Raw genomic sequence first — 57,671 nt, forward strand, 5'->3', positions numbered from 1 at the left:
ATCACTGGAAAGCGGCTCAAGTTTAGGACCAGAGCAGGCGGTTAGCAGAAGCAAACCTATCGAAAACAATCCGGCTAATACACTCTTCATCCTCTCTCCTTTGAACGTTAGTTTTAAGTTAAAGATAGAGCAAAGAAAGTCACGAGTAGCGAGCGACGAAAAAACCGCAAGCCATAAGCCGTAACCCTTAAACAATCGCGGCTAAAGCCGCTCCTACATAGAGAATCCCATAGCTCGTAGCTCGTAGCTCGTAGCTCGTAGCTCGTAGCTCAAATTTAACACATAAAAAAGCCAGACCTAAGGTCTGGCTTCAACCTTTAACGGCCTGTCCCGTCCTGAGAATAAGTTATCAGGCTGGTGACTTTACTTATCGCTTAAGACTTACGACTGATAACTTACAACTTCTTTTTTAAAAGCGATAACTTGCCGTCAGACGCAGGGCACGTCCGGTCCCGGCATAATAACCATTACCCCAACTGCTATAATAACCGGCGCTGACATATTGCTCATCAAACAGGTTATCGACTCGCAGGCTGGCAAGCCAGGCATCGCGAGTGTAGTTAACCGCCAGATTAGTTAGCCAGTATGAATCCAATTTAGGATCGGCATTACTGTTATCGCCTTCGATGAAACGTTCACCGGTATAGACCACTTCGCTAAACACCTGCCAGTTCTGGTTAGCATCGATACTGAAGTAACCACGGCCCGTATGCTCAGCAACCCAGGAAAGCTGCTTCCCCTCATTGAGTCCTTCGGTAAACTCGGCATCGATATAGTTATACTCGGCGCCCAGCTGTACCTTATCGCTTAGCTGCCAATCCCAGTCAGCACTCACACCGTAGCGGCGCGACGCATCGGCATTCACATTGGCACCGGGAAAGCTACCACCCGTTGGCGTTTCGGCGCTTGGGTCGAATACGATCTCATCTTCAAGCTCCAAACGGTACGCACTCAAACGTAATGTATGTGACTCAGGTGTCCAGTCCCAGCCCGCTTCATAAGAGCGGCCCGTTTGAGGCTTGAGGCCAACAACACTTGCAGGTGTATAAGCCTGCTCATCGACCTTAGCGAAACGGAAATTATCATCGGCGCGCAGATAGAATCTGTGAGAAGTGCTCGGACGATAGTTCAAACCCAGTTCGAAGGCGTGAGCGTCTTGATCTAACTCAACACCATTGACGTATGCATTAGGGTCAACCAGTTCATCGGTCACTTCTGCGTAGCGGCCACCCACTACATAGCTGAGGCTCTTCGATAAAGGCACTGTCGCTTGTACGTAAGCACTGGCGAGTTTCTGAACATTGCCACGACCACTGCTAAATTCAGACTCTCCACGGCTCAAGTCTATACCGGTAACGATATTCAGATCACCCTTTTCGGTAGCGATATTGGCCACAGCTTTAGGGGTGAACTCTAGTAATGAACGTGTATCTCTTCTCGATGTCCCCCAATCATTAAGCCCGGTAATTAGGGTCTCTGAGTAATTTACATCCGCACCGAGAGACCATTGATCATTGAGTTGATGCTTATATCCACTACGGGCAGCCGTGGTCATCTCGTGCATATAGCTATCAAATGCCCCCGGTGAGGTTGCATTCGACTGACGAGGGTTTTCCTTAATCTGTTCCTCAGTCAAAGAACCTGCCAACTCACGGTCGTTATCGTAGTAGCTGGCCTCAACGAAAAAGTCCTGTGGCCCGTCAGCATATTGCAGGCGACCCAAAACAGACGAGGTCTTATTGGCGTTATGATCACGATAGTTATCGCCCTGGTTATAACTCGCCGCAGCGTAGTAACGCCAGGTATCACTGATGGCACCGGAAATATCGGCTTTACCTTCATAGGTATCGAAGCTGCCACCCGATAGCTGAATGCCACCGCCTGCGCTGTCTGGTGCCTTAGTGATGATATTAATCACACCACCCACCGCCTGATCGCCATAGAGTACACCAGCACTACCCGACAGTATTTCGACGCGCTCTATCTGATTAAGTGGGATGGCATTGATGCTCGGGGCCGCTATATCGATATTATTTAATCGGCGACCATCGACCAGGATCAGGGTATTGTTTGCGGCCTGGCTGGCGCTGAAACCACGCATAGCGAACACGGCGCCGGAATTTGAATCAGAGATCTGTATGCCACTCTGGCCGCGCAGCACTTCGGTCAGTGTCGTCGCACCGCTCATCTCGATGGCAGCCGAATCTATGATGTTGACATTGGAAGCGATATTCAGCGGTGTATTTTCACTGCGCCCGATGATGGTTATCACCTCATCCACAGTGTTAGTCACGCCGGCATCGGTTTGTGGTGAATCAGCCGCGTAAGTCACAGTCGACGCTGACAAGGTCAGAGCGCTGCCGATTAGAATGGCTAATCTTGATAATTTGTTTGATGGTCTAGCTTGAGTACCCATTTTACCTTTAACTCCTGAAAGGAAAACGGGGCAAAAATGTCACGACGATGGCAAGTTCAGTTCACTGAACTCAATCCATCTGTCGCATCTCGAGATCTGCCCGCCGAAATCTCAAAATCATCTAATGGGCCGGTCTCCGGACTTAGGCTATTCGGTAAGATCTGTCGATCTTTATCCGAGCAAGTAGAGGTTTTTTTAACACCCTTCCATTACCTTTGTAATAGATAGGCGCACCTCACTTTCACCTTTCACCGTTGCGGGGGCAGTGCCAGATTTTCACAGGCTTCCCGATTATCCTTTCTCTCTCACCCAAGGCGTTTGCACTAAAAAAGCATCGCACCCAAAAGAAGACAGAGCAGGCACCACAAAAGATTGACAGCATAAATCTTGTTATCGATTTGCTCTAAAACGTCTCCGGATTAACAGCCGGATCACGATTGGCCGCATTATAGACGTCTATACGTATAAATGTCTAATATTTACGAGTAATAGACTCCCCCCTTCCGGCTCTATCTGTCACCAATCAGCGGCTGAGTCTCAGGGGAGAGATAGCCGACATAAAGCCTGTATGATTTAACGACTCCAATGGCGGCTTATCTACACTGAACACATCGCCGCGTTTGGATTGATGCAGAAGATACAGATCTTCCCCCCCGGAGATCGCGGTGTAATGGCCAATCTCCCCCAGTGGAGACGAAGTCTTACCAACAGCAGTCAAACGAGTCGCCTTATGGGTATCAGGCATGCGGGTACAGCCTAAGATGGCACTGAATCCCTCAAGGCCATCGACTTCACTCTCACCGAGTTTGTTATAAATAACCTCCCCCTCACAGGTTTCTCTATAGGCTGCTGCCAGCGAATCGAGAAACGTCTCCGGCTCAATATTTTCACTCAAACCTTCAAAGCCCTGCACACAGAACATCGCAGACCAGGCTCTTAACTCCTGGCCTGACGGAACAAACTCGGCGGCGAACATACCGGCTTGTTGCTCATTAAAAGCAAGCTTCCACTCCTTGGGCAGATTAAAGCTAACCTCCTGACTGAATATAGGAAGTCTATGTTGAATACCAGCCGGTTTCTCCTCTGAGCCATCGAGAAAATCATCCAAAATTAATGCCTGTCCGTGAGCCGCATGAGGAAACAGGTAAGCAGTAATAACAGCAGCAGTAATAGCGGCTGTAATGACAGAAGCGGAAGTGGCAATTATCGATGCAGAGAACCGAGTCGTTTTAAACAGGGCTGAGAGTGGCTTTAGCGACAGCCTACTAACTTTATAGAGAGTAGGTGAATAGAGAGAACGAGAATAGAGAGAACGAGAATAGAGAGAACGAGAATAGAGAGTAGGCGCATAGAGATCTGCTTTACTGAGAAATTTCATACTTATCATCCTTGATTAGCTTATCTGTTCGATTTTACCTGAGCATAAAAAATACGCAAAGAGGTTTACACGAATAAATTAACACTCAATAAAGATGATAGAGGGTTTGGCAAAAACAGAGGCAAGGGAAACGACTCTCCTCACCTCTTCTGAGTAACTCTAAATATCTAAAGCAATCCCACTCACAGCTTAACTAACTCCTTAACTCATTCCTTAACTTATTTCTAAACTAAACCTCTGGCTAGGTCCCAGTCATCTGTCCGGTATAGAGAATAAAATTACGCAGCAGTAACACGCCCAGTAAACTAAAGCTGGCCGTCACGGCAACATAAGCAAATTTTCTATCGGCTGAAACCTTCATCCACAGATTAAACGCCAGTGGCAGTGTCAAACCTAAACCAACTACGCCTCCCCAGAAGATCCAGCCCCAAAAGCCTTCGCCCAGCGCATTGAACGCCGCAACCTGACTCTGTCCACCCGACAAAATAAGGCCGGCGAAGAAGGTAAAGAGTATCGCCATCTCGATTAAAATCATGGGGATCTCAATCCCATGGATAAAGCGCACCTCTGTCCCATTCGGATTTCCCTTGAGCAACACACCAACCAACAGCGTGGCCGCCGCGCCGGAGGTGAGCCCCGACACCAGGAACAAGACAGGCAAAACCGGATTATTGAGCAGTGGGAAGCCGATTAGGGCTGACAGCAGGAAGCCGGTATAAGCGCCTAATGATAGTGATAATATAAGCAATACCCCAGTGATCACATCTTCCCATTGTTGCAACTTAATCAAGGCTCTTGTCAGCAGGGGCCAACGTCCCTCTCGCCCTTCACACCACTGCACCACCGGGGCACTGAATATGGCGCCTATCCAGGCAAACAGCATCAGCTGATACACCATCAATACCAGCACCCCCATGGACATCACAGAGGTAGAGTTGTAAAAAACCAAAATTTTCCAGAAATCGAAAGGCTTGGTGAGATCGATAACTAAGATGCCTAAGCCAGCACAAACCGTAACGGGCGCTATCAGGGCGGCGGCCTGAATAAATCGAGACTGGTAAGCCTTTTTACCTAACTTAAAGTGTTTCAACAAGATGCCGAAAAATACCGCCCCTGCCGACAAGCCGGCCAGAAACAGGTAGATAGCGATAGGCCAATGCCAGACTAATCCATCGAAATGAAATGCACTCATAACACTATCTCCCCATCAATAGTCGATACATGGAACAACTTAGGGCGGGTGCCTAAATCCGTTTTGGCACGATACGTCGGTTTCGATTTTAATGTTTTAACTAACTCAGACTTCGGATCTCTAATATTGCCAAATACCAGAGCATGAGTCGGGCACGCCTCTACGCAAGCCGGCTCTTTACCCTGCTTAAGCTGAGTCTCTTTGCAAAAATCGCACTTGTCGGCCGTTTTAGTCTCAGGATTAATAAACCTGACCTGATAGGGGCAAGCCGCAATGCAGTACTGGCAACCGACACACTTATCAGAATTGACACCGACAATCCCTGTGTCCTGATCTATATAGGCGGCGCCCGTGGGACATACCTTAACGCAGGGCGCGTCCTCGCAATGCTGGCAAGATTTACGACTGAAACGGTAACTCTGATCCGGGTACTCACCAAATGGACCGGTTCGATTGATCACAACCCGGGAAACGCCATCGGGCACATGGTTAACCTGCCTACAAGCCTGCTCACAAGCGTTGCAGCCGATGCAGAGGTTTTCGTCGTGTACCATGGCATATTTAATTGTTTGAGTTTGGTCGACACTGACACCAGCCTCAGACTCTGCAAGCTCTTTCGCCACAGAGTAGATAGAGAACCCCGCTATCAAGGTACCGCAGCCGGTAAGAAATTGTCTTTTTGAGATATCCATAATTGATACTCCCATTATTTAACGAGATGACACCCGCGGCACAGCTGGCTGCGATCTTTAGCCGTGATCCCAACGATAGGGTCGTATTCCACATGCAACTGGTGACAACTGGCGCAATTGACCTTGTCGGCATGGACATTATGGGTCCAATCAGACATGGCGAGGGTTTCATGATCATGACACCCGAGACAGGTCCCCGTTTGTTCGGCCACTGACGTCATGCTACCGCTTGAAAAACGGCGTATGCTCGACCCCTTCCTGGGGTGCTTACCACTCTGCTCATGACAAGACTGACATTGGATTGCAAGTGCGGTATTAGCATGTAGCCCAAACATGGCACCGTTGCGTTTATGGCACTTCAAACAAGAATCTTGGTTGATGGTCAGAGACTCACTTGACTGCGCAGCGACAGGAAAAGAGACTCCCGCCATGATTAAGCAGATGATTGATGCCAACAGGATTGATGGCAACTCAATTGCTGGAGATAGTGGCCAATAGCGGGATAATCTGGACATGACTTGTCCTTACATCGATAGATGAGTGCTAAAATCTCGGTGGAATATGGCACCAAACGGGTTTGTTTGGTGCCATTATCGGCTATGCAGCAAGCGCGTTTCTGATCAATGCTTCATCACAGTGCTTATCTTTATTCAGCTTGATAAATTGCACGCCTGTGTATGCAAGACATTTCTCGATAAACTCCACTTGATCGCTGCTGCTCTCTTCAGGGTTGGTCATCACTAACTTAACCGATGATGACTCATTATCAACGACCACATAATCGAGATGGCAGTGTTCCATATACTCCTGCACCTCATCATGATTCTTAACGGTCTGATCGATATCGACAACGTTCACTAAAGAAGCGTCATAGAGCACATCATAGCGGCCTTGAGCTATGGTTTTTAATGTCTTTAAAAACTCCATGGATTGCGTATCCAGCAGGTGTGGTTTAATGCTGACTTCCGTTGCTGCCATCTGAACATCGCTTGTTTGGAAAAACTTAATGCAAGTCATCACAAACGTCACGACAACTAATGGAACGATGACAAACAAAACAAAGTACATAAATGTATAACTGAGTATGACGGTGGCGTTCATGATAAACCTCCAAAACATCTGTTTATATTTAGTTTGCAATTAAGTATTGCTCTCAAATTAAAATATATGCAATTCTTTTTCACATTTAATAATGAAAGTAAACTCATGGTCATATTATCAATATACAGATATTACCTATTACAGATTATCAACAGTTAAATATAATGTTTTCACATATTGCATATCTAGAAAGTAAAACCAAAAAGAAACTAAAAAACAACAGGTTAAGCTGAGCGGGCGAGAGAGGCGAAATAAACAAAAAATCATTTAGTTATTTTAAACATTTTATTAGCGATTATACAAGAATAGGTTTATATTAATTTATGAAATTCACATATTGTCAGTTTTACAAATGTGTTTCGTAGGAGGGATTAAAATGCACAATCTAAAACTAGATACTTTAGATCTACTCAGCATTAATATTCTGGTTAATTTATATGAACATCATTCAGCCACACTGGTGGCTAAACAGATGAATATTCCTGCGCCGAAAATCAGCCGCTGCCTACAACATTCCAGAGTCATTTTTAATAACCCACTCTTTATAAGAAAGAAGCACGGCTTAATTCCAAACGAATTTGCCAAGCAACTCTATCCGATCGCTAAAGAGATAGTACAATGCTCTGAGCACCTGTATCAACTCAATGACAACGACGGCGGTTCAGACAAATCACATGTCACCATTCATGTCAGCGATCTTATCGTTCATCAATTTTCGCAACTATTGAAAAACGCCATCACGGAGAACCATCTGGATCTTAAATTCACCATAAGTCCTGATTCGGACAAGCTGATCACAGATATTATTGAGAATCGAATCGATATCGGATTAATTAGTGAGTCTGACCATGAATATCTGAAACAGATAGACACCTATATCGATGTCGTGGCACTGAAGCGCCTGTCTCACCTCTACCTGGTGTGCGATCTTCACCATCCATTGTTAAAACAGGAGATCACCTTAGAATCCATCGCTCAATATCCTTATGTAAGTATTTTAGGCAAGCCGGAACAAGCGACATCGGATCCATTTTTACTCTATTGCAGCCAGCATCAGCTTGCTTATCAGCTTAAGAACGGGGATCTAATTAACCATAACTTCAATATTGCGGCACTTAAGCAACATATAACCGATACCGATGCGATCGCCCTGCTCCCCTTCAGCAAGATCTATGATCATAGTAATCAGATGCCGAACTTACATGTTTGTCGATTATCAGAAGTAGAAACCGAACGGCTCTACCTTTCAATTAACAGTCCGACCCTATATTTGGCCACAAGAAAAGGGTCGTTATCGCCGAATATATCCTGGTTGGTTGAAACCATAGGCCATATCGTCAACCGCAGCATCCATTAACAAATAGAGGCTGACTCAAAAGAGCACACTTAAACCCGGTTTAACAGGCGTGGAGGCAAGCCCCTGCGAGCTCTCATAATGATGTTGGATCTCGATTAGCTTTTCGGTCAGTAATCTCGCCATACATTGTGCCAATAAGGGGGTCACCGAGCGGTGACAGTGAAGGAAATAACTCTCGGGTTGCTGCTCAACGCTGTCACGCCATTGCGCCGAGATATCGATAAAGCCCACATCATCTCTGTCCTCAAAGTACTCATAGGCCATGGCGGAGCTCAACACACACACATCCTCAGTTCGACTGGCATGATCTACAATCATGCGCAAGCTCGGGCTCTTAAGCGCGATCCTAAGCTTTATCCCCTGTTCATGGGCATACTCTTCAATTCGATGCAGTCGGTTGTTCTGTAGGTTTGAATTTACCAGACCAAGTTTATAGTCAAACATATCAGTCAGCGGGTCGGCCGAGGTCAGAATAGGATGGCCGACTCTGGCCACCAGGAAGAAATGGGTAATGTCACCGATATTCACATCATCAACCATCTCATGCCGGATGGGTTCTATGGATATACTACAATCAATTTTCCCCTGACACAGGCGCTCGCTCACATTTTCAGTCCAGGGCTGCACGTTCACATTCACCCCCCCCTCGACACAGCAACATTGATGGGTCACGCAGTTAAATACCATCATGGACCACTGTTCATGGGCGGCCACCGTCAGCTCATAGGGCGCCACCACAGTATTACGTGTCGTCGATATTATCTTATCGTACTGTTCGAGAATGGATTGCGCCATGGGATAGATACGTAGCGCAACTGAGTTAGGTTCAAAGCCATACTTCTGGCGAATAAAAAGCTCATCATCCAACACTTCACGTAAACAGTTCAGTGCCCTGCTCACTTTAGATTGAGTCGTATGTAATTTATCGGCAACAGCGGAGCCATTTTTCAATTCGACTAAGCCAACCAACACCATCAAAGTGAAATAATCCAGACGATTCACCTTCTTCAACATTAATCACTCTCCTGAGGCTTACATTTGTTACAAAAGTGTCATCGATAGTACTGGTAAGAAATAATAAAACTCTGAGAACCTGTGACACATCTGGGTTTGAGGCAACTGCGAAGTTAGGTAACAATTAAATAATTCTAATATGTATCATTTTTAAACATGCGCATTTGTGAACAAGATCACACATTGCAAACCCTTAGTTTATCAGTCGTCCCTAATAAAGAGACTAATGAAAAGACTAATAAAAAGACTAACAAGGAGCCTGATAAATAACCCGGTAAAAGTGCTAAAAAAAAGCAGCTTTGCTCTGAGCAGCATACAGTGCGGAGGGGCGCCAGAGGAGCATTTTACAGCCATTGCTAAATATGGCCTTACAGGTTACAAAAGAGGCAGTTCAAACAAGGTGCATCGCGCCAATGAGAGTGATGAGGATGAACCCGGCCTGCATTTAGCTGCAAGCCACTCAACAGCAAGCCATATCACAGCACATAAGAAAGTTAGGGAGAAAACTTTACATGGCCGGTCAGATAAAAGCGCGTACCCTGAAAGTCCCCATCACCAATGTCTATGCCAAGGGTGATTACTGCGCTCAGCTTAATCTGGGCAAGCCACCACAGAGGGTCAACCTTATCCTCGACACCGGTAGCAGCACCTTGGTCGTTAAACAAAGTGCCGTGAAGCAAAACGTAGAGAATCAAAGTGATGTAAACCAAAGCTTGGAAAACCACAGCGCCTACCGCCCTGAGGATGACAAACTACTGACTCCCACCAGCCTGGCTCAGGAGGTCAACTACGGCATCGGCGGCTGGGACGGCCCCGTGATAACCACCCGGGTCGCTATCTGTGAAGATAAGAAAACGCTGGATAAACAGCCGCACCTTCACCTGCCTCACCAGCCTCTGGTGCTGGAGTCCTGCCACCTCGCCATAGTCTCCGGTGCTAAACAGCAGCAAAGCTTCGGTGACGCCGATGGCATATTTGGGCTGGGCTACCATCATCTCAACAAGAGCTATGATCTAAAAGCCTATCTCGACCGCCATAACTACTCACCGGCCGTGACCTATCCCTGGCCCTTCGCCAATACTAACGCTAAGAATCGCAGCCAGAGCGAAGCGAATGTAAAGTGCGCAGCAAAGAGTAACAACCAAGACTCATCTACGAATAATCCCAAAGCAGAAGCCCCTTTGAGCAGCGAAGATCTCACACAATTTAAGCAGTTTCTCTGGCAGCAGCCGGAGCGGGATCTTATCCCCTACTTCACCGACCTCGAAGAGCATGGCCTCACCGCAAATAAATTTGCCTTCTACTGCCGCCGCTCCAGCGTCCATGTCAGCAACGACGCTTCAACGCCACAACAATTGGCCGACGATCCGCTCAACCAAGGCTGGCTTATCCTGGGCGACGCAGAGCAGCATACCGAGTTCTATCAAGGAGAGCTTAACAGCATCAAAGTCGAGCACGATATCTATTACAACGTCACCCTCACCTCGATACGCGTCGGCGATCAGACGCCGATTGCCGCAGCTCCTCTCGAAGAGAAGTACCGCAAAAACTACTACAGCAATGCCATCGTCGATACCGGTGCCTCCGCCATCGCCCTCACCGAGCCCCTGTATCGAGCCATGTTAAATGACCTGGCGGCCATATCGCCGAAGTTTGCCCCTCTGATAGCGCCCTTTAAAGATATTTCCGCCCAGCAGACAGGCATAGACGCATCGGCCCTGGAGCTGAGCCAATGGCCGGATATCAGCTTCACCTTCGTGGGCGATATGGATGTAAAAAAAGGGACGAGTACTGAAAGCCCCGACCGACAAGAGGTGAGCATAGTCTGCAAGCCCGAAAGCTACTGGCAGCTTAACGCCCCAAGCGAAGGCCGAGCCTGCTTTAAGATATTGAGCCAACTGCCTAACTGGCCCAATCAAACCCTGTTAGGGCTCCCCCTGCTCAACGACCATCTGGTCATATTCGACCGCTCGGTGCATAAAACCGGCGTGATCCGGTTTGCTGAAGCGAGTAGCGAGCAAGATAAAAAACATAAAGAGAAGAGACAAGGAAGATAGATGCATAAATTTGAAACTGAGAGGCTCAAGGTAAGGCGGCTCGAAGAGCAAGATAAACCCTTCTACTGCTCTCTATATACCTGTAGTGAAACGATGAAAAATATCGCTGCCCCCTTCACTCAAACCAAGGCGGAACAGAGCTTTAATACCGCCATGAAAATCTTGAAAAAAGAGCAGCCGAAACATCTGGTTTGGGTCATGCTCAACAAAGAAAGTGGCACGCCCGTCGGCATTTTTGGGCTCACATGGCCCGAGCCCAAAAGTACAAAAGCTGCGTCCCCTAAAGCAGAGGGCACCAAAACAGCCAGCCCTAAAACAGAAAGCACCAGAGCTGAAAGCACCAAGGCCGAGATAGGCATCTTACTCACGCCTCAATCGGTGAAGAAAGGCTTTGCCATTGAGCTTATCAGACACTTTCTTAGCAGGTGCAACTGCTTTGAAGGGTTAACCCATCTGCAGGCGAATGTATCTGCCGGCAACACAGATAGTTTACGCCTGTTCAAAAAAGCAAACTTTCAGACTATTGAGACGGATAAAACAACAGAAAGTACTGTTATTCGCTTAGAGTTTAATATATTAAATAACTGATACAAAAGATAAAAACAAAGCTATGCATCCCCCGCCCTATTTGTTATCTTCATGTTACGTAAAAATCAGATTGAAAAGGCATCAACTTGAGTCATTCGGGCAGTTTAGCGTGTGTCGGTATCGGCATGACATTGGGGGCGCATATCTGCCCCTTGGCTAAGAGCTATATCGAGCAGGCAGATGTAGTCTTCTCCGGCGTCTCAAATGGCATAGTCGAACTCTGGCTGCAGGAGATGCATAGCGACGTACGCTCCTTGCAGGTCTACTACAGCGAAGGCAAGTCCCGTCATATCACCTACCGCGAGATGGTCGATGCCATGCTGACCGAAGTACGCGCCGGCAAAAAGGTGGTCGGTGCCTTCTATGGACATCCCGGCGTATTCGCCCATGCGCCGCACAAGTCGATAGAGCTCGCCAAGGCCGAGGGCTTCGATGCCGTCATGGTGCCGGGCATATCGGCTGAAGATTGCCTTATCGCCGACTTAGGCATAGATCCCGGCAAGTTCGGTTGTCAGCAGTTCGAAGCCAGTCAGTTTATGTTTTATCAGCGCCGCTTCGATCCCTCCTGTTATCTGGTGCTGTGGCAGATTGGGCTAGCCGGCGATAAGAGCATGGCCAAGTTCGCCACCGGTGCGGCCCACAGACAGGTATTGATAGAGCTGCTCGCCGAGCAATATCCGCTGGACCATGAGGTGATCTTATATGAGGCCGCCGTACTGCCCATAGACACGGTACGCAAGCAGACACTGACACTCAGTGCGCTGGCCGATGCCGAGATATTTATGCACACCACACTGGTGATCCCGCCGAGCCAGAAGATGCAGCCCAATCATCAAGTACTAGAGAGGTTGAAGCAGATCGAGCGTCAGCTCGAGGAAGCTGCAGTGTAGGACCGGCTTAAGCCGGGAACAAATCTGAGTTATAAGCCATAAGCTGTAAGCTGTAAGTTTTGAAAAGCAAGGTCTGAGCACCTATCACTTAGCGCTTATGACTTAAGACTTAAGACTTAAAGCTTCTTAAAAACAACAATAAGGAAGAGAAACCATGTCAAATGTAATTGAACTGCTGGAACGTATGGGACAGGATGCCAGCCTGCAAACGCAGCAGAGCTTCGAGAAAGCAATTCTTGAATCTGAACTCACCAGTGAGCTCAAACAATCCCTTATCAATCGAGACGATATCAGCCTGAAACGTGAGTTGGATGTCTGCCCGGATGTGGTTTGTATTTTTCTACCTGCTGAAGACGAAAAGCCAAATGAAGATTCAGATGAGGATGAAAAGACTGACAATACTAACTAAGGTAATGTCATAAATTACCGCATTAAAGTTAAAGAAATGCGCCTAATGAATCTTGCTCATTGGCTAGCAATTATACTAGCCATATCGAGTATCATTTATCCAAATCGGCCCTATGCTGCCGATGATATCCAGCACTCCTTATTAAGAGCCGACCAATTACGAAGTAGCGAGCCTGCTGAGTTTAAAGTGATACTAGCCGCGCTAGAGACACAAGTGGACAAAATGTCGACAGAGCAGCTCCACTATTTCAACTATTTATCAGCATACAAATTATCTTTTCAAGGTCAATTTGATAAAGCAGTAACAATTTACTCTCAAATACTCAATTCAAATGCCAACGATACACTTCGCTTTCGCGCAAATATGTCAATAATCAACTCTCACGCCATATCCAAGAATTGGAGCCAAGGATTAGCTCACTTAGCCATCAACATAGATCTTCTACCGTCAATTCAACCAAAAGAAATACACCAACTTGGCTTACTGATTGCGGCAATGTTTTACAACCAAATTCGTCAATATGAGCTTGGGCTTAATTATGCGAAACGCCTCGAAGCTAAAGTGAGCCAAGGCCGTAACTTTTGTATCGCCCATAACCTGAAACTAGAGTCACTGTTTAAACTCGAGCTTCTGGAGGAAGATGACCCGCAGATCCGGGAAGGTATCGAGGCTTGCCAACAGAGTAACGAAGTGGTGATGGAGAGCGCCATCTATAGCTATATTGCCGCACTTTATCTGAATAAAGATAAGCCCGATGAGGCAATCAACATCCTTGAATCAAATTATAGCGATTTAAAAGCAACAAAGTACGCTCACTTTCTAGCCGTATTCGATTCGCTTCTTTCTGTGGCGTATCTTAAAACCGATACTTTAGAGCGGGCAGAAGAACATGCTTTAACGGCTATCGATTACTCTACCAACATAGGTAACAACGAACCCACGGTCACCGCCTACAGGGTTCTCTACCAGATAGCCGAGTCCCGTGGCGATCATATGATGGCGCTGGAGTACCACAAGAATTACGCCGAGGCCGATAAGGCCTACTTGGATGACATCAAGACCAAGCATCTGGCGTTTCAGCTGGCCGAGCATCAGGCCGCGGAGCAGAAGAGCCGTATCGGGCTGCTGGATAAACAGAATAACCTGCTCAAGATTGAGCAGAGGCTGGCCAGGAGTGAGGCGGAGAATAACCGCCTGTTTATAGCCCTGCTTATCGCGATTATTACCCTGCTCAGCTTCTGGGGCTATAAGTCCTGGATGACACAGCGACGCCTTAAACAGCTGGCCGAATTCGACGCCCTCACCGGGGTATTTAACCGCGGTCACTTTACTCAGCTGGCCCAAAGTGCCCTGCAATATTGTCACAACAGCGATATCTATCTTAGCTGTATCCTGTTCGACCTGGACAAGTTTAAAACCATCAACGACTCTTACGGTCACGCCTGCGGTGACTGGGTGTTGAAGAAGGTGGCAGATGTTTGTAAGGTGCAGGGCAGAAGCAACGATATCTTTGCGCGTCTGGGCGGTGAGGAGTTCTGTATCCTGCTGCCGGGCTGCGACCTCTTAACGGCGACTAAGCTGGCCGAGACCTGCCGCAAAAAGATAGCGCAGATAGATAGCTCAGATTCCGGCGCCGAGTTTATGATCACCGCCAGCTTCGGTGTCACAGATGCTAAGCTATCGGGCTATGATCTGGAAAAGATCACCGCCGATGCGGATATGGCCATGTATCAATCCAAGCACGATGGCCGCAACCGCACCACCGTCTTCGGTCTCGTCGATTCAGATGAAAATGCAGAGAGCGAAGGAATAGAAAGCCGTCAGGGTCAACTGACACTTTAACTTTAACTTTAACTATAAATATCGCAGACGCTTTATAGTTAGTAGCAGGCGCTTACAGTGCCAATTACGACTCAGCTCACGACCTCAATAACAAACAAACCGGAAATCATCGGCGTGAAACACTCAGCTAAGAATAGCTCTCTCATACACAAGCTACTCAGCTTCTTATCCCGCTACGTCTATGCCTTTATCGTCATCAGCGCCTTCGTTCTGGTCGAGTTTCTGCCCTATTACCTGCAGGAGAAAGCCCTGGCAGACAGTTTCAGACTGCCGGTCACAGCCACGGTTGTCAGGGTCGAGCGCAACATCTTAGGTAACGCTCAGCGACCGAGTTCTGACGAGGAGAAGAGCTGCACCTTGCTTTATCGATACCCCTTCGAAAATCATCTTCTTAACGGCAGCTACCGACATAGCTGCGCCGATTTCTCCGGTTTAAACAAGGGAGACAGCATAGATATTCTGCTGCAGGCCAATCAACCGACCAACTCGAAACCGGCATGGGTCGAACTCTCCTTCGGCTGGTTAAAAACCGGCACCTATCTGGGCTTCTTGTTCCTGCTGCTGGGTATCACAGGCATCATTGCACGCATCTCCGGCATCAAAAACACCTCTGCATAGAGGCTCAAAACCCCATCCTTTCAGCTTAATCTTTCTTTATGATTTTAAATTCCTATGGAAAGTTTTCTGGCGTAAAAAAATTCGTCTAAACTCATAGAAGAAGCTTAAGCGACTGATATTAATGGGCTGGCCGATACACTCGCTATCAGCCGGTGAGATACAGAGCCTATCGATGCTGCTGACAATGATGAAAGGAGTCCAACGTGTTTCAGCAATATATCCGCCAATGCAATCAAGAGGTCCACAAGACCCTCAACGCCGCCATCGCCGAGTTGGCCAATGCCCATCAAAATGTACTGACGCCGGAACATATCCTGTTGGGTTTGCTGTCACTTCCCGGCTCTGAGGCGGCTCAGCTACTGCAACAGATATTGCCAGATCCCGAAAAAAATATCGAAGCCCTGACCCGGGCCGTGTACCAGGATCATGAAAATACCCCGCTCAAGGGAGATACCACTCAGGTGGTCGCCGCCCATGAAGTCGAAGAGGTGTTCGGCATCGCGCTCAGCGAAGCCAAACGGCTCGGGGATGCCTATATAGGTACAGGCTGCCTGTTGCTGGCCCTATGCGATAAGCGCTCCGGCGTCACCGCCATCCACCTGAGTAATCAAGGGATAAAGGTGGGTCCTGCTCGTGAGGCGCTGGTCAAGCTGAGAAGCGGCAAGACATTAGACACGCCTGATGCCGAGGGTCGCAGCGATCCTCTGGATGAATACACCCAGGACCTGACCGAGATGGCCCGTAATAACCTGCTCGATCCGGTTATCGGCAGAGAGGATGAGATAGGGCGAGTCATTCAAACCCTCTCCAGACGTAAGAAGAATAACCCGGTACTCATAGGCGAGCCCGGTGTGGGCAAAACTGTGATAGTCGAGGGGTTAGCCCAGCGTATCGCCGATGCAGAGGTGCCCGATACCCTGCGTGATAAGCGCCTGCTCTCATTGGATCTAGCCGAACTGGTCGCCGGCGCCAATATGCGCGGAGAATTTGAGGAGCGCCTCAAAGGTGTCAGGGATGCGGTGATCGAAGCTAAAGGCGAGATCATTCTCTTTATTGATGAACTGCATACCGTGGTGGGAGCCGGCGCCGGAGCTGGCGGACTGGATGCCCCCGCCCTGTTAAAGAGTGCACTGGGAAGAGGCACCCTGCAGCTGATCGGAGCCGACACTCTCGATGAGTATCACAGGTACGTCGAGGCCGACAAGGCACTGGAGAGGCGTTTTCAACCTATCTTAGTGCGCGAGCCCAGCATAGAGGAGACCATAGATATCCTCAATGGCCTGGCCAGGAAATATGAAGGCCACCATGATATAGAGTATCAGCCGGAGGCGCTGGAAGCCGCGGCCAGACTGTCGGAGCGTTATATCGCCGACAGGCACCTGCCGGATAAGGCAGTTGATCTTATCGATGAAGCCGGAGCCGACAGACACCTGCACCTGCTGGCGCTATCGAGACCCATGAAAGAGCTGGAACGCAAGCGTCAGACGCTTCTGTCGGGCAAGCAGAAAGCCTATAACGAACAGGCCTTCGAGAGCGTTGCCAATATGCAGACCGAGATCCTCAAACTCGAGCAGCAGCTCAAGCAGCAACGTGAACAACAAACTACTGACATAGCCAGTGAAGATAAAGCGGTCAATCCCGAGGATATCGCCCGTGTGGTCGCCCGCCTGACCGGGATCCCGGCCGCCCGTCTGGCCGAGTCTGAGGTAGAGAAGCTGTCGCATATGGAAGATAAGCTGCATAAGCGCATCATAGGTCAGCAAGATGCTGTGTCTGCGGTGGCCAACGCCATTCGCCGCAACCGAACCGGCATCAACCGCAGTCATCGCCCCATCGGCTCCTTTTTGTTTCTCGGCCCGACCGGTGTAGGTAAAACCGAGCTGGCTAAGGCGCTGGCCGAGTTTATGCTTGATGATGAGAGCCGCATCGTACGACTTGATATGTCTGAATATATGGAGCGCCACGAGGTGTCCAAGATGATCGGGGCACCACCGGGCTATATCGGTTACGGTGAAGGGGGACAGCTCACGGAGAAGGTACGCCGCAACCCCTACACCATCATACTGCTGGATGAGATGGAGAAGGCACACCCCGATGTGTTCAATATGCTGTTACAGATCTTAGAAGATGGTCGGCTCACCGATGCTCAGGGACGCACCATCTCGTTTCGTAACACCTTGCTGATAGGCACATCGAACCTGGGCTCCGAGTCTCTGATAAGCGACCGCACTCCGGTCGGCTTTATCTATAGTGAAGATCCGGATTACGAGGCTGCCCGCCGCACCGTGATGAACGAAGTGAAGAAGTTCTTTAAACCCGAGTTTCTCAACCGGCTCGATGAGGTGATCGTATTTCATTATCTGACTCAGGAGGATGTACTCAAGATAGCCAGGTTACTGATATCCGAGCTGTGTAAACAGATGAAGGACAACGATATCACCCTGCATATCGACGCCGATGTGATAGAGCGGGTAGCTAAAGACGGCTTTGAGCCCGCCTATGGTGCCCGCCCGCTAAGGCGGGAGATAGAGAAGCAGATAGAGAACCCCATCGCCTCTCTTATCGTCAACAATCAAAATGTCACGGGCAGTGAAATTCACATCAGCCTGCCGCACAAAGGCAAGGCATTTAATTTCAGGATTGAACCGGGAGAGGAAGGAGATAAAACCAGATAAAAACATCTCTACTGAAATGACCCAACAAAAAAGCGAAGCCTCAGGGCTTCGCTTTTTGATGATTTACCTGTTAACGATCAGCCTAAAGTGGCTAATCGAGTCACATGCTCTAGTCACCAAAGTCATCCAGTAAGATGTTTTCCTCTTCCACGCCCAGACTCTCGAGCATACTGATGACCGACGAGTTCATGATTGGAGGGCCACACATGTAGAACTCACAATCTTCCGGTGCCTTATGGTTCTTGAGGTAGTTCTCATACAAGACATTGTGAATGAAACCTGTGTACCCATCCCAATTGTCCTCAGGCAGAGGATCGGACAGGGCAACGTGCCAGACGAAGTTATCATTCTCGGCCGCCAAGGTATCGAAATCCTCCTGGTAGAAGACTTCACGTGTCGAACGTGCGCCATACCAGAAGCTCATCTTACGTTTGGTTTTAACCCCTTTAAGCTGGTCGAAGATATGTGAGCGCATCGGTGCCATACCCGCACCACCACCCACAAAGATCATCTCGGCATCGGTCTCTTTAACGAAGAACTCACCAAATGGTCCAGAGATAATGACCTTATCACCCGCTTTAAGGTTGAAGATATACGAGGACATCTTACCCGGTGGTACACCTTCTGAAGGTGGCGTAGCGATACGCACGTTCAGCATGATGCGCCCCTTCTCATCAGGGTAGTTCGCCATAGAGTATGCACGGAGCACATCTTCATCGACCTTAGAGATCAGGTCGAACAGGCCATACTTCTCCCAATCATCACGGTATTCGGCAGGAATATCGAAGTCTGAGTAGTTAACCTTATGTGCAGGCGCTTCAATCTGAATATAACCACCGGCTTTAAACTTAACGTCTTCGCCTTCAGGAAGCTTAAGTAGCAACTCTTTAATGAAAGTAGCAGTGTTATCGTTTGAGATAACCTCACACTCCCACTTCTTAACGCCAAAGATCTCATCTTCGACTTCGAGTTCCATATCTGTCTTAACCGCAACCTGACAGGCCAGACGACAGCCCTCTTTCGCCTCTTTCTTGGTGATATGGTCGAGCTCTGTTGGCAAAATATCGCCACCACCGGATTTAACGGTTACGCGACACTGACCACAAGTTCCACCGCCACCACAGGCCGAAGGGATAAAGATATCTTTGTTCGCTAACGCGCCCAACAGCTTATCGCCTGCCGAGGTTGTAATGCTTTTATCTGCATCATCGTTGATGCGAATACTGACGTCACCCGTAGACACCAGTTTACTTTTGGCGAATAAAATCACCATAACCAGCATACTCACAACCAGAGTAAACATGCCGATACCAATTGCCATTTCCATCGAATCTACCTTTTCAATAATTCGTTTTCTTTAAGCCCTGTTCTTTTAAACAAGAAAGGTTAAAAGAGCCGCTTAAATAGAAATACCAGAGAAAGCCATAAAGCCCAGAGCCATCAAGCCAGTAGTGATAAAGATGATACCAATACCCTGTAACCCTTCGGGTATTGCATGAAACTTCATTCTTTCGCGCAGTCCCGCCAACATCACAATAGCCATCGCCCAACCGACACCTGAGCCCATTGCAAATACTGCCGACTCAGCTAAGTTATAGTCACGGTTTGCCATGAAGATAACACCGGCAAAAATGGCACAGTTCACCGTCAGTAGCGGCAGGAAGATACCCAGAGAGTCATACAGACTCGGGATATACTTATCTAAAACCATCTCTAAGATCTGTACCAGAGCCGCAATCACACCGATGAAAGTGATCAACTGCAGGTAGCTCAGATCCAGCTCAGGCATACCCGCCCAGGCCAGTGCACCCGGTGCCAGTACGTTGGCATAGATCAGCTGGTTAAGCGGTACAGCCAGGGTCATCACCACGATAACCGCGATACCCAAACCGAAAGAGGTAGACACCTTTTTCGATACGGCCAGAAAGGTACACATACCCATGAAGAATGACAGCGCCATGTTGTCGATGAAGGCTGCCTGAATAAAAAGATTAATGTAGTGTTCCATATCTCTTCCTTAACCTCGTTTGCGCTGTATTACGTTAATCGTCCAGATCATTAATCCGATCAGGAAAAACGCACTAGGTGGGAGTTTGAACATCTCATTAGCCAGATACCAGCCACCGTTTTCAACGGTTTTTAAGATCTCATGACCAAACAGGGTGCCACTGCCAAGCAGTTCACGCACGAAGGCGACACCGAGTAAGATAACGCCATAACCCATGGCGTTACCCACTGCATCTACAACCGCCAGATGAGGCGGGTTTTTCATGGCGAACGCTTCCGCTCGGCCCATGATGATACAGTTGGTAATGATCAAGCCGACAAACACCGACAGTTGGCGGGACAGCTCGTAAGCGATGTCCTGCAGCACCATATCGACGATAATCACCAAGGATGCGATCACGGTCATTTGAGCGATGATACGCACGCTGTTTGGGATCAGGCGGCGGATCATCGAGATGATCAAATTGGAGAACACCAATACAAAAGTAACGGCTAATGTCATCACCAATGCGGTTTGCAAAGAGTTACTTACTGCCAACGCCGAACAGACACCCAACACCTGCATAGCAACAGGATTGTTAGTAAAAATCGGGCTAACCAGTATCTCGCGAGTAGCTGCTGAATTAGTACTCACCTTAGACCTCCGAAGCTTTTAACTTGTTGAAGAAGGTTTGGAAGCCCTCCTTGCCGAACCAGAACTGAATCGAGCGTTGCACACCGCGACCCGTCATGGTTGCACCACTGACAGCGTCGACACCGTGAACATCACCCTCTTTGGCGCCGCCTTTAACCACTCTGAAAGCCACTTTGCCTTTTTCATCGAAGAGTTGCTTACCCTGGAACTTATTGGTCCAATCGGTTTCGCCGAGGAAGTCACCAATACCCGGTGTTTCACCGTGCTCATAGAAAACCACATTTTCAATGGTATTCATGTCTGGCTGAACCGCGACAAGGCCATAGATGATTGACCAGAGTCCCTTACCGTAGATAGGCACAACCACGCTGCTCAACTTGCCACTGTCATCGAAGACTTTAAATACCCGAACCTGGTCGGCGCGGCTCTTGATCTTAGCGGTATCTTTTTTCGGTTTACGCGATGTCTCTGGATTGATAGCCGCCATGCGGTCATCAAAGTCCATGATCTCACCTTCCGTCGTGACCATTCCTGTATCCAGTTCAACCAACATAGGTGTCACAGATTTTTCAAAAATAGAACGAAAGTCTTTATCACCGCTGATATCTACATCGGCAGCCATCAACACATAACGTTTGAGTTCATCACGCTTCTTCGTAAGCTTGCGTTCTTTGAGCAGATCCGCGGTACCTGTGATCATAAATGAACATAACAAGCACAGTGTTACTGTGAAGACCATAGTTCCAAGAACTGTATCTTTTTTAAAGGCCATTACGTTTCAGTCTCCGCTTGATATTCGCTTTAGCGACCAGATAATCAAAAATGGGTGCCCATAAGTTAGCAAACAAGATAGCCAACATGATGCCTTCCGGCATTTTCGGGTTAACCACACGGATAAGCACAGTCATAAAGCCAATCAGCAGACCGTAAGCTAACTTACCTTTATTGGTGTAAGCGGTTGTGACCGGATCGGTTGCCATAAACATCATACCTATGGCAAAACCACCCGTGACCAGATGCCAGGTCCATGGCATAGCAAACAATTCGTTCTTCGCCGAACCGATCAGATTAAACAGGACTGCAGTCGCTATCATGCCCAACATGACACCGGCAACGATACGCCAGTCAGCCAGACGCGTCAGGATCAATAGTCCGCCGCCGATTAACAGGGCTAAGGTACTGGTTTCACCAATCGCACCCGCGGTAAAACCGAAGAAGGCATTCCACCAGTTTGGATCGGTAAAGGCTTCATACCAGGCATAATCGGCAAAGCTCATCTTGCCGGCTGCTGTCTGGATTAAGGTTGTCGCACCTGAGAAACCATCGACAGCAACCAATTGAGCAACCGTAGAGACCTGTGTTGGATACGCGAAGTAGATAAATGCTAATCCGGCTAAGGCAGGGTTAAGGAAGTTATAACCCATTCCGCCAAACACTTCCTTACCAATCACCACACCGAAAGTAATACCCATGGCGACCAACCAAAGCGGCGTCGACACAGGTAAGATTAAGGTGAACAGTAAGGCTGTGACAAAGAAGCCTTCGTGCAGCTCTTGTCCCCTCACCTTAGCGAAAACCATCTCCCAAAACAGGCTGACAACCAGCGCAGTCAGGTAGATAGGAATGTAGAAACTGATGCCGTAGAGAAACAGGCCAATCAGACCCGTCTGCTCCGTCAAACCACCGAATATCAGGTTAAACGGGACAAGTTGCCATACATCGGGTGTAGCCAGTCCACCGGCAACAGCAAGCTGCGCCTGCAGGCCTAAGTTGTACAAACCAAACAGGATGGCAGGCAGCAGACATAGACCCACTAAGGTCATAGTACGTTTAACATCAATCGCGTCACGAACGTGCACTTTACCTTTAGTGCTACGACCATGAGCAACGACCAGCGAACGAAGGTAGCCCTTCATCGCGTGCCCGGGAGCGTAGTAATCTTCCTGCGCGTCGGGCTTTCTATCTTTGCTACTCATTAACCTTCCCTCTGAATACTTAATTTGAATAGGTTAGGTACGTGCGAGGCCGGGCTCAGCACGTAGGACTCATTAGTTAACTCAGTCATCAACCTTCTCTTTCAATAATATCTAAGCAGGCACGCAGCTCTTTGCCGAAATCATATTTACCGGGACAAACGAAGGTGCACAGGGCCAAATCCTCCTCGTCCAGCTCCAGAGCACCCAGTTGTTGAGCCTCATCGGTATCACGAACCACAAGGTCGCGAACCAGTAATGTAGGCAAGATGTCTAAAGGCATGACGCGATCTAACTGACCAAATGCCATCATGGCACGTGCAGAACCGCCTGTGTGAGTTGTCATTTCAAACAACTTCTTAGCGGGCTTAAAACGAGATGTCATTGCACGTGTGATAGAGAACTTTTCAGATCCACCACGCATCCATGAAAGCAGGTGATGTTCAGAGTCTTCAGTTAATGCCGTGACTTGACCATGGAAACGCCCCAGAAAATCGTGAACGCCGGTAGCGGTATGCCCGGACAGTACCGAACCTGAAACTACCCGAGAGTAACCAGGTTTCAGTTCATCTTTAACTATCTCGCTTAACTCGGCGCCCAATTGGGTACGGATAAGACGAGGGTTGGCCACATTAGGACCAGCAAGAGCCACGACACGATCGGTGTAGAGTTCGCCGGTAAGGAACAACTTGCCGTAGGCAATGACATCCTGATAACCGATATGCCAAACAGGACGCTCTATGCTGACAGGTAAAATAAAGTGAATGTGAGTACCTACTAACCCGGCAGGGTGGACACCACCAAAACGATGAGTCTCAACCTGTGATAACTCATGGCCGGGGAGTGATTCACCTTCGTCGTGACAAAGATACACTTTGCCATCGGTCAAACGAGTCAGAACCGACATGCCCACGGCAAATGCCTGTTCATTTTCGGCAATAACCAGACGAGGATCAGCAGAGAGAGGATTGGTATCCATCGCAGTCACGAAAATGCCGGCTGCAGAGCTGTCGAGTTGAGGCACGCGGGAGAAAGGACGGGTACGAAGTGCGGTCCAAAGACCACTCTTAACCAAGTTATCCTGTACCGACTGTCGACTCATCGACGATACGTCAGCACTGGTCTCAAACGTCTCTTGTTCGTCGCCCTGGCAGGTGATGACCACAGACTGTAATACGCGGCGTTCACCACGATTAATTGCAGTGACTTCCCCACTAGCTGGTGCGGTAAAGAGTACACCCGGCGTCTTCTTGTCTTCAAAAAGTGGTTGGCCTTTTTTGACCATATCACCGACTTCCACCATCATGGTGGGCTTCAAGCCGACATACTCTTCACCGAGAAGGCCCACATGCGATGGCCTTGAGGCGTTGTCTAATTCTTGCCGAGGTTCCCCGGCAATGGGCACATCTAAGCCCTTCTTTACTATTCTAATCTGGTCTGAGAAACCTGCCATCACAACATCAACCGTTAAAATTTTGGATAGTTAATAGTATATCTTTGTTAACTGAAGTTCCGCTATTGGCGTCACATTACTCAGCCGTTTTGTAACTTAGTAACATTATTTCGCGCAATTTTGTGATCCAGCTCCACTTATCGATCTACCACGTGTTATCAATGTAGTTTTATAACAATAAAAATTGAAATCAATCATTGCTGATTTAGACACGACTAAATCTATAAAAAAACTACGATTTGTCACATAGGATAGCTGAAGATACGAAGGTAAATTGATTAATTCGTGAAAATTATTCAAATGAGTGTAATAAAACCTCTAAGACTACAAGTCTTCCCAATAATCTTGGTTAACCAACTCCACGAGATTGAAGCAACATGCGACCAATGGCTTAAAGAGAGGTCATTGCTAAAAGAGATACTTAAGCACATGCTAGAATGATAATAACAATCGCAAGAAGTGTTACTATTTGAAAGTTAATACTTTAATCTAATTGGCAGCCTAATCTATAATTGACGGAATAAAGGCCCACTTTAATCGCCCACGCAAGAGTGTCAGCGGTAAAGCCAGCGACTTAAATTTACACGACTCAATTGGAATGAAATCTGTGTTTAAAAAAATGCTCTCTATGACCAGCTCCAGCCAGATGTTGGTAGCTATGTTTATCGGTTTTGCCATTGGCATATTTTTCGGCGAATCTGTAGGTTGGCTTAGCTCTATCGGTAACAGTGTGATCTTACTGATGCAGATGACGGTGCTCCCCTATATCGTGGTTTCACTGGTTGGCGGTATTGGAAAGCTGCAAAAGAGCACCGCCATGTTGATCTTCAGCAGAGCCGGGCTCATCATGCTACTGCTATGGTTAATCGGGCTCATCACAGTCGCCTTGATGCCACTGTCATTCCCCTTCGTTGAGTCAGCCTCTTTCTTCAGCACCAGTACCATAGAGCCTGTCGCGGCAATCGATTATTTCAAACTCTATATTCCCTCTAACCCATTCGAGTCGATGGCAGCGGGATATGTGCCCGCCATGGTGGTATTCAGCATAGCCATGGGGCTGGCGCTTATCGGCATGGAGGGCGAGCATAAGCAACATATACTCATCTTCATGCACACCACCAGTGAGGTCTTTTCCCGTATCACACAGGGACTGGTAAAAGTGCTGCCTATCGGTATTTTTGCTATGTCGGCATCGGCAGCCGGAACTATGGGGGTCGATGAGTTTGCCAGCATGCAGGTCTATCTGATCAGCTATTTCGTTCTTTGCCTGCTCCTCACCTTCTGGGTTCTGCCCTGGATTATCGCATCTATCACTCCCGTCACCTTCGCTCAGGCCCTTAGGATCTCAAAGGCCAGTCTGGTCACCGCATTTGCCACCGGAAACATCTTTATTGTGATCCCTGTGATTGTTGAGGAGTGTAAGCAGATCATGCGTGAGCACGATAATCTCAGCGAAGATGGCGCGACACTCATCGAAATTTTAGTCCCTATTGCCTTTACCTTTCCCAATATCGGCAAGATCACCGTTATCCTGTTTGTATTCTTTGCCGGCTGGTTCAATGGCACCCCGGTGGAACCCACCAGCATCCCCTCTCTGTCCGTCAGTGGTCTGCTATCACTGTTTGGCAGTGTCTATGTTTCCATTCCGTTTATGTTGGATCTGGTTCACCTGCCCTCGGATCTGTTCCAGTTATTCGTGATGGCCGGATTTATCACGGGGAAATTCGGCTCAATTACCGCTGTGATGAACCTGTTTGCCCTGACTCTGCTAACCGCAGCCCTGTTTCAAAAGAGTCTCAGACTCAGACCGCCACAACTTATCAAGATGGGACTGGGTATCGTCAGTGGGGTCATACTGACACTGGTTGTCTGCCGCGTAGGCATGGGCGTGTTTATTAATAGTCCTGAGATAACCAGTGAAGTGATTGCCAATATGCAGGTTGCCGATAAGGTGCCGACTAAGGTGAAGAAGCAGTTTCCGGTCTTAGGCCAGACCCCTTCATCTCCTGTCGCCGATATACAAGCCATTCGCAGCCGAGGAATATTAAGAGTCGGTTATATCCCCAGTAACGTCCCCTTCAGCTATTACAACAATGCCGGTCAGTTAGTGGGATTCGATAGCGCGATGGCCACTAAACTGGCCGAAGACTTAGATGTCGAGGTGGAGTTTATTCCGTTTCGCAAGGCAGAGTTAGCCCAATCGCTTCAATCGGGATTTTTCGATATCGCCATGTCCGGCCTGGCCATGGATATCAGACAGATGGATCAACTCAGTTACTGTGAGCCGGTGCTCGAACTGAACCTTGCCATCGCCACTAAAGATCACTTAGTTAACCGATTCAAGACTCGCCAGAGCATCTTAGAGATGGAGCAGGTGACGATCGCCTACGCCGAACATGGCGATGCCATCGAAGATGTTGCCGCAAGCTACCCTAATATCGAGTTTGTTAAAATCGAGGGATATAAAAACTTCTTCAGACAGAAGGATGATAAGTACGATGCCATGGTCATCAGCGCCCAGGCGGGATCGGCCTGGACCCTGTTCTTCCCCGGATATGGAATCGCCCTGCTCGAAAGCAAGGCCCGTTACCCGGTTGCCTATGCCGTGGCCCAGAACAACCAATCCCTGCTCAACTATGTCAACAACTGGCAACGCCTGCGTAAGGTCGATGGCCATCAGGATAGCTTCTATAACTACTGGATGTTGGGTCTGGGTGCCACCGAACCTAAGCCCCGCTGGTCGGTAATTCGCGATGTGTTGCATTGGGTGGATTAAAGAGCGAGTTCTTATGTAGGAGCGGCTTTAGCCGCGAATGTTTTGAGATAACGAGTTAAGATCCCTTATGCAGAAGGGCTTTAACCGCGATGGCGTGTTTGTTCCATCCTTCCCGGCTAAAGCCGGTCCTACACGTCATGTTGAAATCAATACACCTGTCATGCCCAAATCAACACATCAGGCATATCATCACACGTCATTCCGGCATGCTGTTAGCCGGAATCCAGCTTTTTGTTTTCGCTCTTCGCTCTTCGCTGCTCGTTACTCGTTACTCGCAACTTTCTTTGCCCTATCTTTAGCTTACGACTTACAGCTCCCAACTCCGAATTCTGAAATCAAAAAAGCCGGGTATTAACCCGGCTTTTTAACTAATGCTACTGACTAACGCTACTAACTAATGCTAAGAACTAGCTCACTAGCTTACGCTATTAACGCGTCTTCACGTACGGTACACCAATTGACTTAGGTCCGACGGCGCGGCCGATAAAGCCTGCCAGCAGGAGTACGGTCAGTATGTAAGGTAAGACTTCGATTGCCTGTACCGGAATCTCACCCACTATCGGCAACTCGGCGCCCTGCAGACGAATAGCCACCGCATCGAGGAAACCAAACAACAGACAACCAAACAACACTGGCACTGGCTTCCACTTACCGAAGATCAATGCAGCCAGGGCGATGAATCCCTTACCGGCACTCATATTCGCCACGAAGCCGGCGCTGTGTGCGGTAGACAGATAAGCACCTGCAATACCGCACAATATACCTGCACAGATCAGAGCGCGATAACGGATCCAGGCAACTGAGATACCCGCAGTATCGACTGCATGTGGGTTTTCACCCGCCGCACGAAGACGCAATCCAAAACGGGTCCTGAACACTACCCACCAAACAAAAGGCACCATAAGCAACGCGAGATAGACCAGAATATTATGTCCGGAAATAAGTTCACTATAGAGCGGACCAATCACAGGTACATCCGCAACAGCATCGGCGCCAGGCAGCGTAATCGGTGTAAAACGCGCACTGTCAGGCAGGGCCGGTGTCTGACCGCCCAATCCAAACCAGAAGCGTCCCAACGTCACAGTCAGACCCACAGCCAACATGTTGATCGCCACACCCGAGACGATCTGATCGCCTCTGTGTGTGATAGAGGCAAAACCATGGATCAATGACAGACAAACAGAAACACCTATGGCGGCAAGTAGGCCCAACCAAACATTGCCGGTGACAGAAGCGGTTGCTGCAGCGGCAAACGCCGCCGACAGCAACTTACCTTCCAGGGCGATGTTAACTATTCCCGAACGCTCCGAGAACAGGCCAGCCAGTGCAGCAAGAATAAGCGGCGCCGATACCCTGAGGGTCGCATCTAAGATTAAAATCAGATTCTCATACATAACTTAGGCCTCCGCTTGTGCTTTGCCGAGGGACTTTTTCTTTCGATCCCATAACACAAAAATACGCTCTGTTGGCTTCACTAACATCAAGGCCAACGCACCACTGAACAGTACCACTAAGGCCTGCACAACCTGGATCATCTCACGGTCGATATTCGGAAAATCAAACGCCAACTCCGCTCCGCCCTGATACAGGATACCAAAGAGCAGGCTCGCTAATATGATACCGACAGGATGGTTGCGACCAATCAGACAAACGGCAATACCGGTGAAACCATAACCAGCCACGAAGTCCAGCTTCAACTGTTGGCCATAACCTTGTACTTCGTTCAGGCCTAACATGCCTGAAAGCGCACCGGATATGAGCATCACTATGATGACCAGTTTCTTATGATTGATGCCGCCATATTCGGCAGCGGTAGGGCTTGAACCCATGGCCCTGATGGCGTAGCCCCAACGCGTGCGCCAGAGTAATATCCAAACCAGGACGCAACATGCCAGTGCGATAAAGAAACTCAGGTTCATCGGCGACTCGGAGAAAGAGAAACCGAACCAGCCCGCTATCTCGTGGAACATAGGCATCACCGCGGATTGTTCAAACACCCGCGATACCGGTGCCATCTGACCATCCAACTTAAGTACGTTCACCATCAGGTAAACCATCAGCGCCGAGGCGATAAAGTTAAACATGATAGTAGTGATAACTATGTGGCTGCCACGATAGGCCTGCAGATAGGCAGGTATAAGCGCCCACAGGGCACCAAATGCCATACTGGCAACCATAGTGATAGGTAACAGAGCCCAGAATGGCAAGGCATGATCTAAGCCCAAACAGGCAAGTCCCACACCTAAGCCACCGAGATAAGCCTGACCTTCGCCACCGATATTAAACAGCCCGGCAGAGAACGCCACCGCGACGGCTAAACCGGTAAAGATAAAGTTGGTCGCATAGTAGAGGGTATAACCAACACCTTCCTGATAACCTAAGGCTCCCTTCACCATCACTACCGCAGCCTCGAGAGGATTCACATCCACCGCAACGAAAATAATGGCAGAAAATGCAAAGGCGAAGAAGATATTGACCAAGGGCAGCCCAATGATATTTACCCACGCCGGAATTTTGGAGTCGTTCACGATTGACCTCCGTTAGTCGTTTGTCCTGCATCCGACTCGCTTAGCTCATCGGGCATTATGTTGGCCATCATCATTCCAAGAATTTTCTCGTTCGCCTTATCGGCGCTCACTTCACCCACGATATGACCATCGAACATCACGATAATCCTATCGGACAGGGCCATGATCTCATCGAGTTCCACTGACACCAGCAAAATACCTTGCCCCTGGTCCCTGAGTTCGATGATACGTTTATGAATAAATTCGATGGCACCGATATCCACGCCTCGGGTCGGCTGACCAATCAGCAATACATCCGGATTCTTTTCTACTTCCCGGGCAATAATCAGTTTCTGCTGGTTACCACCGGAAAATAGTGAACTTCTTAGCTTAGGATCTTGCGGTCTTACGTCCCACTCTTTCATAAGACGTACACACTCTTGTGTGATCGCCTTAGGTTTATTCATCACCAAGCCATTATATTGCGGTTGATTCTGATGTCCTAAGATGGCTGACTCTTCGGCGGTAAAGGCTTTAATCAGCCCCATGTCCAATCTGTCTTCCGGTACATGACCCACGCTAAGTTGACGCACTCCATCGGGCGAGCTGGGGTGCTCTGCAGAGATACACGTATCGCCGATGGTGATTGAACCGCTGGTAGGCGTGAGTAAGCCTGCAAGGGCATTAATCAACTGAGACTGACCGTTACCGGAGACCCCGGCAATGCCGACAACCTCACCGGCCTTAATATCCATGTTGACCTTTTTAAGACGATCGACACCCATATCATCTGTGTAGGTCAGATCTTGGGTGGACAGTACAACCTGAGCGGGTTTAGCTTTAACCTTATCGACTTTCAGGCGTACCTTTCGTCCCACCATGAGCTCGGCCAGCTCTTCCTTATTCGTTTCTGCCGTCTTTCTGTGTGCAACCATCGCCCCTTGGCGCATGATCGACACGTTATTTGTAGCGGCCAGGATCTCTCTGAGTTTGTGAGTGATCAGTAAAATCGTGACACCCTGCTCGCGCAGCGCATCGAAAATATGAAACAGGTGATCAGTTTCCTGAGGAGTAAGTACGCCCGTAGGTTCATCAAGAATGAGGATCTTAGCACCACGGTACAGGGCTTTTAATATCTCTACCCTCTGTTGCAGGCCCACCGGCAAATCTTCAATTAAGGCATCGAGTGGCACATCGAGTTGGTAATCTTTTGCTAACCGTTCTAACTCTGTGCGGGCATCATGGAGGCTATGCTTGAGCAGAGCACCATTTTCGGCGCCTAAAATTACATTTTCAAGAACGGTAAAATTATCGACGAGCATGAAGTGCTGGTGAACCATGCCGATACCGTGGCTGATGGCCTCTTTCGAATTGGCAAGTTTCTGGACCTTACCACCAATCAGGATCTCACCGGCATCTGCGGTATAAAACCCGTAAATGATGTTCATCAGGGTCGATTTACCCGCTCCGTTTTCACCGATAATGCCATGAATGGTGCCGGGAGGAACTTGTAGATCGATATCTCGGTTAGCATGGACTGCGCCGAATCGCTTGTCGATACCGCGCAGTTCTAGTGCAAAAGGTTTGTCGCTAGGGAGTGTAGACATAAATTATGTTTCTCTTTGCCGCCCTATGGGTACTTCTCGAAAAGCTCTCCCGCTTGAGGCAGGAGAGCAAACTCTCACTTCTTACAGATGCGAAACACTAATATTGGTACTTAACATCAGCACCTAACATCAGCACTTAACATTAGTACTTACAGCTGTTATCAGCCATGTAATCGTGAACCTTGATATCTCCGGCTACGATCTTCGCTGAAATCTCACCGATCTTAGCTTCCATTTCAGGACTCACTAAGTCACGGTTATACTCATCGATAGTCCAGCCAACACCGTTCTCTTTAAGACCACGGGCATCGATACCCGGAGTGAATGTTCCACCTTCGGCAGCCTTGAATACTTCAAATGTCGCCAAGCCGACACGCTTAACCATAGAGGTAAGCATTACGCCCGGATGCAGGTAGTTTTGGTTTGAGTCAACACCGATGGCAAACTTGCCTTCATCTTTCGCAGCCTGATAGACACCGACACCAGTACCACCGGCAGCAGCGAAGACTACGTCGGCACCTTTAGTGAACTGACTCTTAGTCAACTCGGCACCACGGGCAGGATCAGACCATGCAGCGTTAGTCGAACCCGTCATGTTCTGGAATACTTCAGTATCTTTACTGACGTACTTAGCGCCCTGCTCATAACCACAGGCAAACTTACGGATCAATGGAATATCCATACCGCCAACGAAGCCCACTTTGTGACTTTCTGACTTCATAGCAGCCAATGCGCCGACAAGGAATGAACCTTCATGCTCTTTAAACACAAGAGACTTAACATTCGGTAGATCAACAACAGCATCGATAATCACAAACTGACTATCTGGGTGCTTCTTAGCCACCTTTTCTAATGCAGAACCATACATGAAGCCAACAACAACGATTGGGCTGAAGCCACGACGTGCAAGACGCTCAAGGCCCTGTTCACGCTGCGCATCGTTTGCCGGTACAAATTCACGTACATCAATCTTAGTTTGTTCGGTAAATTTAATTACGCCGTTCTGATAAACCGCCTGACTAAAGGATTTATCAAACTTACCCGATGAGTCATAGGCTACGGCTGGTTTAAAATCTGCAGCGTTTGCGACAAACGAGCATAGTGCTAAAGACACAGCTGTCGCAGTAGTTGTTAGGATTTTCTTCATGATTGTCCTCGTTGTAGGTATGTAAGTATGTATATAGATATGTATATGGGCAGTAACTTTATAATTTTTCGTTTCAGTATTTTTATGCCCCTAAGCTCAGTTTGCTATGTAGCAAAATTACTGACTCAGATACTGACTTTGTACATTAACGAAGATAGAGCTTACAGCAGGAAAGTATAGAATTGCTAGGGCTAATTGCACCTTGCCTCCCACTCAACCTAAGTAACCGATACGATTAGCATTCATGTAATTTTAGAACGAAAAAGCAGGCTATTTACGGCATAATAGAGATACCCGTCTGCTATTTCCCCTAACCTTATCACTGACCACTAATTAAACAGCGCAATAAACATAGCACCTGTTCGTAATATGGGAAGGAGAAAAAAGCAGATTATAAAGATTAGACACATGTATAACAGCCAAAGTAACAAACAAATGGTTAACACGCACACAACAGCACCCTATACAAAAGCGAGTCTGTTCTGAAATCAAGACAATCACTCTCAATGTAACAAAACAACATTTCCCCCGATTTTTAGCTTGAATTATGACGCTAAACGGCCACGGCTAGTGGTTCCATCCCTTTTTCGACCATTTTAATGCCCCAAAAAAGCATAAATAACCAATTCTATTATTTTGAAAAAATGCGATACGGATCCTGCCTGATAGGGCCAAATGACCTCTTAGGAGTTATTGGGGAGCTTATATCGTCCTTTAAACAGATGTTTTAGCCTGTCGCAGTAAGCACTACAACTTTTAGTCTTTAGTTATCTGAGCGGAATATTTGCCATAAAAAAAGGCACCCTAAGGTGCCTTTGACTTTGCAGGAAAAACTTACTTAATTACTTTTAAACTTTTTTCTTAACTGTTTTACTTCACTATATAAGCTCCCGGAGTAAACGCAGGGATTCTATCTTCCGGGAGCTTAATTCTTTATAGAGAGTGACCGTGGTGCTCCATGATCTTCTCTGGGCTATGACAAGTTGCACAGGCTTCTTTAGCATCTTTAGCCATCTGCTTGTCTGGGCCAAAGTATGCGCCATTGCTCTCGAAGTGGCTCATAGCTGCATCAGACAGGTACTTCTGGTGACAACTCATACATGCAGCCGCATCAGGAGAAGCGTACCAAGTCAATACAGGGTCTGTATTACCTTCGCTAGCGATGAAGCTAGGTACAGTATGAGCAGAGCCAGCGTTACGGCCTAACTCGAAGCCATAGTCCTTACCACCGTTCCAACTCACCTCAGTAGCGTGACAAGTCATACAGTCAGTCTTTAAGATAGTACCACTACCACCATGACCGTTATCATGTCCTTCAGCCTTGTGTGCCTTATACATAAAGCTTGAAGACTTCATCTGTCCCCAAGGTACAGGTGCATGGTCGATCTCAACTGCACCTAACTTCTTATCGTTAGTATGACAGGCGATACAGTTCACACCGTTAGCATCATGGTATAGCTCTTGGCTATGACAACCCATGCAGGTAGCTTCATCGATAATTGCACGACGCATCTCTGGTCCGTAAGCACCCGCCTTATATATACGGTAGGGTTCTGTTTGAACGTAAGCAGGATATGCATCATCTGCAGCACAGTCTGTACGAACGTTAGTGCCTTCAGTGAAACAAACCTTAACCAACGGTAAGATTTCTAAAGATCTGTCAGTCAGGATATCTGCTGGTACATCAGTACGATATGTCTTGCTTCCTTTCACCTTCTCAGTGGTAACATGGAACACTTTAGTTGTAGCATCGTAGGTAGTTGAACCATCACCCTTCAAGCTGAAACGTCTGTGATCGTAGGTTGTTCCAATAGTCAGGCTATCAGTTTCTGAAGACACAAGCTGCTCTGGGTAATCAGCTTCGATATCCCAGCTAACAACCATGTATGGGTTGCTGTAGCCTTGCTTATAGATCTCATCTTCAGTGACCAGTGCACCTGCACTGTCCATAACCTTAACGTCAAACTCGAGTAAGCCGTCAACGTTTAAGACAACATTGCTAACTTCAACACTGTAGTCTTGTGCTGCGTCATATGGCTTCTTGTGGTCTGAGTGAACGGCAGCACTATGACAGTCTGTACAGGTCAGAGCTGGATTCTTATCCGACTTATGCTGTGCAGGCGAGTCAGTATGACAACCCGTACAAGCATTTGCATTAGCATTCGCTAACCATAGATCTTTGTCCGCCAGATTCTCATCTTCAACGTGACAAGCCGCACAATCCATAAATGGCTTAGTAGGGAATGCTGGGTAATCGAAAGCATGATCGCCTCCATAGCCCGCGATGGTGTAAGGCATTTTAACTACGTTACCTTCAGCATCTTTACCTTCGCGATTTGGTCCCATATGGATAGCGTGCACCATATGTCCAAGTTCAACTGACACATCATTAGGATCGCTGACAACACCATTATGACAAGACTGACAGTTTTCCAGGTCCAGACGACGTCCGCCATGGGCCTTTAAGCTATCTGGCTGGTGACAGGTGTAACAGGTTTCCAGCGTGACCAGATCACGGGTCGCGATGCCCTCTTGTGCATTAGTCGAAGGGATCCAGTCATAGTGAGCATTTTCTGCCAACTCATGACCCGAGTCATACTCGAACTGCATCTCGATAGCGATACGCTGAGTCAGGCCGGCATCAAACACGATACCCGCAGCATCTTCGGCGGTCGTTAGATTAGTCTTAAATATATAGGTGTAAGTACCATCATTATGATCGACTAAACACTCGGGGCAATCATTTAACTTTTCGAAGCCTTGCTCAAATGTCGTGCCTGCATCATTGGTCGTTTCGTTAAGCAGTGACATCCACTGTTTAAGCTCTGAACCTGTGTTAGTTTGCAGCTGAGCTAATGAGAAGCGAAAATCATGGAACTCATTTTCACCGGTCAGTCCAAATAGGCCGACCCCTTCCTTGTTTGCCAAGTCGAAATCGACAGTAATAATACCGTCTGCATAAGCTGCGTTAGTAATATTTGCAGTCGCTTCAGCAGCCATGTCGATATGAAGACCGGAAGTACCGGGCTGACCATTCTCGCCATCACCACCATTTGAACCATCTGCACCGTTTTGCCCATCTTTGCCATCATCACCACAAGCAGTCACCATCATTGCAGATGCAATTAACAGTGCGAGTGATGTTTTTCTTTTAGTTATAATCATTTTATCTCCCTAATGTGTAACCACCATGTGGTTCATACAAAATGCTAAAGATAATTCAGATAAATAAATTTGAAGCACATCACTTTGCCATACGGCTCAAACCCCAGTACTAAACACTAAAGCAAACCAAAAAAACAAAACAAACCACAGGCCAAACTCAACTATTACAACACTTGATCTTAATATTATTATATTTAACAGATGTTCCCGCCAATATTCGATAACTGGAATTGCGAACAACGAATAATAGAAATGAGAGGAGGAGATATTATCAAAAATTAATTTGCTCTTATGTTTAAGGTCACAAAAACGTAACCTTAATTACATTTCATTCATTTTCATGATATCAATCCTCGCATTACCACTTATTTTTCCCTAAATTAGCTAGGTGTGTTTTATATAAAAAAAATAATAATGAGTAAATTTAAACAGAACAATCTCTTTGATATCCAAGTGTTTGTACTAATTTATGAATCATTAAATTCAACATTAGTCGGTCAGGCGATGAATGTCCCTGCCTCTAAGATAAGCCGGAGTTTAAAGGCATTACGTCACTCTCTCGATGCACCACTGTTTATCCGTAAGCAGCATGGCTTCGAGCGTAGCCCGTTAGCCGACGAGATCTATCCGTCGATGAAAAAAATCATCCAGATTGCGGAAAGTTGTAGTCGGCTTAACCTTGAATCGGATAATACCCATAAGAAAGAAATTGTTATCGCCTGTCCGCCGCTACTTTCATTAAAACTGAGTCGTCTGTTACAAGATAAGGCGACCGAGCATCAGAAAAATTATCTGTTTAATATTAAACCCTGTACTGGCGATGTCGGCAGTTTAATAAAACAGAAAGAGATCGATCTGGCCATCACCCACAGAGCTTATAATACCGAACAGTTGCAATCGGACTTTATCGCCGAGGGAGAGTCCTTATATCTCGTTGGTAACAACAGTCACCCTATTTGGGAAACCGTCAACCCTACGGCATTAGATAATATTCTCAAACAAGCCTATATCGTTATCGACATGCCTGAATTCAGTGACCCCAGAGATCCGTTAGAATTCTACGCAAAAGATCAGGGATTGGAGCTAAATATTGAGGCTAAGGTCAGTGGCTTGGCCGATCTCAGCACCCTTTTAGAAACCAGCAATGCTTTAGCATTGGTGAGTCCGTTAAATGCCATAACCTTTCTAAATAAAAATAGCGATTTACGTTCGATGAAGTTATCACAAGAGCAACAACTCTCACTTTGCCAGAGAAGCGGTCTTCCCCGTCATTATTTGACCAAAAGAAAGCAGAACCATCAAATCCCCAGTTGGTTACAGTTAGCGATAACACAATTTATATTCGAAAACGTCGCATTAAAGCCCTGAATAAAAGGAAAGATAAATGTCCATAGATAAGTTGCTGAATCTCAACTTACTAAGCATTGAAATATTTTGCCAAGTCTATCTGAAGCAGGCAGTAATTGATGTAGCCGATCATTTAGCACTGTCACAGCCCAAGGTCAGTCGCGAACTAAATGCACTGAGAAAGGCATTTTCAGATCCACTGTTTATCAGGCAGAATAACCGTCTCGAGGCCACAGAGCTTGCTCACAACCTCTACCCTCAGTTGCAGGAGATGCTTAAGGCAAGTACTCAGGCACAGCAATACTTAAACAATATTCAGCACCAGCGCGAGCCAAGTTTCACTATTGCCACAGTGCCACAACTTGAAATCAACTTACCTCAAACCATTCTTAAGGCTGCAGAAAAGAATAATACCAAGACAAATGTCACCCTCTGTCCCTGGACAAAATCCAGCATAGAAGAATTCCAAAATGGAGACCTGGACGCAGCTATCTGCTTCGAACCGGCAGATAGAAAGGGAATACTGTCAAAACCCATCATTCAACACAGAGGCGGGCACTTAATTGCGCGTGAAGGGCACCCCATTTGGCACAACCCAGTTATCGATGAGATGATTAACTACCCGATAGTGAAGCTGATCACCATGCCCTTCCCCGCCAATAAATCACCCTTGGTAAACTATGCGAAGAGACAGGGGAAGAAATTAGAGGTATTTGCCACAGTTTCAGATCTGGGGAGTGCCGCCAATACCCTGTTAAACTCAAATGCAATCATCATTGTCGGCGTCAGGGCGGCGGTTAACTTTTTACAGAACATCAAAGGGCTCCACGCCGAAATACTGGATTACCAACAAGATAAAGACATACTGAAAAACTTCAGTTATCCAACGACCTACTTATGGTTAAAGCACAATCAGGAAGGTCAGGTAAGCGCACCTCAATGGCTACAGCAATCTCTGGAAAAATTCATCACCGAGGCGCACAGGTAAACCGGTAGCGAGGGTCGAGGGTCGAGGGTCGAGGGTCGAGGGTCGAGGGTCGAGGGTCGAGGGTCGAGCATAAAAAGATATCAGGGAAGAGAAGTTGAAAGCAGGAAATTTGTCCTCGGCACGAGCGGCCGAGGACGTTAAAATCTGGTATTACATCCCGTGACAGTCGGCACACTCTGTCATAGTCAGTGTTGCTTCATGAAGCTCCATATCGACCTCATGTGCACTACCCATATCGTGACAATCATTACAGGTAGCCAGTGTTGCTTCCGCTTCTAAATGCACAGTGAGATCGATTGTTTCGTGGCAATCGGAGCAATCTGTCGCAGCGGCAGAACCTGCAAAAACAAGGGCAGTTAACAGAGTCAGGTATTTCATAAGTATTCCTTAAAGAATCGAAGATAAGATTATCTTTGCCAATTACTTACCATGTTAAGCATCATTATTAATTTAAACTTAATAAACTTAAAATTTCTGAATACTTGCTGAACAGATCGCCTCCGATATATCAAAGCTGTGATCTGAGTCATCAGGCCATGTTCTTATGTTTGCCAATAGCTCAGATAAATAACAAGCCTTTAATAAATAGGATATGAACAGGAAGGAACATATATAGGTAAGTTACCTGTAACTGATTTTAAATAGGTTAACCTTAGAGCATCCGCAATTCAATGCGACTCGATAATGTGCACTAACGTAAGACAATGATTCAATAATCCGCGGTTGCGACCTCAAGTTAAGCTCTGCTTTCTCCTCAAAAAGCAGGTTAAACTTTATCCCTTCAAATAGATGATTAATGAGCTAAAATTATATTGTGCTGTAATTTAGTCGCTATTCACCATCTTAAAATGGACAAAAATTATGAGTGTTTCAGTAAAGTTATCGGCAGGTTCAAACTTCCCTACGATGAGCGCCAATACACTCGATGGCAATACGATCGCGTTGGGACGTACTCACCATGACGCCATATGGCAAATGGTGGTGGTCTACCGCGGGCAGCATTGCCCCCTATGCACAAAATTCCTGAATCGACTGGAAGAGTTTAAAACTCGCTTGCTAAAAATCGGCCTCGATATTGTTGCCGTCTCGGCAGACTCAAGGGCTCAGCTTGAAGCACATAAAGAGAAGTTAACCACCAGCTTCCCAATCGCTTACGGTCTGACTCAAGTACAGATGCAACAACTCGGGCTATATATCTCTATTCCTCGCTCTGAACAGGAGACCGACCATGACTTTGCCGAGCCAGGACTCTTTGTGGTTAACCGGGTAGGAGTTATTCAGGTCATCGATATCTCCAATAACCCCTTCTGCCGCCCGGATCTTGAAGCTCTTGTCTCGGGGTTGGAGTGGATAAGCGATCCGGATAACGACTACCCGATCCGCGGCACCCTTGCTTATTAAAAAAGGCGGCTTAGATTGATTCCTGTATAAGTCACTCTAAGCCACCACTTATCCGCCTTCAACACTTATCTCTCTAGACTTTAGCCTTCACGGCCCAAGGCTTCGCCCAGTGGTTCAAAATATGCGATAAGCGCAGTGAAAATTTGCTCTCTATGTGCAAGATCCGGATAACCACCTGAATCGGCAAGAGATGAACTTAATGTCTCGGCGACAAGATAGGGATTATTGATCTCGGCGGATGATTCGATACATGCCTCAAAGGCACGCGCCATCAGTTCGGTTGGTTTAGAAAAATATTGTCGTCCATACTGCTTATCTAATGCAATGGCGCGGCTGACAAAGTCATGGCAGTCCTTACCATCATCATTAAGCATAGTTATCGCAAAGACCTGCTCCAGACGCCGGTTCAATGGATGCTCGATAGCACTCACATCGGCCAGCCAGCTACTGCTGGCAAAAGAGATACCATTAGGTGACGTACTGAAAGCCTTAGACGCAATATAATGGTCGAAAGCGTGCCAAAACTCATGAGCCAAGGCTCCGGCTCCCGCATTCTTAGCCAGCGCAAGCTCCCGGCCTGCTGGCATATAATGAGCTTGCACGCCCTGTTGACCACCGCTCCCGAAAGCCAGGTTGAGTGTCTGTCTCAGACCAAGGGCCTTAGGAGGCAGTTTAAGAATAAAGGCTAAATCGGCCAGAGAATCGAAGATTAAATTGGCGGCTTTGTCCTTCTCATCCTCCTCGACCCAGCTACCCAGCCGAATATGATTCAGCCCAAAGGTCTCTTTGATATCATGAAAGCTCACCTGCTCACCGAAGCGGTAATCGGGGCCCTGGCGTCGATACTCTCTATGTTTTAACACTCGTACTTCTTCGCTAACTAATCTGACTCTGAGTGCTAGTCTGAGGCAAAGCTGCTCTTCAAGCCACTTTATTTCCCGTTATCTGTATCACGTACTCTCAGATAGTGATTTTTGACTAAATTATCGAGCAACCTTTCGCACTTCACATGCTTGAAATTTAACGGCGTCACTAAGTCACCAAACAGAGGCAATCCTCCACCTAAGAGCACAGGTATTGTAGTAATGATCATCTCATCGATAAGGTCCGCTTTAAGAAAATTTTGTATCGTTATACCACCATCGATATAAAGATCTTTGTATCCCTGCCGGCTCAGTGTGGCCAGCACCTCATCGAGCGGTCCTTTAACCAAAAACACCTTATCTTCGTAGCCTGCGGGGACCTTAGTCAACGTACTGCTCAACACAAATACAGGTTTGCTGTAAGGCCAATCAATCCCAAAACTCAGCACCATATCGAAGGTATTGCGGCCCATAACTAAGGCATCGACTCTTGCGATAAACTCACCGAAGCCCATATCTGAACCTTCAGGGTTTGGAATTGAGTGTAACCAGTCCACACTTCCTGCTTTATCGGCGATATAACCATCCAAACTCGCCGCGATATACACTATGTTACTCATCACTCTCTCCACTAATTTTATCAAGCCGGATAGAGTTACCGATTCAGATTCAGTAAGCTTTATGACTTGGATTATTCGACTCAATAGTCTAGAATATTCTACACTGTAGAATTCGTATTATATTAAAGAGCATCGATAATGTCTGTCAAGGAAAGAAAACGCGGCCGTCCCATGGCATCGGCGGGACAATTGAGTCGCGAAGTGATCGTCGACAAGGCAAAAGAGTTAATGTGCATAGAGGGAAAGGTGCCCAGTATTCGTAAGCTTGCTAACGGTTTGCAAGTAGATGCTATGGCCATCTATCACTACTTTGAAAACAAGAATGCACTACTCGAAGCAATCACACTCTCTTTGATTGAAGCCATCTATCAGCCTGAGGCAAGTCAGCAATGGCAAGCCGAACTCAAACAGTTATCATTGAGTTATCTCGGTTTGCTACAGCAATACCCGGGCTTGCTGGAAACCATGTTAGCCATGACAACAGATGGGCCCGCTGCGGTTTTCATCGAGCGTTTTCAAGTCGCGGTAACCCCGCTGAATTTAACCGACGCAACACTGAAGAATAGCCTGGATCTTTGGGTCGACTATCTTCACGGGCTGGCACTGGCTGTAAACTGTGCCCATGATGCTCATGAGATTGAGCCACTGCTTGAAGGCCCGCTTAAGTTCTATATGACAGCACTGGAACAAATGCGCCCTCTTAACTCATAGGTATCACCTCATCAGGCGGGATAGTACGACGCTAGAGCTGGGAATATATCTACTGTATTAGCCTTGCTGGCCATTAAGAAGCTTCGGCCGCCTCCAATAACTGCTTTGGTGACAAGCGCTTTAGCTAAAGCTATAAATTACTCATTGAGCCAGCGATTTAGAATAGCCTCATAACGGCCATCATTTTTCAATATGATCAATCGCCTCTCAAACTCTTCGCTGATCTGCTTCAGTTCGGGGTAATCGGAGTTTTTAATGAATGGCATCGGATAACCTTTTGAGAAAACCGACTGCTCGTAGGGGGCGACGCTTGCTTGCAGGTTATTCTTATTAACTAAATATTGCCCGGCAATTCGGTCTTCAATGAAAAAAGAGACCCTTCCACGTCCCAGCATTTTTAATGCATGGCTTGGGCCCTTAACAATAAACAACTGCTCGTTGTACAAGTCATGCTTCTTAAGGTTTGGAGAATATGTTGTCGTGCCATCCTTATACGGGAAGGTTTTCCAAAAAGCATCATCATAGGATGCTCCTCGCCAGACCCCAACTTTGCCACCGGAGCTCGCCACCTCCTCATAACTGCCGTTGGGTGTCAGATGCTTATTCACACTCTGAACAAAAAAGACAAAATCGGAACGCCACATGTCTGTCTCCGGGTAATAAAGATAGGGTTCCCTCGGCTGCTTTCTGGATGTGGAAAATGCCGCCTCACCCTCCCCGTTTTCAACCTTATACCAGACCCTGGCCCATTTTAGATCGACCACCTGATACTCAAGCTCCATCTCACCAAAGATTGTATCGATAATGTCGACGCAAATTCCCACGACCTTGCCCTGGCTGTCAGCAAAATGAAAAGGGGGGCGATCGTGAGAGAGGATCTTCAGGGGTCTGCTTTGCGCGAACACGAAAAGAGAGGGAAGAAATAACAGTAGCAATAGAAACTTAAATAATCGGCGCATCGTGAGGACCCTTGGCTTATACCAATTGCATTAAGTACCTGACCATTCAGCGAGAATTCAAAGCTCTTTAGGCAAGTAGGATGATTGAAGCTAATAGTTATTCTATATCGAAAGCATCCAGTGCAGCATAAAGGGCTTTGAAGCTCGCACTACGTGAGTCCCCCAGGCTTCCCACTTCTGCTTTGCATTGACTTAAAAGGGAATAACCATTTCCTCATCAATGCGCCTTGAATTGAAAATCCTGGGGGACTCTGAATTGGTTAATTATTTAATGCAATTGGTATTACACCTCCAGTGTAGTTCAAAAAAGGTTAGGCAGTGAACCGACTCCCTGGCTCTCCCATAGCGGAAGCTGAAGGAATCATCTTGATATAGCTCAAACTCACCTATCAAAAAAAGCCGATTTCAGGCATAATATGGCGCAGAAATAAGCGAGCATATGCTTATCGTAAACCCTTAGGAACCCCAAATGACGCAGATCACCCTACTTACTCCCGACGATTGGCACCTTCACTTCCGTGATGGTGATATGTTACAAGAAACTGTACCTGCCACGGCCAGACTCTTCCAACGTGCTATCGTCATGCCAAACCTGTTGCCACCGGTAACCGATGCAAAGATGGTAAATGCATACCGTGAGCGTATTTTGGCCGCGCGTCCAGAGGGCTCTGATTTCGAACCCCTTATGACTATCTTCCTGACCAATGACACCACTAAGCAGGACATCATAGATGCCAAGGCGGCGGGTGTCGTTGCGGCTAAGCTTTACCCTGCTGGCGCGACCACCAACTCAGATGCCGCAGTAAAGGCACTCGATGCACTCTTCCCTGTTTTTGAACAGATGGCTGAAATCGGCATGCTGCTTTTGGTGCACGGTGAAGTGACCGAGTCTCATATCGACATCTTCGATCGTGAAGAACAGTTTATCGAACGAAACCTAAGGCGTATCGTCGACGCTTTCCCAACGCTTAAAGTGGTATTCGAGCATATCACCACTAAAGAAGCTGCCGAGTTCGTGATGTCTGCATCAGACAATGTGGCTGCAACCATCACGCCTCAACATTTGCTACTTAACCGTAACGATCTCTTGGTTGGCGGCGTGCGCCCGCACAACTTCTGTTTGCCGGTTCTTAAACGCAACATTCACCAGGAAGCATTGCGCGCAGCAATAGCAACCGGTTCGAGTAAATTCTTCTTAGGCACAGATTCGGCGCCACACGAAAAACACCGTAAAGAGTCGGCCTGCGGCTGCGCCGGCTGTTACAGCGCCTGGAGTGCACTGGAACTTTACGCTCAGGTGTTCGATGACCTGGGTATCATCGACAAGCTTGAAGGCTTTGCCAGTACTCATGGCCCGGATTTCTACGGCCTGCCAAGAAACACTGGTACCGTCACCTTAGTCAAAGAGAAGTGGACAGTTCCGAGTGAGATAATCTTGCCAAACGGTAACCCCATAGTGCCTTTCTTCGCCGGTGAAGAGATTAACTGGAAGGTGAAGAGCTAATCCCTGTTTTAGCTGTGCTTTAGATAGCAACAAGGTTTCATAAAACATAAAGCCCGCTAATGCGGGCTTTCTTATTTCTGCATTTAAGCGACATAAAAGAGTCCAAGCAACTCCTTAATAAGACCAGAATAAGAGCCGCCAGCTTCACCAAATACCACAACAAAACAAACGTATTAAGAGGTTGAAACTAAGAGAAATAATTTCAACTGAAAACTCTTACTTCTTGTCTGCTTTTATATCCCGCTTTACCCTTCTGATAAAACCATAATCGCTCTCTGTTATTAACAGATTACCCTCATGATCAATTGATATAGCTCTTGGTTCACTGATTTTTTTTCCGGGAGAATTATAGGCGCGGCGATCCCCCGAATGCTGATCGTTTTTACCGCCATCGACAAACAGATGTATGATCCCATCAGGGTCAACAAACCAGATCTGTCCTCCCTTATGGGTCGCTAAGAAGTAACCTCCGTTAGGGTGAAACCATATCCCCCGTACTTGATTTAAGGCGGTTTCTGTCGCTAAGCAGCCATCACCGCAACCCGTGCGTTTACCTGTTCCGGCGACAATTTCTTTTTCACCATTATTGGAGATCTTGTAGACCAGACTCGCATCCCGGTCAGTGACGAAGAGTTCGCCTACAGCATTCACAGCAAGATTAGCCAGCTCATCGAATCCATCGGCGAGGACTCGAACTCCCGAGTCTTGATGCCACATTTTCAACTCTGAACCTGAGGAGTAGTAAGCTGTGGATTCATCATCACTGACCCACACTCCTCGGCCAGTTTCAATTCCCTTTTCATCAGTAAACAAGGTGGTTACAGCCCCATCATGACTCACCTTCCTGACCATGTCATTCCCAGTGTCTAATATGAAAAGCGTTTCATTAGACGTTAACCAGATACCGTTAGGGAATGAAAGCTGGGTTTCGGTTCGATACAAACCATCACCGTTTAAACCAGACTCATTGGTTCCGACATAAGTTGAAATCATTCCATTAGAGTCGATTTTTCTTATTGCGTGGGCATCTTTATCGACAATAAATATATTGCCATCTGAATCCGCTATCGCTTGGTGTGGCCTCGACAGTTCAGACCGCTTAGCCGGTCTGTTTTCAAAACTAGCCTGCCAACCATTATGATACTTATCGCCATCATCCCCTTTGCCTGCGATGGTCTCTATAGTCGAAAACGAATCAGCAAAGTCCTGGTAATTAAATTCCTCTGATGCCTGAGATATTAGCGGAATTAACAGAGATGCAAAAATGAATGCGCCTAGATAACTTTTTCCCATAGAGATAGTCATATAGTACTCGTGATTGACATGTTGAAAGTGGCCGACCTTTGTAAGAATACGGTTAACCAAGTTAATAACTCTGGATGATTCGGTTAGTATATGTATTGTATTAAAAAAGTATGTGACCTCGATCTGGTTCCAACCTAATCGGACAAGGCAAATAAAACGGAGAAGGCAATAGTGAAAACAACGACCAACATGCCATCATCCAAGTCAAAGAAAAACCTAGGGTCCCAACAGCCTCTCTTCGCCGGTGAAGAGGTTAACTGGAAGGTAAAGAGTTAAACCCGGTTTTAACTTTGTTTAGATAACAGAAAGCCCGCATCAGCGGGCTTTTCTCTTCATGTACAGGCAAGCCTGAACTAGAACATATAGCTATATAGATAGCCTGCGCCGATAGCCATGCCCAAGATCACGGTAAGAAAAGCGGCGATCATCTGATTCTTAAAGATCGATTTAAGTAAAATCACTTCGGTCAGACTCGCACCCGCGCTGCCTATGATCAGTGCCATCACAGAACCCAGCGCCATCCCTTTTTGAACCAGCGCCGCACTCAACGGGATCACAGCTTCGGCTCGGATATAGAGCGGTATACCGATAATTGCCGCCACAGGGATCGCATACCACATCCCTTCACCCGCATATTTAGCTATCAATTCTGTCGGGATAAAACCATAGATAAACGAACCTAAGGTGATACCCAGCAACAGATAGGGAAATACCTGCTTAAAATCTTTCCAGGTCGAGCGCCAGATCCGCATCCATCGATTCTCTGCAGTTCCAGCCTTAGTGTTTGCAGTTCCGCATGATGAGTCGGTATCACAAGAGGAAACTGATGCGGTTGCTCCACAGCCACTCGCTTCCATTGCTAATACAGGAGCAGGTGCTGCGCCGCAGCTTGTTACAGGTTGAGCTGCAGTCTTTGCTTGGCTATCACAGCAATTCGACTCGCTAGTTTCTGCTGCTGTTTTCGTATCGCTACACGTGGCTGCACAGCTTGATGTATCGCTTGCTTCATAAGCTTCAGGGCGAACATAACGCTCGAAGCCCAACTTCTCCAATACAAAGCCTGCGGTAACCGCTACAACCAGAGCTATGGTGAAGTAGAACAGCGCTACCTTGATGCCGAAAGTCACCACAAACAGGCCGATAATCACCGGATTCAACAGCGGGCTGGAGAACAGGAACACCATCATAGGGCCGAATCCCGCTCTGGCTCTCAGTAAGCCTTTGAGGAACGGAATAGTTGAGCAGGAGCAAAATGGTGTGATCGCCCCCAGCAGCGCCGCAATCACGTAGCCTTTGCCGTTACGGGAACTCAAAATAGATTGAATTTTTTCCGGGGTAATAAATTCCTGCAGTACACCAACAAAGTAGCTGATGACAAGAAAAAGGATGATCAGTTCGGTTGCCAGAAAGGCAAACATATCTGCGGCCTCACGGGCCATGGTTAATATTTCAGGACTCATAATCGCTTCCAATTTATTTAATTTTCCCCTCATTCAAACTGTCGATATCCCTTATAACCAGGTAACTCAGCAATTCTGTGAGAGAACATCATTTCGAACAATATCGAAATAATAACTTTTTAACGGCTCATGTCAACCATATTTCCAGAATCTTCGAAATAAATGCTCAAACTAACTTGCTAACAGACGAAGCCAAAATGAATCAACTCATCAAAATAGGCAGTATAAAACAGCAGATTACTACCAAGCTGTTCGGATAAAGCCCGGCTTGTTGAAGTGAAAAATGATATGGCACAGACTTATGTGTGACAGACAAGCAGCCCCTGAGGGCTGCGAACTATTGTGGGGATAAAAATGAATGGGCTATAACTCATGCGTCGCTAAGACTTTTGAGTGGATAACTTAGGCGCACACTCCTCGTCGATACAACATTCATCCTGCAGGAAACCAATCACGCCCTCGAGCTTATCAAACTCGGCGACACAAAATAGGGTTCTGCCTTCACGTCGCTGGGAGATGAGTCCGGCAGAAACCAGACTCGAGATATGGTGTGATAAGGTTGAACCCGGGATCTTGAGCTGCTCTTGCAAGCTGCCTACCGCAAGTCCCTGAAAACCCGCGCGCACCACTCGCTTATAGATGGTTAATCGAGTTGTATGACCCAACTCCTTCAACGCCTTAGCAACCACTTCAATATCCATCACGCACTCTGCCCATACTTATACAAAATCATATTTCGATATTAACAGAAATATAATCATATACCAATATTGATGCTAATTTTCCAAAAGTCATTTAAGTAACTAAACTCATAAAGAAATAGTGCTTTAAGAGCCCGCTGCGGCGCCGTACACATGAGAGGGTTTAATGAAATATCTCCCAACCTCCTGCTACAAATCTATCTCCTTAGCCGTTGCTCTGGCTGCTTCCAGCGGTCTTGTACATGCAACAGGTGAGAGCGATGAAACCGCAGAGATATATCGTCCCTCAATCACCAACAGCAGCTGGGAAGATACCATCAGAGCCCCCTCGGTATATGACCAGCCTTATAACGTATCGCTGTTCAGTGCCGAACATGGTGAAGATAGTGCACGTCTGTGGTCTCAGACAAAATCCGTCGCCGCTTACGGCGTAGGTTTCGCCGGTTTTCTTGCCCTGCTCCCTTCCTCCATCACCAACTGGGACAAGAGTGGTGAGAAGTTGCACAAAAAATGGTGGGACAATGTAAGCAGCGGCCCGGTATGGGACAGAGACAATTTTGCCATCAATTACATAGGTCATCCCTACTTTGGCGGCGTCTATTACCAGACCGCTAGAAAATCAGGTTATCGCCAGTGGGATGCCTTCATGTACTCCTTCATGATGTCGACCTTTTATTGGGAGTATGGTGTCGAAGCCTTTGCCGAAGTGCCATCGATCCAGGATCTGGTCGTGACTCCGGTACTTGGCTGGGTTTATGGAGAATGGGCCTTCAATAAAGAGCGAGAGATCCGCCAACGCGGAGGAACAGTATGGGGATCTGAGGGTTGGGGAGATACGGCACTGTTTTTCTTAGACCCAATCGACTCACTGGGACGAGGAGTCAACACCCTGTTTGGTGACGATGTTGTCAAAGCCGGTACAGGTTATCTCTCAATGACAGAGGTACCTCTGGATAATGGCCGCATCGATAAACAGGTGCAATTTCAGGTGCAATACGCCATAGGTGCGGGTAAAGCCAACGAAGGTGTCAGTCGTCACCAGAGCGCTAACAACAAGGCCAGCTCAGTCGAAGACCCGGTCGACTTTGGCATCGTTGGAATATCTATTGGTAGCAGTTATATGTCACCGGGAGAGGTGTGGAACCTTGAGAGTGGCTGGGCACCCAGTGCTAGTGTGGGGCTCTATTTTTCCCGCAGTTTTTCGACCAGGCTAAGCTATGCCCGCGGAAAATTAAACGACAAGCGAACGGGACAAAGCACCACCTTCGAGAACTATAGCTTTGACGGCCAGTACTACTTCAATGGCCAAAATACACTGAGACCCTACCTGACATTTGGTATCGGCGAATCCTTGATAGAGTTGGACAAGGAGAAGAAAGCCTTTCAGGTCAATGGCGGAGCGGGCCTGCACTACCGCTTGTCTCCCAACTGGGCACTGCAACTGGATTGGCGTCACTTCTATAGCGCTAAGCTATCCAGTTGGGATAACCTGGCCGTAGGGCAGTTGGTCTATCGCTTCGGTCGGGGAGAAAGCTGGTTATGAGTCGGTAGTATTACTCGCCCATAAACGAGTATAATTCACCTAACGAGTCTGACTGACCAGCTGAGTCAGTTTATTGAATACACGATGAGAGTTAAGATAGATGGCAAGAACCGCTGCTGCACTGCACATATTAGTCAAACATAAAGAGCTGGCCGAAGATATCATTAAGCAACTGAATAAAGGTGCTAAGTTTGACATGCTGGCCAAGAAGCACTCCACCTGCCCATCGGGTAAGAAGGGCGGCAGCCTGGGTGAATTCAAGAAGGGACAGATGGTGCCTCAATTCGACAAAGTCTGCTTCACCGGCGAGTTAATCACTCCGCATCTTGTAAAGACAAAGTTCGGCTGGCATGTGATTAAGATTCTTTATAGGACTTAAGGTTCGAGCTACGAGGTTCGAGTCCGGCCTTAGGCCTTCGAGAACAAGCAGTCTCCTTTCCTCGCAGACAACTTGTTGACGCACTCGCAGGGAACTTGTTCCCGCTCTCGTAACTCGAAGCGTAGCGAGCCTATTTAGCCTTTTTTGTATTATTCATGCACTCTTTGGCATCCTTAGTGTGCCCGTTGACCACTCCGCACGCATCTGCATACCACTGCACCCTAACGCCTCTTACCGCCGTATGCTGCGGACCGGCTTGACCATTCCAGGTTGCCTCGAGTTGAGCCTTAGTGATTGCATTAAAGCCGCCAAAACCTTGCCCGCCACCTCTGGCCGAAACATAAGTACTGGCCAACGCAATTAGCACGCCTGCCAATAGATATCTTTTGCTTATGAGAATGTTCATATTTGCATCCTTTAATTTCATTGGCGCCATAAGAGGACGCCCGCTCTTTGAAGGTAGGTAATCGTCTGCCTTCTGTGCCCGCTATCCAAGTGGGATATGAGCACGCCCTATCACAGGTAACCGATTGCACAGTTGTCACCTGATTTGGAGGGTGGCTGCACTGCTGGTTACAGTTAAATAGAAAGAGCAGCGGTTAGGTTTATTACGTTTAGTTTCATTCCATTTGTAACAAAAAGGCTCAATCCCCACCGATTGGCTAATAGTCCCTTGTTTTAAAAACCTGCAAGCATTCGATTTATTAGAATAAATTCACCGCTTTTTTTTACTTTTCCACCTAATTCACTACCGATAAAATCCCTTTTCGCTGAGTTCCTCAGCACTTATACCGATTGCAATTAAAAATTGAACATGAATCCATAGAGTGAAAAGGCGTTAACATGATTTTCAAGAGAGTCGACCACGTAGAAATTGTTCCCCGAGACCCCCACGTCACCATAGGTTTCTTCGTTAATATTCTGGGTTTCAAGATTAAGAGTCGAACAAAAGTAGATATGGCCCCCATGCAGGAGGTCATTTTTCTGGAGTTGGGCGACACTGTCGTTGAGATCATCTCTACCCAGACTCCTGAACAAAAATCGGAGGCCGCTTGGCAGGTTGGTTATCGCGCCATAGCGCTTGAGGTTGACGATATGACGAAGGCGGTCAACTACCTCAAGGCTAAAGGTATACCGCTAGCCGTCGAGCCTGTCGATTTAGGCGACTCCTATCGCGCAGAGATACGAGATCCTGACGGACTGATTATCGAACTCAGGCAGTGGAAACGGTAGCTCCCACGAATCGCAGTACGGGAAGCAATAGACATTCGGCCCCATCCTGAATGTGGCAGGCCTCCCTCCCTACTCTTCCTTTCCATTCAGCGTTTTGGCTCCCAAAGCCACCTCAGGCAATTTAATCACCTTAATCTCTTCAAGCCCGAATAGGGGGATCCGGCATAGCAATGTGGGCGATAAAAGTTCATTAATAGGATTTAGGTTCGATATTAACCATTTTTAGTCCAGGTATGACCATGTAATGCCACTCAGGCTTGATTAACATTAGAGTCAGGAAAAAGCTGAGTATGATTCGAACACTTATTGCCGCTTCAATACTCCTCCCCATTATCAAATGTCATCCTGCTAAGCCGAAAGGAGCTTTATATGAACAAAAAACATGTAGCAGTCATTGGTGCTGCTGGTCAGGTAGGTACGCCATTAACTAAGGGTTTACTCTCATTAGGACATAAGGTCACCATCATATTTCGCGCCCGTAACACGCATAATGAGGCTAAATTAACTGAGTTCGAAACCTTGGGGGCAACACTTGTCGAGTGTCCGGATATGAAAAATGTCAATGCACTGACAAAAGCCCTTCGAGGTGTGGATACCTTTGTCGCCAGCGTGCCCGGCTCGAAGGAGATCATCCAGAAGTTTGAACCTCTCTGGCTTGAGGCGGCGGTTAAAGCCGGCGTAAAACGATTTGTCCCCACCGAGTTTGGCGCCCATACTCAGGCACTGGAGATGGGAGATGGTGAGATCTTCGATCAGAAGAAGCGCTTCCATGATCTACTCATGAATTCAAGCTTAGACTGGACCATTTTTTACAACGGCGGCATCTTCGACTATTTTATGCCAAATTTACGATTTTTCAGCAAGATCACTACATTCGGTGACCTGGATATTCCTATCTATACCCACGATATTGCAGATATTGGTTACCTCGCCGCCATGGCCGTAACCGATGACCGCACCGTAAATAGATGTGTTCAGCTGGATTACAACGCGCTGACTCAGAATGAGATGTTGACCCAGCTCAAAAATAACTGGCCAGACACTCCGTTTGAATATGAACACTTCTCTACTGAGTACATCATCGAGCAGAAAGAGAGCTCGGGGGATGAGATAACCGCCAAGAAAGGAGCTGAAACAGACAAGGAGCGTTGGGGGATCAACTATGTCATCTATGTCATCGATAAGCTTGCCGCATTCACAGACCAGACTCTACGTGCCAGTGAGCTCTATCCAGACTACGTATGTAAACGTCCGCAAGATGCATTAAAGAATGCAAAGTTTGTCTTCGAAGAGTAACAGATCAAATTAATTTAAACGAAAAAGAGATAACCTACTGATTATCTCCTTTTCAATTATCGCGGGTATCGAACTGACGTTCAGCCAGACTACTTGATGCGATCGGCTTAATACTTACCTGCACACATGATGTAATGATACTAACCCTCTTATGAATACTTGGCTTACCTTACTCCCTCCCTGTATCGCGATATTACTCGCCATTACCACAAGACAGGTCTATGTGGCCATTTTTGCCGGTATCATGGCAGGCTCAATCCTGCTGTCGAATAATTTTTTACTCGGTGTAGCAAACAGTTTTAACGCCATAGCCGATACGTTTCAATCATCAAGCTCGGTGAAGAGCCTGATCTTTATCCTGATAATTGGCGCCATCATCAATGTCATGAGGCAATCAGGCGGTATCGATGCCCTTATCTATCAAGTATCCCACAAATACCATCTGGTAAACTCCAAGCCGAGGGCTCAACTTGTCACCTTCGCTTTTGGATTCTTGATGTGTCTGGAAGGGGTGGGCTCTATGATGTTAGTGGGTCTCATCGGGCGACCACTATTCAATAAATTTAATATCTCCCGTGAAAAGCTGGCATTTGTGGCCAATAGCACCGGAGCTCCCTTGGCCTGGCTAATGCCCTTCAGTGGCACAGGTGTTTTTCTTATCAGCTTAATCGGTGCTCAGGTGGAAAACGGCACCTTAACCGATAAGCCAATTATCTATATCTTTGCGGCATTACCTTACCAAGTCTACTGCATAGCAATACTGGCCTTAGTGCCGATATTGGCATATAAGAAATCCGATTTCACAGCCACTGAGTTAAGCGAAGCAAAAAAGACAGATTCAGCTTCTAACTCTATGTCCGATAATCAGTCCATCGATCAGTTAGCTCATCAACCAAGTACAGGAATATGGGCAATGTTACTGCCTGTTGTCATCTTGCTGGGCTCAATTTTTGTCATCAGTTTAGTAACGGGTAAGGGCAATATTCTGGCGGGTGATATCAGTTCGGCAATCTATTGGAGCGGCTTTATCTCTCTTATCGGCACGGGCATCTATTTTAGTCTCTGTAAGGTTAAGATGGATCAATACATTCAATGGTGTATACAGGGGATGAAGCAGACACTACCGGCGGTTATCATTCTGGTTTTGGCCTTTTCATTGAGTAATATTACCGGGCAACTCGGAACCGGAAAATACATAGCAGGCTTTGTCTCCGGCGAGTTACCTTTATGGCTGGTTCCTGCTTCCATCTTTATTATCTGTATCTTAATCTCGTTTTCTACCGGCAGCTCCGGTGCCACCGTGAGCATAATGACGCCGATTATTATTCCCCTCGCCGTGGGTGTCGATATTTCTGTACCCGTAGCGATAGCGGCGGTGATCTCCGGCGCGGTGTTTGGCGATCAAAGCTCACCCATTTCAGACTCTGTCATAGTGGCCTCAACGGCTGCCGATTGTCCGCCACAGCGGCACTTTGTGACTCAGTTACCCTATACTTTGGCTGTGGCTTTACTTTCACTCACGTTTTATCTGGTCGTTGGTTTTAACGCTTAAAGACAACTCGTAAGAGAAAACATTAGACATCAAGATAATCAGCATGTTACAGGAGTCGTTGTTTCGAAATGAAGATCCCGGAAGTTAGCTTTAACCATAGGAAAACGGACAACCGCGAAATTGAGGTCATCGACTTAGAGGAGCTCTATGGACGGGAATATAGCCACTCTCATCACCCCGGAGTGCCTCACAGAGTACACTTCAACAACCTGATCTATATCGAAGAGGGAGAAGGTAGCCACCTGATCGATTTTGTTAATTACCCCTACCAGTCCGGCGCATTTATCTTTATTCAAAAAAATCAGGTTCACGCCTTTGACTTCAGTCATAAACCGAAAGGTAAGCTACTGATATTCACCCAGGCATTTATTGATCAGGCGTTGATGAATATGAGGCTGTCTGACTTCACACCGACACATCTGGCCTACTCCTACCAACCGGTTTTCTTTCCGAATTCAGAGGTCATGAGCAGTAGTAAGAAATTACTGGCTGAGATCAATAAAGAGCTGATGCACCCTCAATCTAACCCTTTAATCGTCATGTTCCTCTTCTCTTCACTGTCGCTGATGTTGCACCGGGTCATGCCTGAGAACCAACATGATAGATTAAGCAAAGATCAGCAGGCTAAATTCACCGGTTTTATCGAGCTACTCGAACATAATTTCCAACGCACCCGAGATGCCATCTACTACGCAGATAGGCTGCATACTACCTATAAGACCCTGAATCAGATCTGCAAGATGGCCACCAGCCAGACAGCTAAACAACTTATCGACGCTCATACAATATTAGAGGCCAAACGGCGCCTTATCCTTGATGGTTTGCCCACTCAGCAGCTTGCCTATGAGTTCGGCTTCGAGGACGCCAGTAATTTCGTGAAGTACTTTAAAAAGCATACCCTGCTCACCCCTTCTCGCTTTCAGAAACAGTTTAAAGGTTCGTAATTGACCATTTTAAGGCCAGCTCTGACCATGTAAGCCATGCCCACTTTCATCATAATTACCTCACACCAACGAGAGGTAATTATGATGAAGAAAAGTATTTCTGCGGCATTGGCCACGACGGTCCTGGTTTGCGCGGCCTGTTCCAGTCCGGTTTCTGTTGAGGAGAAGACCATTAGCCTATCTAACAAAGGCAAGGCTGTTGCCCTGCTTAACAGCATAGAAACCGGCGACAGAGAAGCCGTGGCTTATGTCCATCCAGACAAGTATATCCAACATAATCTGGCTGTAGCCGATGGCTTAGCAGGGTTCGGGGCGCTGCTCCAGGCACTTCCGAAAGGTAGCGCCAAGGTAGATATTAAACGCGCCTTTCAGGATGGCGACTATGTATTTACCCATACTGATTATAACTTCTTTGGTCCAAAAGTCGGCTTCGATCTGTTCCGCTTCGAAGATGGCTTGATCGTAGAACACTGGGACAATCTGGCAGAAAAAGCGGCACCGAACCCAAGTGGTCACACTCAACTCGATGGCCCAACCCAAGCCATAGACTTAGCTAAGACCCAACAGAATAAGGCGTTAGTCGCCGACTTCGTCGACACCATTCTGGTTAAAGGAGAGTTCGCTCAGCTTGGACGTTTTATCGATAAGGGTGAGGCCAACTATATTCAACACAATACGGCTATCGCCGACGGTCTGAGCGGACTCGGTAAAGCGCTGGAGGAGATGGCTAAGCAGGGCATCAAGATGGCCTATACCAAGAACCATATAGTGTTGGGTGAGGGGAACTTCGTACTCAGCATCAGTGAGGGAAGCTTTGGCGGCCAACACGTCTCCTTCTACGATCTGTTCCGTGTAGAGCATGACAAGATTGTCGAGCATTGGGACGTCATCGAGCCAATACCGAGCAAAGACAAATGGAAGAACAATAACGGCAAGTTCGGTTTCAAAGACACTGCAATGTGATCTTGCCGCGAATACACCTTTAAATAAGGTATCTCAGCTACTGATACAAGGCACTGATACAAAACACGAAAAGCGAACCTTATTGGATTCGCTTTTCGTGCCTATCTTTATACTTTATTCACAGGCACATACGGCAGATTGCTCACAAGGCGCGGCGGCGGCAACGGTGCACATACCGCCCTTTTTTCCCGTGCCCACACACCAGGCATTACAATCGAATGTATCCGGATGTCCTATGTCATCCTTATGGCCATGCAGTACATCTTTCCCCGGATTAGACTCGACCAATAAGCCATTTGGCAGACAAGCTTCACCAAACATTCTGCCATTAGGCACACCGTTTTCATCTGTCCCTATATGGCAGCCGGCGACTCCAGGAGCCACACCGTCACTATCTTTCCACCAGCTCTTCTGCCCCGACATCCAGTCGGCGGGTTTAAATTCGAATGTGCCTTTCGCACCCGGCATATCCTTAGCCCCACTCGAGGGTGCACCCTCGTGGTGAGCGGCGAATACACTAATAGAAAGCATCATGGCAGCGAGTAAAACAATACGTCTTATAATCTGAATAGGGTTCATCACTTAGGTACCTTTAAATAATATGTTTTGTCACAGATTAAACAGGCTGGAACACCTAGATACGACTAATCAATTAACACCTGCGCTTTCAAGACGTTAAGTCGAGCTGAAGTGAATACAGAAAACAGCAACAGGCAGAGATAAGAAAACTCCAGATTTAAAATTAGCAGCGGGTATTTAACTCTTCAAGTTTGTAGGCTCCGTAAGTAAAAAGAAGGTCCTGCACGATCAAAGCTTAAAAGGGGCGAATTAAATAATTCCCCCTCTGAATCACTAAAACCTATCCGATCCGAACGCATTTATCTCACTCGGGTAGCTTCTTCCCAATCCGTCAGTAATTTCATAATTTGATGAGAATCTTTCGCTGTCGCTGCCGGGCGCTGCAGTGAATCTCTCCCCAGTTCGATGGCCTCGCGTACAGCTCGAACCTGGTAGAGGAACCCATTACCCTCAGCGGAAACAGTGACCGTTTCCTCCTGCTGTTCATATTCACTAATCACTAACCGATTACCCTCCGACTCCGGTAACCAGGGATTAGAGGCAAGCACTAAACTGCCTTTGCTACCAAGAACCGTAAAATCGGCATGCAGACCGTAATCTTCCGCCGTATGAAGCTGGCAGATAACACCATTACTGAATTGAAGTGTTGCTGCCGACTCACAAATATTGCCGTCTTCACCAACACGACCGGATGCCGCGACATGGTAATTGTCGAAAACGCTCTCTCCAAAGCTTTGCTGCATAATCAGGTGCATGAGAGACACCGGGTAACAACCGAGATTATACAGCGCCCCCTTACTTTCAGGATTAACGAATTGAGATATGGCGGCGCAGTACTGTCCCTTGATGGAACGGATTTCGCCAATGGTGCCTAGTCGAAGAATCTCGCTGATTTTGCTGGCAAACGGGTGCGTGAGGTACATCAGGCCTTCGGCGAAGAATACATCATTCTTTGCTACTGCCGCGAGCGCCTCATCCGTTTTATCCATATCGACAGATAGCGATTTTTCACACAGAATCGCCTTTCCCGCATTAGCCGCCTTGACCACAAAATCATGATGCAGATGGTTGGGTAACGCTATGTAGATAATATCTACCGCCTCATCATTAATCAGGGCATCATAATCCCTATAGACCTGCTTTATTCTGTACCTTTCTGCGAAGGCTGTTAAGGGCTCTTCAGAACGTCCCGCCACGGAATAGAGAGCTGTACTCCCCTCTTCGATAATGGCATCGGCCATAACCCCTGAGATAAAGCTGGTCCCCAGAATTCCCCAATTCAATCGTTTTTTCATGGTTTATCTCTCCATTGTCAATAACTGGCTTTCAAACGCCTGAACAAGATCCGTTAAGCCGGAGCGGATAAACCTTTGAGTATGTTCGGCCTGGAAATGTTGCTCGAAGGCGGCTTTATCCTCATAACGCTCCCAGAAGATAAATCGACGAGGGTCTTCTCTGTCTTGGAGTGGAACGGCCATGGAGCATCCCTCTTCGCTATTCATCCCTTCACAAAATGTGCGAATGGCCTGAATAGCCGTTTCGAGATCGATGTCTGGTTTGATGCGTAATTCTGCTGTGATAAATAAGCCTTGTTCAAACATAAATTTTTAAATTAACCCGGAGAAATGTTCAGATATTTAGATAGCAATTTAATTAAAACCTCAAGATTGATAAACTACCATCTGATTCATTCTTTATGAACTACAGGTTGTTAATGAGTTATCAGTATGGATAAATTGAAGAGCATGCAGGTGTTTGTTTATGTGGCACAACACGGCAGCTTCTCTCACGCCGCGATAGAATTTGCCGTCACTTCGACCATGAT

The 57,671-nt window shown here is 47.2% G+C and carries 53 protein-coding genes and 1 riboswitch (2 of these 54 cut by a window edge); of the genes, 23 read left to right on the top strand and 30 right to left on the bottom strand.

Annotated elements, in window-relative coordinates; translation table 11 throughout:
* From EKG39_RS16705 to EKG39_RS16735, 7 genes are all read right to left on the bottom strand, one after another.
* Positions 1-90, bottom strand: the 5' portion of a protein-coding gene (locus EKG39_RS16705; RefSeq protein WP_126507121.1) for an arylesterase. The gene continues 516 nt to the left of window position 1, outside the view; only the first 90 of its 606 coding nucleotides appear in the window; the start codon lies at positions 88-90; the stop codon falls past the left edge of the window.
* Positions 91-409: 319 nt separating this feature from the next.
* Positions 410-2,416: a TonB-dependent receptor gene (locus tag EKG39_RS16710; protein ID WP_126507122.1), complete on the bottom strand. Its 2,007-nt coding sequence runs from the start codon at positions 2,414-2,416 to the stop codon at positions 410-412.
* 110 nt (positions 2,417-2,526) lie between these two features.
* Positions 2,527-2,772, bottom strand: a riboswitch (cobalamin riboswitch).
* A gap of 167 nt (positions 2,773-2,939) precedes the next feature.
* Positions 2,940-3,794 (bottom strand): hypothetical protein, encoded by an 855-nt coding sequence (locus tag EKG39_RS16715; RefSeq protein ID WP_246028539.1) that lies wholly within the window; start codon positions 3,792-3,794, stop codon positions 2,940-2,942.
* A 241-nt stretch (positions 3,795-4,035) separates the two neighbouring features.
* Positions 4,036-4,986, bottom strand: a complete 951-nt coding sequence (nrfD, locus tag EKG39_RS16720; RefSeq protein ID WP_126507123.1) for a cytochrome c nitrite reductase subunit NrfD — start codon at positions 4,984-4,986, stop codon at positions 4,036-4,038.
* Entirely contained in the window at positions 4,983-5,678 is a 696-nt protein-coding gene (locus EKG39_RS16725; RefSeq protein ID WP_126507124.1) for a 4Fe-4S dicluster domain-containing protein, read from the bottom strand. Before EKG39_RS16725 ends, nrfD begins: the two co-directional genes overlap by 4 nt.
* 14 nt (positions 5,679-5,692) lie before the next feature.
* On the bottom strand, positions 5,693-6,193 hold the full coding sequence (locus tag EKG39_RS16730) for a nitrite reductase (protein ID WP_126507125.1): 501 nt from the start codon (positions 6,191-6,193) through the stop codon (positions 5,693-5,695).
* 82 nt (positions 6,194-6,275) lie between these two features.
* Positions 6,276-6,779, bottom strand: a complete 504-nt coding sequence (locus tag EKG39_RS16735; protein ID WP_126507126.1) for a DUF2726 domain-containing protein — start codon at positions 6,777-6,779, stop codon at positions 6,276-6,278.
* Between the two features lie 376 nt (positions 6,780-7,155).
* Here EKG39_RS16735 and EKG39_RS16740 point away from each other — a divergent pair, with 376 nt between their 5' ends.
* Complete coding sequence (locus EKG39_RS16740) at positions 7,156-8,136, top strand: LysR family transcriptional regulator (RefSeq protein ID WP_126507127.1); 981 nt, start codon at positions 7,156-7,158, stop codon at positions 8,134-8,136.
* A 15-nt stretch (positions 8,137-8,151) separates the two neighbouring features.
* Here the strand turns inward: EKG39_RS16740 and EKG39_RS16745 are convergent, their stop codons facing one another.
* Entirely contained in the window at positions 8,152-9,150 is a 999-nt protein-coding gene (locus EKG39_RS16745) for a LysR family transcriptional regulator (protein WP_126507128.1), read from the bottom strand.
* A gap of 512 nt (positions 9,151-9,662) precedes the next feature.
* Here EKG39_RS16745 and EKG39_RS16750 point away from each other — a divergent pair.
* The 7 genes from EKG39_RS16750 to EKG39_RS16780 all read left to right on the top strand — a co-directional run bounded on the left by EKG39_RS16750 (position 9,663) and on the right by EKG39_RS16780 (position 18,229).
* On the top strand, positions 9,663-11,207 hold the full coding sequence (locus tag EKG39_RS16750; RefSeq protein ID WP_126507129.1) for a pepsin-like aspartic protease: 1,545 nt from the start codon (positions 9,663-9,665) through the stop codon (positions 11,205-11,207).
* Positions 11,208-11,795: a GNAT family N-acetyltransferase gene (locus EKG39_RS16755; protein ID WP_126507130.1), complete on the top strand. Its 588-nt coding sequence runs from the start codon at positions 11,208-11,210 to the stop codon at positions 11,793-11,795.
* Positions 11,796-11,881: 86 nt separating this feature from the next.
* Positions 11,882-12,685 carry an SAM-dependent methyltransferase gene (locus tag EKG39_RS16760; RefSeq protein WP_281276258.1) on the top strand — a complete coding sequence of 268 codons (804 nt, stop codon included), beginning with the start codon at positions 11,882-11,884 and terminating at the stop codon, positions 12,683-12,685.
* A gap of 154 nt (positions 12,686-12,839) precedes the next feature.
* Positions 12,840-13,094, top strand: a complete 255-nt coding sequence (locus EKG39_RS16765) for a hypothetical protein (protein WP_126507132.1) — start codon at positions 12,840-12,842, stop codon at positions 13,092-13,094.
* Between the two features lie 363 nt (positions 13,095-13,457).
* Positions 13,458-14,936 (top strand): GGDEF domain-containing protein, encoded by a 1,479-nt coding sequence (locus EKG39_RS16770; RefSeq protein ID WP_246028540.1) that lies wholly within the window; start codon positions 13,458-13,460, stop codon positions 14,934-14,936.
* Between the two features lie 57 nt (positions 14,937-14,993).
* Positions 14,994-15,554, top strand: coding sequence for a hypothetical protein (locus EKG39_RS16775; RefSeq protein WP_148103060.1), 561 nt, complete (start codon positions 14,994-14,996; stop codon positions 15,552-15,554).
* Positions 15,555-15,757: 203 nt separating this feature from the next.
* On the top strand, positions 15,758-18,229 hold the full coding sequence (locus EKG39_RS16780; RefSeq protein WP_126507135.1) for an ATP-dependent Clp protease ATP-binding subunit: 2,472 nt from the start codon (positions 15,758-15,760) through the stop codon (positions 18,227-18,229).
* 109 nt (positions 18,230-18,338) lie between these two features.
* Here the strand turns inward: EKG39_RS16780 and nqrF are convergent, their stop codons facing one another.
* From nqrF to EKG39_RS16810, 6 genes are all read right to left on the bottom strand, one after another.
* A complete protein-coding gene (nqrF, locus tag EKG39_RS16785; RefSeq protein WP_126507136.1) occupies positions 18,339-19,556 on the bottom strand; it encodes an NADH:ubiquinone reductase (Na(+)-transporting) subunit F in 1,218 nt (405 codons plus the stop codon).
* Positions 19,557-19,628: 72 nt separating this feature from the next.
* The gene (gene nqrE / locus EKG39_RS16790; RefSeq protein WP_126507137.1) at positions 19,629-20,237 is read right to left on the bottom strand and encodes an NADH:ubiquinone reductase (Na(+)-transporting) subunit E; all 609 of its coding nucleotides are present in this window, start codon (positions 20,235-20,237) and stop codon (positions 19,629-19,631) included.
* Positions 20,238-20,246: 9 nt separating this feature from the next.
* Positions 20,247-20,870 (bottom strand): NADH:ubiquinone reductase (Na(+)-transporting) subunit D, encoded by a 624-nt coding sequence (locus tag EKG39_RS16795; protein ID WP_012143913.1) that lies wholly within the window; start codon positions 20,868-20,870, stop codon positions 20,247-20,249.
* Between the two features lies 1 nt (position 20,871).
* Positions 20,872-21,642, bottom strand: coding sequence for a Na(+)-translocating NADH-quinone reductase subunit C (locus tag EKG39_RS16800; RefSeq protein WP_126507138.1), 771 nt, complete (start codon positions 21,640-21,642; stop codon positions 20,872-20,874).
* Complete coding sequence (locus tag EKG39_RS16805; protein ID WP_126507139.1) at positions 21,632-22,846, bottom strand: NADH:ubiquinone reductase (Na(+)-transporting) subunit B; 1,215 nt, start codon at positions 22,844-22,846, stop codon at positions 21,632-21,634. The genes EKG39_RS16800 and EKG39_RS16805 overlap by 11 nt, the downstream gene beginning before the upstream one ends.
* 88 nt (positions 22,847-22,934) lie before the next feature.
* Complete coding sequence (locus EKG39_RS16810; RefSeq protein WP_126507140.1) at positions 22,935-24,296, bottom strand: Na(+)-translocating NADH-quinone reductase subunit A; 1,362 nt, start codon at positions 24,294-24,296, stop codon at positions 22,935-22,937.
* 598 nt (positions 24,297-24,894) lie between these two features.
* Here EKG39_RS16810 and EKG39_RS16815 point away from each other — a divergent pair.
* Positions 24,895-27,072: a cation:dicarboxylate symporter family transporter gene (locus EKG39_RS16815; RefSeq protein ID WP_126507141.1), complete on the top strand. Its 2,178-nt coding sequence runs from the start codon at positions 24,895-24,897 to the stop codon at positions 27,070-27,072.
* Positions 27,073-27,139: 67 nt separating this feature from the next.
* Positions 27,140-27,427: a hypothetical protein gene (locus EKG39_RS23275; protein ID WP_148103061.1), complete on the top strand. Its 288-nt coding sequence runs from the start codon at positions 27,140-27,142 to the stop codon at positions 27,425-27,427.
* A 73-nt stretch (positions 27,428-27,500) separates the two neighbouring features.
* Here EKG39_RS23275 and EKG39_RS16820 read toward each other — a convergent pair whose 3' ends face one another.
* From EKG39_RS16820 to EKG39_RS16840, 5 genes are all read right to left on the bottom strand, one after another.
* Entirely contained in the window at positions 27,501-28,466 is a 966-nt protein-coding gene (locus tag EKG39_RS16820) for an ABC transporter permease (protein ID WP_126507142.1), read from the bottom strand.
* A gap of 3 nt (positions 28,467-28,469) precedes the next feature.
* Entirely contained in the window at positions 28,470-29,600 is a 1,131-nt protein-coding gene (locus EKG39_RS16825; RefSeq protein WP_126507143.1) for an ABC transporter permease, read from the bottom strand.
* Positions 29,597-31,186: an ABC transporter ATP-binding protein gene (locus EKG39_RS16830; RefSeq protein ID WP_126507144.1), complete on the bottom strand. Its 1,590-nt coding sequence runs from the start codon at positions 31,184-31,186 to the stop codon at positions 29,597-29,599. Before EKG39_RS16830 ends, EKG39_RS16825 begins: the two co-directional genes overlap by 4 nt.
* A gap of 142 nt (positions 31,187-31,328) precedes the next feature.
* Positions 31,329-32,333, bottom strand: a complete 1,005-nt coding sequence (locus tag EKG39_RS16835) for a BMP family lipoprotein (RefSeq protein ID WP_126507145.1) — start codon at positions 32,331-32,333, stop codon at positions 31,329-31,331.
* 933 nt (positions 32,334-33,266) lie between these two features.
* The gene (locus EKG39_RS16840) at positions 33,267-35,498 is read right to left on the bottom strand and encodes an OmcA/MtrC family decaheme c-type cytochrome (RefSeq protein ID WP_126507146.1); all 2,232 of its coding nucleotides are present in this window, start codon (positions 35,496-35,498) and stop codon (positions 33,267-33,269) included.
* 414 nt (positions 35,499-35,912) lie between these two features.
* Between EKG39_RS16840 and EKG39_RS16845 the strand changes: the two genes are divergently transcribed.
* The gene (locus EKG39_RS16845; protein ID WP_126507147.1) at positions 35,913-36,866 is read left to right on the top strand and encodes a LysR family transcriptional regulator; all 954 of its coding nucleotides are present in this window, start codon (positions 35,913-35,915) and stop codon (positions 36,864-36,866) included.
* A gap of 16 nt (positions 36,867-36,882) precedes the next feature.
* On the top strand, positions 36,883-37,833 hold the full coding sequence (locus tag EKG39_RS16850) for a LysR family transcriptional regulator (protein ID WP_126507148.1): 951 nt from the start codon (positions 36,883-36,885) through the stop codon (positions 37,831-37,833).
* Between the two features lie 150 nt (positions 37,834-37,983).
* On the opposite strand, the gene EKG39_RS16855 is transcribed toward EKG39_RS16850, so the two are convergent.
* Complete coding sequence (locus EKG39_RS16855) at positions 37,984-38,211, bottom strand: hypothetical protein (RefSeq protein WP_126507149.1); 228 nt, start codon at positions 38,209-38,211, stop codon at positions 37,984-37,986.
* A gap of 483 nt (positions 38,212-38,694) precedes the next feature.
* On the opposite strand from EKG39_RS16855, the gene EKG39_RS16860 reads away from it, so the two are divergent.
* Positions 38,695-39,234 carry a redoxin domain-containing protein gene (locus tag EKG39_RS16860; RefSeq protein ID WP_126507150.1) on the top strand — a complete coding sequence of 180 codons (540 nt, stop codon included), beginning with the start codon at positions 38,695-38,697 and terminating at the stop codon, positions 39,232-39,234.
* 80 nt (positions 39,235-39,314) lie between these two features.
* On the opposite strand, the gene EKG39_RS16865 is transcribed toward EKG39_RS16860, so the two are convergent.
* Together EKG39_RS16865 and EKG39_RS16870 are read right to left on the bottom strand one after the other, a co-directional pair.
* Positions 39,315-40,097 (bottom strand): CLCA_X family protein, encoded by a 783-nt coding sequence (locus tag EKG39_RS16865; RefSeq protein ID WP_126507151.1) that lies wholly within the window; start codon positions 40,095-40,097, stop codon positions 39,315-39,317.
* A 68-nt stretch (positions 40,098-40,165) separates the two neighbouring features.
* Entirely contained in the window at positions 40,166-40,717 is a 552-nt protein-coding gene (locus EKG39_RS16870; RefSeq protein ID WP_126507152.1) for a dihydrofolate reductase family protein, read from the bottom strand.
* A gap of 138 nt (positions 40,718-40,855) precedes the next feature.
* On the opposite strand from EKG39_RS16870, the gene EKG39_RS16875 reads away from it, so the two are divergent.
* Complete coding sequence (locus EKG39_RS16875) at positions 40,856-41,428, top strand: TetR/AcrR family transcriptional regulator (protein WP_126507153.1); 573 nt, start codon at positions 40,856-40,858, stop codon at positions 41,426-41,428.
* 137 nt (positions 41,429-41,565) lie between these two features.
* On the opposite strand, the gene EKG39_RS16880 is transcribed toward EKG39_RS16875, so the two are convergent.
* Complete coding sequence (locus EKG39_RS16880) at positions 41,566-42,387, bottom strand: substrate-binding periplasmic protein (protein WP_126507154.1); 822 nt, start codon at positions 42,385-42,387, stop codon at positions 41,566-41,568.
* 469 nt (positions 42,388-42,856) lie between these two features.
* Here EKG39_RS16880 and pyrC point away from each other — a divergent pair, with 469 nt between their 5' ends.
* Positions 42,857-43,891 (top strand): dihydroorotase, encoded by a 1,035-nt coding sequence (gene pyrC, locus EKG39_RS16885; RefSeq protein WP_126507155.1) that lies wholly within the window; start codon positions 42,857-42,859, stop codon positions 43,889-43,891.
* A gap of 216 nt (positions 43,892-44,107) precedes the next feature.
* On the opposite strand, the gene EKG39_RS16890 is transcribed toward pyrC, so the two are convergent.
* The 3 genes from EKG39_RS16890 to EKG39_RS16900 form a co-directional block, all read right to left on the bottom strand.
* Positions 44,108-45,196 carry an NHL domain-containing protein gene (locus EKG39_RS16890; protein ID WP_126507156.1) on the bottom strand — a complete coding sequence of 363 codons (1,089 nt, stop codon included), beginning with the start codon at positions 45,194-45,196 and terminating at the stop codon, positions 44,108-44,110.
* Positions 45,197-45,549: 353 nt separating this feature from the next.
* Positions 45,550-46,656 (bottom strand): permease, encoded by a 1,107-nt coding sequence (locus tag EKG39_RS16895; RefSeq protein WP_126507157.1) that lies wholly within the window; start codon positions 46,654-46,656, stop codon positions 45,550-45,552.
* Between the two features lie 380 nt (positions 46,657-47,036).
* Entirely contained in the window at positions 47,037-47,357 is a 321-nt protein-coding gene (locus EKG39_RS16900; RefSeq protein WP_126507158.1) for an ArsR/SmtB family transcription factor, read from the bottom strand.
* A gap of 166 nt (positions 47,358-47,523) precedes the next feature.
* Between EKG39_RS16900 and EKG39_RS16905 the strand changes: the two genes are divergently transcribed.
* Together EKG39_RS16905 and ppiC are read left to right on the top strand one after the other, a co-directional pair.
* A complete protein-coding gene (locus EKG39_RS16905; protein ID WP_126507159.1) occupies positions 47,524-48,900 on the top strand; it encodes a DUF3943 domain-containing protein in 1,377 nt (458 codons plus the stop codon).
* A 100-nt stretch (positions 48,901-49,000) separates the two neighbouring features.
* Positions 49,001-49,279: a peptidylprolyl isomerase PpiC gene (gene ppiC / locus EKG39_RS16910; protein WP_126507160.1), complete on the top strand. Its 279-nt coding sequence runs from the start codon at positions 49,001-49,003 to the stop codon at positions 49,277-49,279.
* Positions 49,280-49,409: 130 nt separating this feature from the next.
* Here ppiC and EKG39_RS16915 read toward each other — a convergent pair whose 3' ends face one another.
* On the bottom strand, positions 49,410-49,685 hold the full coding sequence (locus EKG39_RS16915) for a hypothetical protein (RefSeq protein WP_185817639.1): 276 nt from the start codon (positions 49,683-49,685) through the stop codon (positions 49,410-49,412).
* Between the two features lie 437 nt (positions 49,686-50,122).
* On the opposite strand from EKG39_RS16915, the gene EKG39_RS16920 reads away from it, so the two are divergent.
* The 5 genes from EKG39_RS16920 to EKG39_RS16940 all read left to right on the top strand — a co-directional run bounded on the left by EKG39_RS16920 (position 50,123) and on the right by EKG39_RS16940 (position 55,267).
* Positions 50,123-50,512 carry a VOC family protein gene (locus EKG39_RS16920; RefSeq protein WP_126507161.1) on the top strand — a complete coding sequence of 130 codons (390 nt, stop codon included), beginning with the start codon at positions 50,123-50,125 and terminating at the stop codon, positions 50,510-50,512.
* 369 nt (positions 50,513-50,881) lie between these two features.
* Entirely contained in the window at positions 50,882-51,808 is a 927-nt protein-coding gene (locus tag EKG39_RS16925) for an NmrA family NAD(P)-binding protein (RefSeq protein WP_126507162.1), read from the top strand.
* Positions 51,809-51,959: 151 nt separating this feature from the next.
* Positions 51,960-53,360, top strand: coding sequence for a Na+/H+ antiporter NhaC family protein (locus tag EKG39_RS16930; protein ID WP_126507163.1), 1,401 nt, complete (start codon positions 51,960-51,962; stop codon positions 53,358-53,360).
* A gap of 68 nt (positions 53,361-53,428) precedes the next feature.
* Positions 53,429-54,304 carry an AraC family transcriptional regulator gene (locus EKG39_RS16935; RefSeq protein WP_126507164.1) on the top strand — a complete coding sequence of 292 codons (876 nt, stop codon included), beginning with the start codon at positions 53,429-53,431 and terminating at the stop codon, positions 54,302-54,304.
* A gap of 84 nt (positions 54,305-54,388) precedes the next feature.
* Positions 54,389-55,267, top strand: a complete 879-nt coding sequence (locus tag EKG39_RS16940; RefSeq protein WP_126507165.1) for a nuclear transport factor 2 family protein — start codon at positions 54,389-54,391, stop codon at positions 55,265-55,267.
* Between the two features lie 114 nt (positions 55,268-55,381).
* Here EKG39_RS16940 and EKG39_RS16945 read toward each other — a convergent pair whose 3' ends face one another.
* The 3 genes from EKG39_RS16945 to EKG39_RS16955 all read right to left on the bottom strand — a co-directional run bounded on the left by EKG39_RS16945 (position 55,382) and on the right by EKG39_RS16955 (position 57,447).
* Positions 55,382-55,846: a hypothetical protein gene (locus EKG39_RS16945; protein WP_126507208.1), complete on the bottom strand. Its 465-nt coding sequence runs from the start codon at positions 55,844-55,846 to the stop codon at positions 55,382-55,384.
* Positions 55,847-56,145: 299 nt separating this feature from the next.
* Positions 56,146-57,141, bottom strand: coding sequence for a Gfo/Idh/MocA family protein (locus EKG39_RS16950; protein ID WP_126507166.1), 996 nt, complete (start codon positions 57,139-57,141; stop codon positions 56,146-56,148).
* A gap of 3 nt (positions 57,142-57,144) precedes the next feature.
* Positions 57,145-57,447, bottom strand: a complete 303-nt coding sequence (locus EKG39_RS16955; RefSeq protein ID WP_126507167.1) for a putative quinol monooxygenase — start codon at positions 57,445-57,447, stop codon at positions 57,145-57,147.
* Positions 57,448-57,573: 126 nt separating this feature from the next.
* Between EKG39_RS16955 and EKG39_RS16960 the strand changes: the two genes are divergently transcribed.
* Positions 57,574-57,671 carry the start of a LysR family transcriptional regulator gene (locus EKG39_RS16960; protein WP_126507168.1) on the top strand. Its footprint extends 784 nt past the window's final position, so only the first 98 of its 882 coding nucleotides appear in the window; the start codon lies at positions 57,574-57,576; its stop codon lies off the right edge, out of view.

Source organism: Shewanella atlantica, from assembly GCF_003966265.1.
In the GTDB taxonomy this organism is placed as follows: Bacteria; Pseudomonadota; Gammaproteobacteria; order Enterobacterales; family Shewanellaceae; genus Shewanella; species Shewanella atlantica.

Bases quoted from the DNA above. Each gene is read 5' to 3' on its own strand.
- EKG39_RS16890 (WP_126507156.1), bottom strand. From the start codon at position 45,196: ATGACTATCTCTATGGGAAAAAGTTATCTAGGCGCATTCATTTTTGCA.
- EKG39_RS16740 (WP_126507127.1), top strand. From the start codon at position 7,156: ATGCACAATCTAAAACTAGATACTTTAGATCTACTCAGCATTAATATT.
- nqrF (WP_126507136.1), bottom strand. From the start codon at position 19,556: ATGGAAATGGCAATTGGTATCGGCATGTTTACTCTGGTTGTGAGTATG.
- EKG39_RS16735 (WP_126507126.1), bottom strand. From the start codon at position 6,779: ATGAACGCCACCGTCATACTCAGTTATACATTTATGTACTTTGTTTTG.
- EKG39_RS16930 (WP_126507163.1), top strand. From the start codon at position 51,960: ATGAATACTTGGCTTACCTTACTCCCTCCCTGTATCGCGATATTACTC.
- EKG39_RS16815 (WP_126507141.1), top strand. From the start codon at position 24,895: ATGAAATCTGTGTTTAAAAAAATGCTCTCTATGACCAGCTCCAGCCAG.
- EKG39_RS16770 (WP_246028540.1), top strand. From the start codon at position 13,458: ATGTCAATAATCAACTCTCACGCCATATCCAAGAATTGGAGCCAAGGA.
- nrfD (WP_126507123.1), bottom strand. From the start codon at position 4,986: ATGAGTGCATTTCATTTCGATGGATTAGTCTGGCATTGGCCTATCGCT.
- nqrE (WP_126507137.1), bottom strand. From the start codon at position 20,237: ATGGAACACTACATTAATCTTTTTATTCAGGCAGCCTTCATCGACAAC.
- EKG39_RS16730 (WP_126507125.1), bottom strand. From the start codon at position 6,193: ATGTCCAGATTATCCCGCTATTGGCCACTATCTCCAGCAATTGAGTTG.
- EKG39_RS16850 (WP_126507148.1), top strand. From the start codon at position 36,883: ATGTCCATAGATAAGTTGCTGAATCTCAACTTACTAAGCATTGAAATA.
- EKG39_RS16870 (WP_126507152.1), bottom strand. From the start codon at position 40,717: ATGAGTAACATAGTGTATATCGCGGCGAGTTTGGATGGTTATATCGCC.
- EKG39_RS16750 (WP_126507129.1), top strand. From the start codon at position 9,663: ATGGCCGGTCAGATAAAAGCGCGTACCCTGAAAGTCCCCATCACCAAT.
- EKG39_RS16905 (WP_126507159.1), top strand. From the start codon at position 47,524: ATGAAATATCTCCCAACCTCCTGCTACAAATCTATCTCCTTAGCCGTT.
- EKG39_RS16915 (WP_185817639.1), bottom strand. From the start codon at position 49,685: ATGAACATTCTCATAAGCAAAAGATATCTATTGGCAGGCGTGCTAATT.
- EKG39_RS16745 (WP_126507128.1), bottom strand. From the start codon at position 9,150: ATGTTGAAGAAGGTGAATCGTCTGGATTATTTCACTTTGATGGTGTTG.
- EKG39_RS16880 (WP_126507154.1), bottom strand. From the start codon at position 42,387: ATGCGCCGATTATTTAAGTTTCTATTGCTACTGTTATTTCTTCCCTCT.
- ppiC (WP_126507160.1), top strand. From the start codon at position 49,001: ATGGCAAGAACCGCTGCTGCACTGCACATATTAGTCAAACATAAAGAG.
- EKG39_RS16725 (WP_126507124.1), bottom strand. From the start codon at position 5,678: ATGGATATCTCAAAAAGACAATTTCTTACCGGCTGCGGTACCTTGATA.
- EKG39_RS16820 (WP_126507142.1), bottom strand. From the start codon at position 28,466: ATGTATGAGAATCTGATTTTAATCTTAGATGCGACCCTCAGGGTATCG.
- EKG39_RS16900 (WP_126507158.1), bottom strand. From the start codon at position 47,357: ATGGATATTGAAGTGGTTGCTAAGGCGTTGAAGGAGTTGGGTCATACA.
- EKG39_RS16945 (WP_126507208.1), bottom strand. From the start codon at position 55,846: ATGAACCCTATTCAGATTATAAGACGTATTGTTTTACTCGCTGCCATG.
- EKG39_RS23275 (WP_148103061.1), top strand. From the start codon at position 27,140: ATGCAGAAGGGCTTTAACCGCGATGGCGTGTTTGTTCCATCCTTCCCG.
- EKG39_RS16920 (WP_126507161.1), top strand. From the start codon at position 50,123: ATGATTTTCAAGAGAGTCGACCACGTAGAAATTGTTCCCCGAGACCCC.
- EKG39_RS16845 (WP_126507147.1), top strand. From the start codon at position 35,913: ATGAGTAAATTTAAACAGAACAATCTCTTTGATATCCAAGTGTTTGTA.
- EKG39_RS16835 (WP_126507145.1), bottom strand. From the start codon at position 32,333: ATGAAGAAAATCCTAACAACTACTGCGACAGCTGTGTCTTTAGCACTA.
- EKG39_RS16855 (WP_126507149.1), bottom strand. From the start codon at position 38,211: ATGAAATACCTGACTCTGTTAACTGCCCTTGTTTTTGCAGGTTCTGCC.
- EKG39_RS16950 (WP_126507166.1), bottom strand. From the start codon at position 57,141: ATGAAAAAACGATTGAATTGGGGAATTCTGGGGACCAGCTTTATCTCA.
- EKG39_RS16755 (WP_126507130.1), top strand. From the start codon at position 11,208: ATGCATAAATTTGAAACTGAGAGGCTCAAGGTAAGGCGGCTCGAAGAG.
- EKG39_RS16935 (WP_126507164.1), top strand. From the start codon at position 53,429: ATGAAGATCCCGGAAGTTAGCTTTAACCATAGGAAAACGGACAACCGC.
- EKG39_RS16810 (WP_126507140.1), bottom strand. From the start codon at position 24,296: ATGGCAGGTTTCTCAGACCAGATTAGAATAGTAAAGAAGGGCTTAGAT.
- EKG39_RS16875 (WP_126507153.1), top strand. From the start codon at position 40,856: ATGTCTGTCAAGGAAAGAAAACGCGGCCGTCCCATGGCATCGGCGGGA.
- EKG39_RS16940 (WP_126507165.1), top strand. From the start codon at position 54,389: ATGAAGAAAAGTATTTCTGCGGCATTGGCCACGACGGTCCTGGTTTGC.
- EKG39_RS16925 (WP_126507162.1), top strand. From the start codon at position 50,882: ATGAACAAAAAACATGTAGCAGTCATTGGTGCTGCTGGTCAGGTAGGT.
- EKG39_RS16800 (WP_126507138.1), bottom strand. From the start codon at position 21,642: ATGGCCTTTAAAAAAGATACAGTTCTTGGAACTATGGTCTTCACAGTA.
- EKG39_RS16805 (WP_126507139.1), bottom strand. From the start codon at position 22,846: ATGAGTAGCAAAGATAGAAAGCCCGACGCGCAGGAAGATTACTACGCT.
- EKG39_RS16895 (WP_126507157.1), bottom strand. From the start codon at position 46,656: ATGAGTCCTGAAATATTAACCATGGCCCGTGAGGCCGCAGATATGTTT.
- EKG39_RS16860 (WP_126507150.1), top strand. From the start codon at position 38,695: ATGAGTGTTTCAGTAAAGTTATCGGCAGGTTCAAACTTCCCTACGATG.
- EKG39_RS16840 (WP_126507146.1), bottom strand. From the start codon at position 35,498: ATGATTATAACTAAAAGAAAAACATCACTCGCACTGTTAATTGCATCT.
- EKG39_RS16715 (WP_246028539.1), bottom strand. From the start codon at position 3,794: ATGAAATTTCTCAGTAAAGCAGATCTCTATGCGCCTACTCTCTATTCT.
- EKG39_RS16765 (WP_126507132.1), top strand. From the start codon at position 12,840: ATGTCAAATGTAATTGAACTGCTGGAACGTATGGGACAGGATGCCAGC.
- EKG39_RS16955 (WP_126507167.1), bottom strand. From the start codon at position 57,447: ATGTTTGAACAAGGCTTATTTATCACAGCAGAATTACGCATCAAACCA.
- pyrC (WP_126507155.1), top strand. From the start codon at position 42,857: ATGACGCAGATCACCCTACTTACTCCCGACGATTGGCACCTTCACTTC.
- EKG39_RS16830 (WP_126507144.1), bottom strand. From the start codon at position 31,186: ATGTCTACACTCCCTAGCGACAAACCTTTTGCACTAGAACTGCGCGGT.
- EKG39_RS16710 (WP_126507122.1), bottom strand. From the start codon at position 2,416: ATGGGTACTCAAGCTAGACCATCAAACAAATTATCAAGATTAGCCATT.